Raw genomic sequence first — 45952 nt, 5'->3', positions numbered from 1 at the left:
AGATGTGTATAAGAGACAGGGGCGTGATGCAGCCGGATATGAAGAAGCCCGTAGGGGGGTGTCCCTCTACGGGCGGCATGCCATGGGGCGGGGCGCTCAGTCGTTCTGCTGGGCTTCGATCGCGGTCAGCGCGATCGTATTGATGATGTCCTGAACGAGGGCGCCGCGGGACAGGTCGTTCACCGGCTTGTTCAGGCCCTGCAGGATCGGTCCGATCGCGACGGCGTTCGCCGTGCGCTGCACCGCCTTGTAGCAGATGTTGCCCGAATCGAGATCGGGGAACACGAAGACGGTGACGCGTCCGGCCACCGGGTTGCCGGCGACCTTGACGGAGGCCACCTCGGGCGACCATGCCGCGTCGAACTGGATCGGGCCGACGAGTTCGAGATCGGGCGCCTTCTGCCTGACGATGTTCGTTGCCGCGTCGACCAGATCGACGTCCGGGCCCTTGCCCGAACCGAGCGTCGAGTAGGAGAGCATGCCGATGCGCGGCTCGACGGAGAAGGCCTTCGCCGTCTGCGCCGACTGCAGCGCGATGTCCGCGAGCTGTTCGGGATCGGGGTCGAGGTTGATCGCGCAGTCGGCGAAGACCGAGACATGGTCCTTGAGGCACATGAGGAACGCGCCGGACACCGACTTGATGCCGGGCTTCGTCTTGATGAGCTGCAGCGCCGGACGCACCGTGTTCGCCGTCGAGCTGATCGCGCCGGAGACGAGGCCGTCGGCCTGTCCGAGCACGACGAGCATCGTGCCGAAGTAGTTCGGGTCCCTCAGCGTCTTGCGCGCCACGTCGGGCGTCATGCCCTTCTTCGCGCGCAGCTCGCACAGCCGATTGATCATGACGGCGAGCAGCTGCTCGTCATCCATCGACTGGAAGCGCGCCTTGTCGAGGGAACGCAGGCCGAGCCTACGGCCGCGCTCGAGGATGTCGTCCTGCTCGCCGATGATGATGAGGTCGCAGACGTCGGACTGCAGCAGGTAGTCGGCGGCCTGGATGATGCGGTCGTCCGAGCCTTCCGGCAGCACGATCGTCTTGCGGTCCGCCTTCGCGCGCGCGAGCAGGTCGTACTGGAACGCGTAGGGCGTCGTCGGCGGCACGAAGGGGGAGTCGAGCGTCTCCATCAGCTCGTGTTCGGGGACGTGCTCGTCGAACAGCGCGATCGCGTCGTCGGCGTGCGACAGGTCGGACAGGTCGATGAACGGCAGCGTCCACACGCGCACGGCGTAGTCCTTGAAGTACTCCTTGAGCGTCGACGCCTGGTCGTCCTTGCAGCCGGTGACGAAGACGCCGATGACCTTGGTGCCCGCGTTCGTGATGACCTCGGAGCATGATTCGATCGTCTCGAGCACCTCGTCGGGCGTACGCCCGATCGTGCACACGGTGAGCAGGACCGGCGACTGCAGATCCGCGGAGACGTCCGCGTTGAACGAGAAGCGTTCGGGGTCGCCGACCTTGGTCTTGTCGGAGCCGACGATGACGCGCGCCTGCGACCTGAGCACGGCGTTCGTGTCGATGAAGTTGGCGACGATCTGCTCGCGTGCCTCCTTCTTGCGCAGCCGCGCCGTTTGCAGCGTGACGCCGACGGCCTGCGCATGCGTCTGGCCCGATGACGTGTACTTGAGCAGCGTGTCGGTGAAGGTCTCGTCAGGGGAGACGGCGGGACGGAAGATGCTGGTGCTCAGATGCCTGGAGAGTGCGTTGACGACTCCGAGCGCGACGGCGTTGCGTCCGTTGCCGGGATTCGGGCTGAGGATGCTGACGTTCTTGAGGCTCACTGTTCGCTCCTTCTGCGGTTTGCAAGTGCGGGGATGCCCTGGATCGGCGTGGCGCCGGCGGGCAGCGTGACGACGTTGTTCACAAGCGACCATTCTACCCAGCGGCGATGCGCGCAGGCCGCCCGGCGCGCGCACACCGGGCGCAAATGTGAGCTAGATAACACCTGCGCAATACGAAGAACGGGGATCCGGAGTGATGTCCGGATCCCCGTTCCTATCGACTAGACGATGTCAGTCCTGAAAGGGGACTCACTCGTTGTCGCCCGCGGTGGCCGCGGTGGCGGAGAGCATCTGCGTCTCGTCGACCTTGACGTCCGGGTACACCCAGTCGGTGAACTCCGGGATGTCGTAGCCGTTGTCGACCGCGAACTGGAACGCCTTCTTGCGGAACTCGTTGAGCTCGTTGATCTTGTCGGCGTACTTGTCGGCGTCGATCAGCTCGAGAGCCTGAGCTTCGAGCGCGTAGCGATCCATGTCGTTGACGCGGACCATGTCGAACGGCGTGGTCGTGGAGCCCTGCTCCTTGTAGCCGACGACGTGGAAGTTGTCGTGGTTCGGGCGGTCGTAGATGAGGCCGCGGACGTCCTGGGCATAGGAGTGGTACGCGAACAGGACCGGCTTGTCGGCGGTGAAGAGATCGGCGAAGTCCTCGTTGGACATGGCTTCGTCGTTGTTCTCCGGGGACTGCAGCTTCAGGAGGTCAACGACGTTGACGACCTTGAACTTGATGCCTTCCTTGTTCAGGGCGTCGGAAGCGGCCATGATCTCCTGCGTCGGAACGTCGCCGGCGGCGGCGAGGACGACCTGGACCTCGTCGTTGCTCTTGGCGTTCGAAGCCCACTTCCACTCGGCGGCGCCGGCCTCGAGCTCGGCGCGAGCCTCGTCGAGGGTGATCCAGGTCGGAGCCGGCTGCTTGCCGGCGAAGATCGCGTTGATCTTGTTGGTCGACTTGAAGCACTTCTCGGAGATCGCGAGCAGCATGTTGGCGTCGGTCGCGAAGTAGATGTTCGTCACGTGGTCGTTGTTGAACGTCTTGTTGATCAGGACCGAGGTGACACCCGGATCCTGATGCGAGAAGCCGTTGTGATCCTGACGCCACACGTGCGAGGAGACGAGCAGGTTGACCGAGGAGATCGGCTTGCGCCACGGGATCTCGCGGACGGTCGCCTCAAGCCACTTCGCATGCTGGTTGAGCATCGAATCGATGACGTGGACGAAGGACTCGTAGGAGCTCCAGATGCCGTGACGGCCGGTGAGCAGGTAGGCCTCGAGGAAGCCTTCGCACTGATGCTCGGAAAGCTGCTCGACGACCTGGCCGGTGACGGCCATGTTCTCGTCGACCAGAGCGGACAGGTAGCCGTTGTCCCACTGCTTCTTCGTGACCTCATAGGTCGCGTTCAGACGGTTGGATGCGGTCTCGTCCGGTCCGAAGATGCGGAACGAATCCGGGTTGTTCTTGATGATGTCGCGGCAGTACGCGCCGAGCGAGCGCGGAGCCTCGACCTGGCCCCAGCCATGGCCGTACTCCTTGACGCCGGTGATCTCGTACTGATCGAGCTCGGGGAGCTTGAGGTCCTCACGGATGCGGCCGCCGTTGGCGTTCGGGTTGGCGCCGATGCGCAGATCGCCCTTCGGCATGAACGCGGTGACGTCGTCCTTGATCGAGCCGTCGGCGTTGAAGAGCTCCTCCGGCTTGTAGGATTCCATCCAGCCCTTGAGGACTTCGAAGTGCTCCTCGGTGTCGCGGGCGGAGGCCAGCGGGACCTGGTGCGCACGCCAGGAGCCTTCGGTCTTCTTGCCGTCGATGAACTTCGGGCAGGTCCAGCCCTTCGGGGTGCGGAAGATGAGCATCGGGTAGAACGGACGGGTCATGTCGTCGGTCTGGGCCGCTGCCTTGATATCGCAGATCTCGTCGAAGATGGTCTCGAAGAGCTCGGCGAAGCGGCGGTGGATCGACATGTGGTCCTCGTTGTCGAAGCCGGCGACGAACTCGTACGGGTGGTAACCCATGCCGCGGAAGAAGTCGTGCAGCTCCTCGTCGGAGATGCGGGCGAGGATCGTCGGGTTCGCGATCTTGTAGCCGTTGAGGTGCAGGATCGGAAGGACGATGCCGTCGGTGCGCGGGTTGACGAGCTTGTTGGACTGCCAGCCGGTGGCCAGCGGGCCGGTTTCGGCCTCACCGTCGCCGATGATGCACGGGACGAACAGGCTCGGGTTGTTCATGATCGCGCCGTAGGCGTGGGAGAGCGCGTAGCCGAGCTCGCCGCCTTCGTGGATCGAGCCCGGGGTCTCCGGGGCGAAGTGCGACGGGATGCCGCCCGGGTAGGAGAACTGGCGGAAGAACTTCTGCAGGCCGGCCTCGTCCTTGGTGATGTTTGGGTAGTACTCGGTGTAGGTGCCGTCAACGTAGGACTGGGCGGTGCCGGCCGGGCCACCATGGCCCGGGCCCATGATGAACACGGTGTTCTGCTGGTGGTCGGCGATGAGGCGGTTGATGTGGGCCAGAAGGAAGTTCAGGCCCGGGGTGGTGCCCCAGTGGCCGACCAGACGGTGCTTGACGTCGTCGCGGGTGAAGGGTTCCTTCATCAGCGGGTTGCTACGCAGATAGATCTGGCCGATGGACATGTAGTTGGTGACGCGCCAGTACTTGTCCATGCCTTCGATGGCTTCTTCGGAAACCGGACGATCCAGCTTCTGCCACGGGGTGCCAATAACAGGATTTGTCATGTGTACTCCTGTACTCCTGCACATAGTGTGCGATTGATTTTTTCAGTGAGGACGCAGGGTCCGCATGCCCCTTCATGAGGATGGGACCCCGCGTCCGGTCGAGGAACATGTTACGCGGACTTGCTGACGTTTTGCGTTCTTTTGGTTAGGTGTGAGTGAAAATGTTAGATTTCTTACGCATTTTGGAAGATTTTGCCGGTGAAATGTGAATTCGGCCGATGAGTGAACAATGCTGGGAATCATTGGAATCATTGGTGTTTCAGCTGATTCTGGATTTCTTGGCCGTTCGATTCCGTGCGCGGATCGCGGCGTGTTGCATCCGGCCGTCAGTCCGGGTCCGCATCCCCTGCGCCGTACGCGCTTGAACGCTTCAGGGCGGTGCCGCGCGCATCCGCGGGCGCCCCCGTGCCGGCACGGCCGGTTCGGGCCCAGGGTGCGGCCAATGTCTCCTCGCGGCAGCACAATATCTATGGTGTAATGCCCGTAAGAGCGCAATCCGTCCATCAAAGGGAGTTGTATGGCAACCGGTCCTGTCCTCGTCGTTGATTTCGGCGCCCAGTACGCGCAGCTCATCGCACGCCGCGTACGTGAGGCCAATGTGTATTCCGAGCTGGTCCCGCATTCGATGCCCGTCGACGAGATGCTCGCCAAGAAGCCCTCGGCGATCATCCTGTCCGGCGGCCCCGCATCCGTCTACGAACCCGGCGCCCCGACGATCGATCCGAAGGTCTTCGACGCCGGCGTGCCGGTGCTCGGCATCTGCTACGGGTTCCAGGTGATGGCCCATGAGCTCGGCGGCGACGTGGACAAGGCCGCGCTCGGCGAATACGGCAAGACCGAGGCCGTCGTCGACGACGCCGGTGGCATACTCGACGGCTCGCCGTCGCTGCAGACGACGTGGATGAGCCACGGCGTCGCCGTGAACAAGGCTCCGGAGGGATTCAAGGTCCTCGCGCACACCGAGGGCGCGCCCGTCGCCGCGATGGAGGACGACTCCCGCAGTCTCTACGGCGTGCAGTGGCACCCCGAGGTTTGCCACACGCCGCTCGGCCAGGACCTCATCGAGAACTTCCTGCACAAGTGCGCCGGCATCCCGAACGACTGGAACGCGAAGAACATTATCGACGAGCAGGTCGAGGCGATCCGCGGGAAGGTCGGCGATGCGCAGGTCATCTGCGGCCTGTCCGGCGGCGTCGACTCCGCCGTGGCCGCCGCGCTCGTGCATCGCGCGATCGGCGACCAGCTCACCTGCGTCTTCGTCGACCACGGCCTGCTGCGCAAAGGCGAGGCCGAGCAGGTCAAGCACGACTTCGTCGCCGCGACCGGCATCAAGCTCATCGCCGTCGACGCCTCGAAGGACTTCCTCGATGCGTTGAGGGGCGTCTCCGACCCCGAGACGAAGCGCAAGATCATCGGCGAGAAATTCATCCGCACCTTCGAGAAGGCGCAGCGTCAGGTGATCGAGGAGGCGGGCGCCCAAGGCAAGGAGGTACGCTTCCTCGTGCAGGGCACGCTCTACCCGGACGTCGTCGAGTCCGGCGGCGGCGACGGCGCGTCGAACATCAAGTCCCACCACAACGTCGGCGGACTGCCCGACGACATCAAGTTCGAACTCATCGAGCCGCTGCGTTCGCTGTTCAAGGACGAGGTGCGCGCCATCGGCACCGAGCTCGGTCTGCCCGACGAGATCGTCTGGCGTCAGCCGTTCCCGGGGCCGGGACTGGGCATCCGCATCATCGGCGAGATCACGAAGGAGCGCCTCGACGTGCTGCGCGACGCCGACGCGATCGCGCGCGAGGAGCTGTCGAAGGCCGGCCTCGACCGCGACATCTGGCAGTGCCCGGTCGTGCTGCTCGCCGACGTGCATTCCGTGGGCGTGCAGGGCGATGAGCGCACCTACGGCTCGCCGATCGTGCTGCGCCCGGTCAGCTCCGAGGACGCGATGACCGCCGACTGGTCGCGCGTGCCGTACGACGTGCTCGCGACGATCTCGACGCGTATCACGAACGAATGCCGCCAGATCAACCGCGTCGTGCTCGACTGCACATCGAAGCCGCCGGCGACGATCGAATGGGAGTGAGGCCGCCGATTGTGCGGTCGTCGCTTCCGTGACGTCCTTCCTTACGGGCGGCGCCCGTCGAGTCTCGGATTCGGCGGATGCCGCCCGTTGTCGTCCTCTCGTCTCCTCCCATGACCTGTGAAAGGTGCCCCCGATGATCATCCTGATCGCCGGCGCGTCGCATGCCGGCAAGACGGCGCTCGCGCAGCGGCTGCTCGAACGCCACGGCTACCCGTACCTGTCGATCGACCATCTGAAGATGGGTCTGATCCGCGCCGGCCGTACGCCGCTGACGCCCGAGGACGACGCCGCGCTCACCGACTACCTGTGGCCGATCGTGCGCGAGATGGTCAAGACCGCCATCGAGAACGGGCAGCATCTCATCGTCGAAGGCTGCTATATCCCGTTCGACTGGGCGCGCGATTTCGAGCCGCGTTACCTTGCGCACATACGCTGCCGCTGCATCGTGCTGAGCGAACGCTACATCCGCGCGCATTTCGACGACGTCCTGCGCTACGCGAACGTCATCGAGCGGCGTATCGACGACTCGTCTTGCACGATGGAGCGCGTCATCGACGACAACGCGCGCACGCTCGCGCAGGCCCGCGCGCACGGCGTCGACGTCCTGCTCGTCGACGCCGACTACGACGTCGACGTCAATCTCGACTTCGCCGCGGACCTCGGGACGGAGGAGCCGTGACGGCGGGGGAGGCGGGGCATGCGGACACGCCGGGCGTGCCGTCGGCTTGGCCGATGAGGCGCGTATTGGTCGTCGGCTGCCCGGGATCGGGCAAAAGCACCTTCGCGCGCCGGCTGTGCGATGCGACCGGCTTGTCGCTGCACTATCTGGACATGCTGTGGCACAAGCCGGACATGACGACGGTCACCCGTGACGAATTCGACATGAGGCTGGGGCGTATCCTCGAGGACGACTCGTGGATCGTCGACGGCAACTATGCGAGGACGCTGGAACGGCGCCTAGCCCGCTGCGACACCGTGTTCTTCCTCTATATGCCGACCGAGACGTGTCTCGCCGGCGTCGAGGCGCGCATCGGCGGGCGTCGCGAGGACATGCCATGGACGGAGCATGAGTTCGACGAGGGGTTCAGGAGGTGCATCGTCGACTTCCCCAGGGTTCTGCGCCCGCGAATCGTCCGCATGCTCGACGATGCGGCCGGGCGCGGCGTGCGGGTGCATGTATTGCGCTCACGTGACGAATGCGAGGCGGCGCTCGCCACGGTGCGCGCGCGATATGGGCGATTAGAGGCGCGGGTCTGATCGGCCGCGTCCGCGTCGGCCGCTCGTCGACGGCTTCATGCAGGCGGTGAGCGCGCACCGCGGCGAGCGCGGTCGTCGGATCCGCGGGCCGCGCAGGTGGAAGGGATAAGAGATGCGTCGTCATAGCCTGAGGTGAAGGCGATGGTCGTGCTCCGGCGGTCAGCCGCCCTGCCGTAGCCCCGAATCCGACGATCCGAACAGCAGCGGTGCGATCCCCGGCTTCTCGTTCGGGCGAAGTGCAAGATGGAGGGGTCCATCCATCATGGCGTCGTCGCCATGCACGTCCATTGGGTCATGGTGCGGCAGGGTCGCATCCGGCTCACGCGAGCATCATGACGGCGGCGAGGGCGCCGACGATGAGCGCGGTGAGGATCGCGAGCATGATCCATGTGGCGGGACGGCCGAGGTTGACGGTCCATCCGACGCCGAAGCGCCTGGGGACGAAAACGCTCGCGTCGTCATGGTCGATGTAGAACACCCCCAGTTTCCAATGCGCGTCGTCGTCGTACGGCATGCCTGCGCCGTCGTCGTACGGCATGCCTGCGCCGTCGTGCGTTCCGAGCGGGATCCTGCGGCCGTTCTGTCCGAGCATGACGCTGAGGGTCGCGCTGCCGCCGATGGCGATGATCAGCACATTGAGCACGATGATCATCGCCTGCCGTGAAGCGATGACTCCGGTGAAGGTAAGTTCCATGACCGGGGCGAGCATGCACACGATGAGCCCCGTTATCAGCGTGAAGACGCTCCATGCCCGGGCATACAGCCCATAGGCGAGGGCGCTGCGCCGCGGATCGTTAGGGTCGATGCCTTTCTTGGAGTGCGCGATGACGTATTGCGAGCACACGAGCGCCAGCGAGATCAGGCCGAACATCAGGACCGGAAGCCAGATGGCCATCGGCGACTTCGCCATCGAGCGCGTCACCTGCCCGCTGAGGTTCACCTGCAGCGGGATGCGCTCCGGCATGCGGTCGTATCCGGCGTATCCGATGGCGAGCGTCAATGCGAAGACCGGGACGTACAGCAGGTTCCACCACATCGAGATGGGGTGAGGAACATTGCCGTCCGAACCGATGATCGCCACTGCGCGGCGCTGCTCCGCATGCCAGCCGCGTTCCTGTTTGACGTGCTGCACCTTGACACGGAATACGAGCATGAGCGCGTACCCGAGGATGAAGAGTGCAGGCAGGCCGATGATGAAGCACGGCAGGAAGGCGTGATCCGGGTTGAGGCGCGCCGCGACCATGCATGCGGCGGTCACGGCGGTGGTGCACGCGACCATGATGCCGCAATACATGCGCCGGTATCCGACGAGTGTGCGGTCGTGCGACCGCGCCGAGGGGATCGTGACGGCGAAGCATTCGCCGGACGGCATCAGATACGGTGTGATCGCCAATATGACGCCGAATACCGGGATGAACGCGCTCAGGATGAGCAGAAGGGTGGTGGTTGAGGTCTGCATGTCATTGTGCCTTTGCTAGTCGTGTTGTGGGTCCGGTCGTGGAGGCGTAGGCCTGGGCCGCCTGCGAGGCGGCGTCGTCGAGGAACTCGCTCATCGAGCGGCCTCGGGCGCGGTAGGCGAGCGCGAGCGCATGCAGTTCCTCCAGCATGCGCCGTGCGGGGGCGTCCTGTTCGGCGTCGTTGCCCGGGTCGGGTTCGGCGACCGCTGCGCCGGCGCGGCCCCTCATCGTGATGTACCCGTCGTCCTTGAGCAGCGTGTAGGCCTTGTGCACGGTGTGCATGTTGATGCCGAGGTCGCCGGCCAGTGCGCGCACTGTGGGCAATGGGTCCGCGGGGTGCAACGCGCGTGTGGCGATGCCTGCGACGATCTGTCGGTAGATCTGCTGGTACAGGGGTTCGTGCGAGGTCTTGTCGATGGTGAGCAGCATCTCGTCTCCTTTTGTTATATCTTGACTATAACAAAGAAACGAGTATTGTGTTAGTTCGTCTAGAACAAAACGTGATCCTTGTCGGTCGCCGCGAGACGAGGGATCTGACTCGGCTGTAGTTGGTGCGCAAACTGAACATCGCCCACCGCGCGGTCTCGAATGGGGGCGGGCGGGAGCATGCCCGGGGCGTCCATCATGTTGCCGTTGCGTGACATATCGGGCATCATTGTGAACGGGCTCGCCCTGTCGGGGCGCCGGCCGTCGAATGGTTTCGTCATGCATATGCGGACTCTCTGCATGACACGAGGAGGGGAAACGGAAGATGAGGGTGATCGGGGGAAGGGAGGGACGAGACGCCGATCCCATGGGGGATGATGGGTACTGGAGGATTCTGGATGAATTGGCCTCCACGTCGACGATAGTGATCGACAGGCCCAAGGGGACAGGCCACCCGCGGTACCCCGACTCCGTCTATCCGGTTGATTATGGATATCTGCGCGATACGGAGTCGATGGATGGAGACGGGGTCGACGTGTGGGTGGGGACGGCGTCGTGCGGCATCGATGCGATCATCTGTGGGGCGGATCTGGTGAAAAGAGATTCGGAGATCAAGATCCTGATTGATTGCAGCGAAGAGGAGAAGCGGCTCATCTTCGACATGCACAATGCGACAGAGAATATGAAAGGCGTCCTCGTTCGCAGGTATCCGCTGCGGCTGTGAGGTGACGTGGATGCGCCGTCGATGCATGACGGCTGGAGCACCTTCACCTAGTGCGATATGCATGCATACAGGTTAATATGATTGAATACAAGGTGATATATCGTAATGAAATGATATACGACTGGTGTGCTGTGTGAGAGGAGGCTGCATGGATGTTTCCACGAAGGCATTGAATCCGTTCCGGCCGGGATCGGGCAAGCTGCCGCGTGATCTTGTCGGACGCGACGCCGACATGGAGCGCATGGAGCAGCTGCTCGTGCGTACCGAGCTGGGATTCGTCGATCGGGGCGTGATCTACAGCGGTCTGCGGGGCATGGGCAAGACGGTGCTGCTGCTGCAGTTCGCGAAGCAGGCGCGCTCGCATGGCATGATGGTTGTGCAATGCGAGGCGAACGGTGACGCGCGCAAGGAATACGATGCCGTCTTCCATGAATTGATGATGGCCACGCAGCGCATGCGCGACCGCGCGTTGCGCGAGGCGTTGAAGAACGCGTTCTCATATGTGAAGGATCTGTCGTTCGATTTCGGCATCATCAAAGCGACGGTGGGGACGCAATCCCAGGACGGACAGGTGCGGACCGACGCGTACCGTTTGGAGCTGCTCGTCGAGGAGCTGTCGCAACAGCTCAAGGAATGCAAGAGCGGCTTGTTTATGTTCGTCGATGAATTGCAGGAGATGTCCGATGAGGTGCTTGGCACGCTCATCGGCATCCAGCATCGCATGGGGCAGCAGGACCTTCCGTTCTTCATCGTGGGCGCCGGATTGCCTAATCTTCCGGGGGTGCTCACGAGGCTGCGCTCCTATGCGGAACGCCTGTTCTCGTACCATCGGCTCGAAGCGCTCTCCGAGGAGGCGAGCGCCCTGGGCTTCCGGAACCCGGCGCAGGAGGCGGGCAGGTCGTTCGATGATGCGGCGTTGTCCGAACTGGTGGAGCGCAGCATGGGATACCCGTATTTCATCCAGGCGTATGGTGCGGCCACGTGGGACGCCGCGGATGCAAGCCCGATGTCGATCGACGCCGTCGAACGCGGCCTGCCGGAAGCGTGGCGTACCTTGGACCACGGTCTCTATGTCTCCCGCTGGCAGCGTGCAAGCGAATTGGGGCGCGATTACATGGCGGCCATGGCCGCCGCTGGCACCGAGGCGGTGGACACCGCCGATGTGGCCCGGCGTCTTGGACGGCCGAACTCCTCGTTGACGAACGTGCGCAACCAACTCATCGAATTGGGATTGATCTATGCGCCGCGCCGGGGTCAGGTGGCGTTCACCGTCCCCGGTATGGATGCGTATATCAAGCGTGCGTTGCCGGTGCGTGTCGAACCATATGAGACCGAGGAGTGATAATGGCGCGCGCTGCCTCTTACCCCTCGGTGGTCGCCGGTGATGTGTGGTCATGGAACTTGTGCATCTCCATAATGACGAATCGGCTGATCATCTCGCGATAGATCGCCTCGACCATATCTGGATCCGCGCTGCAACGCTCGGCCTTGCCTCGCACCTTCGCGATGACCTGTTCCACACGATTGGTGTCGCGGACGCCTTCCTCATCCTTCTTGAACGCCGACGCCTGCATGACATATTGGCCGCGTTCACCGATCAATGCGATGATCTGGTCATCGATGTTATCGATGTGTGAACGCACTTCGTCCAAACTGCTGCACTGCATAATGGTATCGTCCTTCCTATTTGTGGAACAGTCAATGAATATATCAATGTATCTGAGGAGGAGAGATTGGTCATCATTGGTTCCATGGAATGATCAGAGAGCTTGCCGCGTGCGCCACGCGGCAAGCTCCGCATGGAGCTGCGCCTTGCGGTCATCCGAGGCGAACGACGCGTCGATCGAGTTGCCGGCGAGCGCCCCCAACTCCTCCATCGACATGCCGATGTCGGCGAGCGCGGCGTAGTTCGCGGCGGCATACCCGCCGAAGTACGCCGGATCGTCCGAATTGATCGTGCATGTGACCCCTTCGTTCAGGAAACGGGGAATTGGATGCTTGCGCATATCGTGTACGACCTGCAGCCTGAGGTTCGACAACGGGCAGCAGGTGAGTGGAACGCCATCGCGCACGACACGCTCAAGCAGCTCATGGTCATCTTGGACATGAATGCCGTGGTCGATGCGCTCGGCATGCAGCAAATCAAGTGCATCGCGAATATACGCCGCCGGCCCCTCTTCGCCGGCATGCGCCACGCAATGCCAGCCAAATCGCCGCGCCCGCGCGAATTGCTCGACGAAGCGGGCCGGGGGATAGCCCACTTCCGCTGAATCCAGGCCGATGCCGAGGATCTCGTCTTTCCGCGGCTGCGCCAGATCGAGGATCATGTCCGCTGAATCGATATCCATGTCGCGCACAATGCTCAGAATCAGGCCACCGGTGATGCCGAAGCGCTCGCGGCCGATCATCATTCCCTCAAGGAGGCCGTCGAGCACCATGTTGAAATCTAAACCATTCGTGCATACATGCACCTGCGGATCGAAGAAAACCTCGGTGTGCTTGACCCCATCCGCGTTCGCCCGTGTGAGATAGGCGACCATGAGGTCCTTGAAGTCGTCCTTCGTCTTCAGTGTCTTCATCAACGCATAGTAGAGGTCGAGGAACGACTGCAGGTCTTCGAATCGGTACTGCGCCTTCAGCTCGTCGATGTTCGTCCACGGCAATGCGACCCCGTTGCGCTCGGCCAACGCAAACGCGAAATCCGGTTCGAGTGTCCCTTCGATATGCAGGTGCAGTTCGGTATTGTCACGGGCGCCTGTTGCATTGCTTCATCCACCATGATTCCTCGTTCGCTGACGGCATCGGATACGGATTCACATATTCTACCTGTTCCGTGCTCCTCCAGCGCGGTCCCGAAGCCTCATACACCGTCCGGGAACGCGGTGAGGAACCTGAGCTTGTCCAATGTGACACGAGGACGCCACCAATTGCGGGCCTGCGCGAAGGCCTCCGGGTAATCGGTATGCCACTGCCAGCTGATGTCGAACCCGCCGTCCGGAGCCTGCCGTGCAGGCAGTGTCTCGAGTTCGGCTTGAATGAACGGTGCGAAGGACTCCACGAGGAACGGCGAGTCGGCACTGCGGAAGAACGTGGAGGGCGTCGTCACATATTCGGTGCTGTAGCGTGCGGTGTCGCGGCATACGGTGGCGTCAATCGCGCGGATGATCGCGGTACGTGCCCGTTCACCATCGATGATGCCTTCGATCTGCTCACGTGTGAGCAATTCCCATGCGAACATGAAGCAGGTGAGTTCATCCCCGGAAGACGCGCCGGATTGCGCCAACGTATCGAACGCCTCGGTGAGCAATGCCTCCCAAGGGCCTTCCGCATGCATGCAGACAAGGAACGCGGCCAACGAGACCGTGGGATTCCACCCGAAGATGCCATCGCCGCGGCGTTCCCACCAGATGGCATGCGGATGGTCGATATTGCCACTGACCGCGAAGCGCCATCGCATGGCGTGAGCGTCGAATTCCGCTCCAGACAGCAGGTACTGTGCGATGTGCTTGGCGGTGCCCGAATTGAGGTCGAGCGCTCCGGCGTCATACAGCCGCAACAACGCATCGTTCGTGGTGATCGGTGTGGAGTCGGGATTCCAATTGTCCGGTTCGAGGGCATGGCCGAAGCCGCCATCGGCATTCTGGAATGGAAGCAGCGCGTTGACCACTTCATTCGGGTCGCCTTTGGCAAAGAAGACGCGGTATTGCGCGAGTTCAAGTGGACGGGCGTGCTGTTCGACGAAACGCGCGGCTGCCTCGCGCATCGGTTCCTGCTGCGGTGCTGTGGATTCCATGCCCATAGGATACATAGGATACAGGGTGTGGCGGGAATGATCCATCGCACTATCCGAAACAGGGCTGTAATCGGCTCGTCACCGGCCGTATGCCGAATCCGGATAGGTTGGGATGCGGCTGTGACAATTCGAGCATGAGGAGGATGTGAATGAAACCCGTGATTGCCGTGATGCCGCTCGTCGATGACGAACGCGAAAGCCTGTGGATGCTGCCCCGGATATATGGATGCGCTGCGCGAAGCCGGCGCTGTGCCGTTCATGCCCGCGTTGACGACGGATGATGATGAGATACGGCAGATTTTCGCGATGTGCGATGGGATGTTGATGACCGGTGGGCATGACGTCGATCCACGGCAATATGGGGAGGAACCAAGGTCCGACAACGTCGTGCCGAATGCCGCGCGCGACACGATGGAACTCGCGTTGCTGCGCCTCGCGCTCAAGCACGACAAACCGGTGTTCGGCATATGCCGCGGTCTGCATATCATGAACGTGGCGTGTGGCGGCACGTTGCACCAGTATCTTCCGAGTGAATTCGACTCCGACATCGACCATCATCAGCGACCGCCATACGACCGTCCCGTGCACGGTGTGCACCTCGAAGCAGGGACGCCACTGTTTGCCGAACACGGCGTCGACGACCTCGCGGTCAACAGCTATCATCATCAGGCGATACTCGTGTTAGGGGAGGGGCTTACCGCGATGGCGGTGAGCGAGGATGGCCTCGTCGAGGCGATCGACAGGCCAGCAGGCACATACTTGCGTGCCGTGCAATGGCATCCCGAGTTCCTCTACACAGTGGATGAGCCGAGCCGGCGACTGTTCCGTTCGTTCGTCACCGCCTGCGCGCGGTGACGCGCAGAACCAAACTACGGGCGTAGCGGTGTGTGCCGCAGCTAGCATGGAATCCGATGGATCACACGCAGGTACCGACGAACGGACAAACGGATATGACGGCTGGCACGGTGAAACACGAAACGATGCTGCAATGCTTCGAATGGTATCTGCCTGACGACCACGGGTTGTGGAATTGGATCGGGGCACACGCGGAGGCCCTTGCCGCCGCCGGGTTCACGATGACATGGCTGCCGCCGGCATACAAAGGCCAGGCGGGCGACGCGGACGTCGGCTACGGTGTCTACGACATGTATGACCTCGGCGAATTCGGTGCGAAAGGTTCGGTGCCAACGAAATACGGGTCGCGCGGCGATTACCTCGGCGCGATTCACGCATTGCGCGGCCACGGCCTGCGCGTGCTCGCCGACATCGTCTTCAACCACAGGATGGGCGCCGACGGTGAGGAACAGGTCACCGCGCACGTCGTCGACGTCGACGATCGCACCGTGAACGACGGCGCGGCGATTGAACGCACTCTCGATACAGTCTACGACTTTCCGGAGCGCGGCGGCGCGTATTCGACGTTCCGCTGGGACTGGCATGACTTCACCGGCACCGACTACACGGCGAACGACGGAAGCGTCGGTATCATGCACTTCGACGGCAAGCGGTGGAGCGACCACGTCAGCCATGAGCGCGGCAACTTCGACTACATCATGGGCGATGACGTCGACGTCAACGATCCCGCGGTGGCCAGAGAATTGACCGATTGGGGCGTGTGGTACACCGAGACGACCGGTGTCGACGGCTTCCGCCTCGACGCCGTAAAAGCATCGACGCGACGTTCTTCGCACCGTGGCTGCGCACGATGCGGCGGCATGGGAGCCATCCCGACGTCGCCGTCGGTGAATACTGGTCGGGGAACGTGGATGAGCTGACCGCCTACCTGCATGATTGCGGCCACTGCATGACGCTGTTCGACGTCGCGCTCCACTTCCGCTTCGAGCAGGCCTCGAAAAACCCCGACGGCTTCGATCTGCGCGGATTGGATGCGGGCACGCTGCACGGACGCGAACCGGCATATGCGTGCACCTTCGTCGACAACCACGATACGCAGCCTGGACAGTCGCTCGAATCATGGGTGAGCCCTTGGTTCAAACCGTTGGCGTACGCGTACATCCTGCTGCGCGACTGCGCGATGCCATGCGTGTTCCTCGGCGACTACTACGGCATACCTCATGACCGCATACCTCCGATGCCGCTGCTGAGGCGGATGGTGTGGATTCGCGCCCATCTGCTGGGCGACGATGTGGCGAGGCAGCCGGGGGACACCGCGCATTCGCTGTGCTGGGTCGTGGGCGGCGGCCATCCGGTGTGCGTTGTGCTCAACACCGGGCAGGTCGCGGTCGAACGCGAGGTGCGCGATGCGGCGCTCGCGACGCGTACGCTCGTCGACGTCTGTCATCCGCAGGCCTCGGCCGACGTCGACGTCAACGGCCGCGGCCTGCTGCGTTGCCCTGCCGGGGCGTGTGCGGTCTACATCGACGCCGGCGACTACGAGGGGATGCGTGCGGCGCTGGGCGAGGGATGAGAGCGGAGCCGTGCGCGTCGTGGACGGCCGCCCGGCGGTGCATCCTTCCGAGAGCATAGGTGGGGGAGCATCTTGCCGTTCCGCCTTCTAGACTTGAAGAGAGCAAGACCGATGGATACAGGGCCGCGGCGGCGGACGAGCGGGCGGCATGGGAGAGGGCACGATGATGGCAGGACAGGAGAACGGCGTTGACGCGCGCGGTACGGCGGGGGCGAGCCGGGCGGGGACGGAGCGGATACGCGACGAGATCGCCGCGCAGGCGCACAACGCCTCGGTTCGGGCGCAGGCGCGGCGCACACAGAGGCTGGTCGAAGAGGACAATCGTTTCGGATACGACCGCCATGCGACCAACAGGGCGCTGCGGATCGCGAACGGTGTGGCGATCATCATCCTCGGATTCGCGGCGGGCAGGTTACTGCAGGCTCTTCCCGAGCGCAACACCGCGGATGTGCAGGAGGTGATCAGCGGGCTCGACCGACTGATCGGGCTCATGACCAAGGATCTGGTGGAACTGCCGCATCTGCAGCGGCATCCCGAATCGTTCATCGTCGAGATCGTCGCCATATTGGTCGGCTACACGCTGCTCAAACGCACGCATGAGGACACTTTGGAGTACGCTACGGCCTTCAACCGAATCGAGCAGTTCTACACCGCCGCGCAGCGGCGGCAGGGGTGGCTGCGCTGCGCGGCGCTCGTGATGCTGGGGACCGCGGTGATCCTCATCACGCATGGGTCGCTCCTCGCCTGCGGGTATGCCATATCCGACGACATCGCCGCCGGCATCGCGCAGACGAGCATCGCGATGGGGGTGTGGTGCTACGTGTTCGGCGGTCTGTATGCGACGCGCACCGATCTGTTCCTATACAATTTCCGTGCGTTGCGCAACGTCAACGTCTATGAGCTGGGCAAAAGCGAGACCGATGAGCGCCGCGAGATGCGGCTCGGCGAGAAGAAGCTGTGCGACCTGTCGTCGTCGCTGACCGGCTTCGCCGTGGCGATCGGCGTGCTGGGCGCGCTCGGCATGTACTTCCTGCCCGGCTTCCGTTCGCCGTACTTCTGGCTGCCGCTCGTAGCGACGGCCGTGGTCGCGCTTATGCTGCGCTGGCTCGTGATCCGTGTCGCGCGCCGGCGCTACGAGCCCGATTTCGACTGACGGGGACGGATACGCGGCGCTCGCCGCTGATGAACGGGTCGCGTACCAGCCCGTTTTCGCAGTTCCGGAATTCGTCCTTCGCCACCAGATGAGTGTTCGCCGGACGGCGTGCTTGAAACCGGCATGCATGACGCCGGAGGCAGTAGCGAAGGGGTATGGCATCCCGTAGGGAATCGCCTATCGGCGGACGGCGGTGTGCGGCTGCCGATGCAGGGATACCGGGATGGGATCGGACGAGGGGATCCCGAACGCGGTTCGCGGCAGAAACCCCTCGCGAAAGTCGTCGGATCAGCTCACTTCGCCTGCTTCGGCGTGGCGAGGAAATGCTCCTCGCTCGGCAGGAAGACGTTGAGGATGACGGCGACGACGAAGGCGACGGCGATGCAGTTCGACGCGAAGATCGACTGGAACAGCGGCGGGAAATGCTCGAAGATGCTCGAGACCTGCGTAAAGCCGATGCCGATCGTCAGCGACAGCGCGGCGATCGTGATGTTGCGCTGCGTGTAGCCTGCGTCGGAGATCATCTGGAAGCCCGAGAGGATGATGTTGCCGAACATCATGATCGTGCAGCCGCCGAGCACCGCCTGCGGCATCGAGTTGAAGACCTCGGAGATGGCCGGCACGAAGCTCGCGAGGATGAGCAGCACTCCGCCGGAGAGGATGACCTTCCTGTTGACGACCTTCGTCATCGCGACCAGGCCGATGTTCTGTGCGAACGACGTCAGCGGCAGACAGCCGAAGACGCCCGAGACCGAGGAGATCAGGCCGTCGCCCGCGATCGCGCCGGCAGTCTCGCGCTGCGTCGGCTCGCGGTCGAGGCCCACCTTCGTCAACGCGGCCGTGTCGCCGAGCACCTCGACCGACGAGACGACGTAGAGCAGCCCGATCGAGATGATCGCGCCCCAGTCGAATTCGGGCTTGAACGGCATGACGGACGGCAGGCTCACGACCTGCAGATGCGCGAATCCGCTGAAATCGACCTTGCCGAAGCACAGCGCGGCGACGTAGCCGATGAGCAGGCCGAAAAGCACCGACAGCTGCTTGGCGGTGCCCTTCATGCACAGCTGGAACACGAGGCAGGCGGCGAGCGAGATCAGGCCGAGCGTGAGGTTCTGCCAGCTGCCGAAGTCCTTCGCGCCGGCGCCGCCGCCGAAGCTTTCGGCGCCGACCGACAGCAGCGAGAAGCCGATCGCGGTGACGACGATCGCCGAGACGATCGGCGGCACGAAGCGCTGCCAGTACTTCGCCGTCAGGCCGAGCACGACCTCGAGGAGGCCTCCGACGATGACGGCGCCGACGACGGCGCCATAGCCCTGATGGGAGACGATCGCGATGGCGGCGGCGACGTAGGTGAAGGAGATGCCGGTGACCATCGGCAGACGCGAGCCGAAACGCCATACCCCGTACAGCTGCAGGCAGGTGCCGAGTCCGGCGACGAGCAGGCCGGACTGGATGATCTTCGCGGAGTCGGTCGCGGACAGGCTGCCGGCGGCGGCCACGAGGAAGATCGGTGCGAGGTTGGCGACGAACATCGCCAGCACATGCTGCAGGCCGAAGGGTATGCCCCTCCAGAAGGAGACCGGCGCGTCGAGGCTCGAGAGCGTCTCGAAGGAGACGCCGGAGCGCTTCGCCTCGCGGCGCTCCTCGGCGGGCGTGGCCGCGGCCTCGTCGCGCTTGAGCTCGTCGGTGACGACGGTGGATTCGAGGGTTCCGGCCCCGTCCGACGGATCAGGCTCGCTCGTCGGTGCCGTGGTGTTCGGGGCGTCGGTGGGTGTCATATCGTCTCCAGTGGTAGTGATGGGGGGGAATGATGGTGGCATGGGAAGGTCGGCGCGGATCATGCGGTGCGGACCGGCCGACGGGGAATCGCGCAATGACGATGACGATGGAAAACGGAAAAACGGGAGTCGCGCAGCCACAAACGAGGAAGAAGCCGGAGGCGCTGGCCATCGGCTTCTTCCCCGTATCCGCGCGGCGGCCCGCAGGTGAGGGATGGGCGGCGTGCTATGCGCGGAAGGCCACGGTGCCGGTCTCGGCGTCCATCGAATCGATGATCGCGAGCGAATCGAGGTCGTAGCCCTCGGCGCGCAGGCCGTCGCCGCCGCCCTGGAAGCCCTTCTCGATCGCGATGCCGATGCCCTCGACGGTCGCGCCGGCGTCCTCGCACAGTTCGATCAGGCCGGCGAGCGCCTGCCCGTTCGCGAGGAAGTCGTCGATGATGAGGATGTGGTCGCCCGCGTTGAGGAACTTCTTCGAGACGATGACCGGGAACTCCTTCTGCTTGGTGAACGAGAAGACACGCGTCACGTACTGGTCGCCGTCGAGGTTGATCGACTGCGCCTTCTTCGCGAACACGACCGGCACATCGCCGAAATGCTGCGCGGCGATGCAGGCGATGCCGATGCCGGACGCCTCGATCGTCAGGATCTTCGTGATCGTCTTGCCGGCGAAATGCTCGGCCCACGCGGCGCCCATCGCGTTGAACAGCGCGACGTCGCACTGGTGGTTGAGGAACGCGTCCACCTTGAGCACGTTGCCCGGCTTGACCGTTCCCTCTCGCGCGATGCGTTCCTCAAGTTCCTTCATCGATGCTGTTCCTTTCCTCGGATGGTCGTGCGTGTCCGCCTCGGCGTATGCCCATGCGGGGCCGGATAGGGGTGCGGTGCGCGCGGGACGTGGTGATGGCGTCCCCACCTTACGCCGTGCAAATGACGAGGCCGCCGAAACGCCGTAGCGCCGAGTCGGGGCGGTCCTTCGCCCTCCTCGGACGGGTCGTTGCGACGGGCGTGCATCGTGCCTCGACACGCGGAGCGGGTCCATCCGGATTGAAATACAACGCCGCAGATAATTAAATGTGAGCGTAGAGGCGAAGAGCTGATTGAAGGGAGCAAAATCATGAATGGATCGACTTCGACGCAGGAGCGTACGTCGCACGGAAAACGTCGGATCATCATCGGGTCGGCGCTGCTGGTCGCCGTCCTGGCCGCCGGCGGCGCGGTCGCCGTGTACCGGCATTCCGCGTCCGCGCAATTGGCGGAGGCGAAAAGCATGTGCGCCGAGGCGAGTGAGACGCTGCGGGTGGCGCGCAACAAGTACGACACGCTGCACGACCAGGATGCGGCCGAGGCCGTGAAGATCACCGGCAAGCAGGTCGCGGACGCGGATACGGTCGCCACGCTCGCCGCCGCCTACAAGGAGGAGGCGCCCGACCTGGCCGCATGCAACGTGCAGGGCGCGGACCGGCTGCGTGAGGCGAGGGGCCGCATCGGACGGAACGCGGCATGGTACGACACGCACACCGCCTCTCTGACGGAGGCCGTGGACGCGGTCAACCAGTCGCGTGACGCCAAGATGTTGAAGGACGCCAGGGACGCCCTGTCCAAGCAGCTGACGGCCGCGCAGGAGAAGTACAAGAGCACGGACGGCAAAGTGCAGGATGACAAGACCCGCAAGGATCTCAAGGCCATGATCGACAAGGCCGCCACAACCCGGGACGGCGAAGACGCGGAGGCGATGAACGAGCAGGCGAAGCAGCTCAAGGACCTCATGGGCAAGGTGGACGCCTCCGTCAAAGCCAAGCAGGACGCCGACAAGAAGGCGGCCGAGGAGAAGGCCCGCCAGGAAGCCGAAGCGCAGGCCGCCGCAGCGGCCGCGGCGCAGGCGCAGGCGAACGCGGCGGCGCAGCAGCAGTACGTCGCGCCGCAGCAGTCGTACACGCCGACCTACACGGCGCCGCAGCAGACGTACACGGCGCCGGCAACGCCCCAGTACACGGCGCCGGCCGCTCCGCAGCAGAGCGCGCCCCAGACCACGACGCCCAGCAAACCCAGCACCGGAAGCGGAGGCATGATCTTCAACCATTCCGGGGCAGGTCAAGGTGGCTGCACTCCGGGTGTGGATTGTGGCACATATGATGGGTTCAATCACAACGGATTCTGATTCCCGGCCCCTTTCGATCCCCTTCCCTCCTGGGCAGTTCCGGCAATGCCGGGGCCGCCCTTTTTTCCTCTTTTTCAGGCCCGTCGCCGCTCCGCCCTGTTTTGAGTGCATAGGGGTCTCCTAGCGTCCCCGTCCGGGGGACGTTCCCGAAATTGAAGGAGACAACCTATGACGGGACAGCAGAAGAAGCGGAGGAAGCCGGGAAGGCTGCTCAAGGCGGCGGTCGCCGCGCTTGTGGCCGGCGGCATGCTTGTCGGCGGCGCCGGCGTGGCGCTGGCGGACGGCGGATCTGGATCAGGTACGGCCGGCGACTGACCAAAGCGTGTGCTAGAAATGAAAGCCGGTTTTCGCCAAGTACCACCCGCAACGAGTGGGTGAAGCGGCGTGCGTGATACGTACGACCGATGCCGCCCGTAACGGAAACCACCCATCCGTAGGGGCGCCGCCCGGGACGCAGGCGCGCGTCCCCGGGGGACACGGCGAACACATGCGAACGCAGGCAACGAAAGGACACGACAGTGCACAACGATCCGGAGGTCATCGTCCGCTCGCCGCAGGAACTCATCGGCGACCTCAACGAGCAGCAGGCGCAGGCCGTGCAGTTCCGGGGTCCCGCGCTGCTCATCGGCGCGGGCGCGGGATCAGGCAAGACGCGCGTGCTGACGCGCCGCATCGCATGGATCCTCACCCGCTTCGGCGCATGGCCGAGCCAGATCCTCGCGATCACGTTCACGAACAAGGCCGCCGCCGAGATGCGCGAACGCCTGTCGACGCTCATCGGCCCGGTCGCGCAGCGCATGTGGGTCTCCACGTTCCACTCCGCGTGCGTGCGCATCCTGCGCCGCGACGGCGAGAGGATCGGCCTGAAATCCGGGTTCACGATCTACGACACCGCCGACTGCGAACGCCTCGTCAAGCTCATCGCCACCGACTTCAACATCGACGTCAAGCGCTACACGCCGCGCCAGATCCTCGCGCGCATCTCCGACTACAAGAACGGGCTCACCGGCGTGCGCGAGACACTCGCCCAGTACGCGCCCGACTTCCGCCCGGGCACGCGCGGCTTCCGCGTCGGGCACATCGGCAACGTCGAGGAGCTCTACGCGATCGTCTACGCCGAATACCAGCACCGGCTCGCGCTCGCGAACGCCGTCGACTTCGACGACCTCATCGTGCGCACAGTCGAACTGCTGCGCACGCAGCCGGACGTCGCCGAATACTATCGCCGCAAGTTCCGCTACATCCTCGTCGACGAGTACCAGGACACGAACCATGCGCAGTACGTGCTCGTGCGCGAGCTCGCCGGCGTCGACTCGGGGGAGCGGCCGTCGCCGGACGCCGTGGGCGCGGGGCGCCAGGGGCCGGCGTGGATCACCGTCGTCGGCGACTCCGACCAGTCGATCTACGCGTTCCGCGGCGCCGACATCAGCAACATCCAGGACTTCGAGCAGGATTTCCCGGACGCACGCACGATCATGCTCGAGCAGAACTACCGCTCCACGCAGACGATCCTCGACGCCGCGAACGCCGTCATCGCGCACAACGAGGGGCGCAAGCCGAAGAAGCTGTGGACGGCCGCCGGCAAGGGCGCGCCGATCACCGGCTACGCCGCCGACACCGCGCAGCTCGAGGCGCACTGGATCGCCCACGAGATCCGCTGGCTGCACGAGGAGGAAGGCGTGCGCTACTCCGACGTCGCCGTCATGTACCGGGCGAACGCGCAGTCGCGCTCGCTCGAGGAGGGGCTCATCCAGGCGCATGTGCCATACCAGCTCATCGGCGGCACGAAGTTCTACGAGCGGCGTGAGGTCAAGGACGCGCTTGCCTACCTGCAGGCGATCGTCAACCCGGCCGACGGCATCAACATGCGCCGCATCCTCAACGTGCCCAAACGCGGCCTCGGAGCGCGCGCCGAGTCGATGGTCACCGCCTGGGCCGACGAACGCGGGCTGACCTTCTGGCAAGGCGTCGAGCAGGCCGACCGGATCGAAGGGATGACGACGCGTACGCTCAACCCGCTCAAGCGCTTCGCGGCGATGATGACGCAGCTGCGCGCCTTCGCGGCCGAGCACGACCGCCAGCCGTCGCAGGTCGTCGCCGAAGTGCTCGCGCAGAGCGGGCTGCTCGAGGAGCTGCAGAAGTCGACCGATCCGCAGGACCAGTCGCGCGTCGAGAACCTCTCGCAGCTGCAGTCGGTGGCCGCCGAATACGAGCAGAACACGCCCGACGCGACGCTCGCCGGCTTCCTCGAGACGACGGCGCTCGTCGCCGACTCCGACCAGCTGCCCGACGAGGCCGAGGACACCGGCAAGGTCACACTGATGACGCTGCACACGGCGAAGGGCCTCGAATACCCGGTCGTCTTCCTCACCGGCATGGAGCAGGGCACGTTCCCGCATTCGCGCGCGATGGAGGACACGAGCGAGCTGAGCGAGGAACGGCGTCTGGCCTACGTGGGCATCACGCGCGCCAGACGGCAGCTGTACATCACCCGCGCCGCCGTGCGCGCGCAGTGGGGCAGGGCGAGCGAGATGATGCCGAGCCAGTTCCTCGACGAGATCCCCGACGAACTCATCGACTGGAAGCGCCGTGAGGCGGGCGTCGAACGCATGCGTTCGGGCTGGGGTCGCGGCTCCGATGGCGGCTCGTCGTACGGCCGCGGCGATGACTGGGACTCCGGCCTCGACGAGTTCGGCGGCTGGGACGACGATTTCGACGAGCCGTCCTATGGCGGATCGTCGTACGGGCGTTCCTCGTACGGCGGATCATCCTATGGCTCGTCGTCGCGCAGCCGATCATCCGGCGACACCGCGCCGCGCTTCGGCTCGGCGGCGCGCGAGCGTTCCTCCTCGTCGGGCAACGGCGGCGCCCATTTCAGCTACGGCGTGAGCGGCTCCTCCCCGACGTCGCCGCGTTCGTCGTTGCGCTTCGGTTCGACGGCGTCCGCATCGTCGCGCTCGGGGAAGGTGACGACGCGCAGGACGTCCCCGAAGTCGTCGCCGAAGCCGGTGTCGGCGCTCGACAAGGACAATCGTCTCGACATCAACGACTTCCACGTCGGCGACAAGGTGTCGCACGACAGCTTCGGCCTCGGCACCGTCCTCGAGACGCAGGACAAGGGCCGCAACTCGATCATCACCGTCGACTTCGGATCCGACGGCGTCAAGAGGCTCATGCTGCGCGTCGCGCCCATCGAGAAGCTCTGAGGCCCTCCCCGGCGGCCGGCCATGAGGGCGCCGCGCGTTCGTCCATGGCTGCGGTGTACAATCGACGATTGGTGCCGTTTCGAATGGGGCGGCGCCGTCTGGAGCCTTGGCCCGTCAGCGGATCGGCGGTCCGTCGCGGACCGTTCGTGCGATGCACGGCGAAGCGCTGGAGAGGCTGGCTCGCATGGCGTGGGACCCACGTCGTGTTCCGTTCAGACAACGACAGAACAAAGAAGGATAACCAATGACGAACGTTCAGCGTTCCCGCCGTCAGGTGCGCCTCTCGCGCGCCCTCGGCATCGCACTGACCCCGAAGGCTCAGCGCATCTTCGAAAAGCGTCCGTATGCCCCCGGTGAGCACGGCCGCACCCGTCGCCGCGCAGAATCCGATTACGCGGTCCGTCTGCGCGAGAAGCAGCGTCTGCGCGCCCAGTACGGCATCTCCGAGAAGCAGCTGCGCGCCGCCTACGAGAAGGGCACGCACACCGCCGGCCAGACCGGCAACGCGATGCTGACCGATCTCGAGACCCGCCTCGACGCCCTCGTGCTGCGTGCCGGCATCGCCCGCACGACCGCGCAGGCCCGCCAGTTCGTGGTCCACCGCCACATCCTCGTCGACGGCAACATCGTCGACCGCCCGTCCTACCGCGTCAAGCCGGGCCAGACCATCCAGGTCAAGCCGAAGAGCCAGACGATGGTCCCGTTCCAGATCGCCGCCGAAGGCACGCACCGCGACGTGCTGCCGCCGGTTCCGGGCTATCTGGACGTCAACATCGCCCAGCTCAAGGCCACGCTGACCCGCAAGCCCGAGGCGGAGGAGATCCCGGTGCAGGTCAACATCCAGTACGTGGTCGAATTCTACGCCCGCTGATCTGGATTCACATACTGTAAACCGATACAGTATAAGGACATACAGCGTAAGGCCCCGCGATGCAGATCGCGGGGCCTTACGTGTTGCCGGGGGAGGGCGGCGACGATCAGGAGGAGAACGCGGCGCTGACGATGCCGCTGACAATCGACATGATCAGCGATCCGAGGACCGCCCACAGGAAGCTTTTGATCGTGACGCCGACGCCGAACAGGCTGAACGCGAGCCATGAGGCGAGCTCCATGAACAGCCAGTTGATGACGAGGGCGAGGATGCCGAAGGTCAGGATCGAGAACGGCAGCGCCAGCATCTGCACGACCGGTTTGATCGACGCGTTGAGCAGTGCCATGAACAGCGAGAACGCGGCGACGCCGAGGATCGGCGGGTCGCCCACGGCGTGCATGCCGGGCAGCAGCACGACCATGACGCCCGCGGCGATCGTCAGGATCGCCCAGCGAATAAGGAAACCTTTCATGAGCCGATTATAGGGCAACCTGGTGCGATAATCAGAAACCATGATCCTTCATCTGCATCTCGTCCGCCATGGACAGACCCTTTTCAACCGCTACAACCGTCTGCAGGGATGGTCGAACTCGCCGCTGACGGCCGCGGGCCTCGACGACGCGACGCACGCCGGCGAACTGCTCGCCGGCGTCGACTTCGCCGCCGCCTACTGCTCGGACACGACGCGCGCGCAGGTCACCGCCGAACGCATCCTCGACGTCAACGAATCCCGCGGCCACGCACGTCCGCCGCTGATCGCCGACATGCATTTCCGCGAGCAGTGCTACGGCTACTACGAGGGACAGGACATGGACATGGCCTGGCTCGCCGCCGGCGGCCCGCACGGGGCGCCCTCCTACAACGCGATCGTCGAACGCTACGGCGTCGCCGCGACCCGCGACTTCCTCAAGGAGGCCGACCCCTTCCACGACGCCGAGTCGGACGACGAGTACTGGGAACGCATCGCCGGCGGCTACGCGCTCATCGCATCGAACCCGGCGCTCGAGGACGGCGACCACGTCCTGCAGATCTCCCACGGCAACACGCTGCTGAGCCTCATGCAGCGTTTCGCCCCGGATGGCTACGACCTGAGCGAGCGGCCGGCGAACGGATCGGTCAGCGAATTCGATCTGGACACCGGCGCCGACTTCGCCTCGGCGCTCGCCGTCGTCTCCTACAACCGGCGCTGAACGCCCCGTCTGGGCGATTGGGTACCCTGATGCGGGTAGGAAAACGTGTCGTGACATGCACGTCGTGACAGGAAAGAGGTGCACGAGAACATGGGTGCTGGAGAAATTGCTGGTCTGATCGCGGCGATAGCGTTCGCCGTGCTCGCCGGATTCCTGATCTATCCGCTGATTCGTCTGGGCAAGCTGTTCGACCAGCTCGCCGACACCGTCAAGGAGACCGGGGACCATGCGTTGCCCGCGCTCGACGAGGGCGTGACGACAGTGCAGCAGGTCAACAAGTCGCTCGCCGACGTCAACGAGATCTCGTCGGCCGCCTCGAGCACCGCCAACAACATCGGCGCGTTGACGAACCTGTACGGCTCCTTCCTCGGCAAGCCGATCATCAAGCTCGCCTCGATCTTCTACGCGCTGAGGACCACGGCGCGCTCGTTCATGAACAAGGGACAGCAGCCGGCGCCGGCCGCCAAGGCCGCCACCGGGACCAAGGGGGAGTGACCCATGCGCAAACGTCTACTGTGGATCGCGCTCGGCATGATCGCCGGCGTCGTCGCCGTCAGCAAGGCCAACGCCTACGTGAAGGCCAACACCCCCGACAAGGCGCGCCAGTTCCTGCTGGGCCCAGATCAGGAGCACGTCGGCGTGCGCACGCTGCAGGGGCTCATCACCGAGTTCACCGACGTGCGACGCGCCCGCGAGGCGGAGCTCAACAGCCGCTACATGGACAGGCTCTCCTGAGCCGGACGCCGGCGTGGCACCCGGGCGCGGGCCCGCGCAGGAGAGCGGCCCGTCCCCGGCTTTTTCATTGTTCAACATTGTTCACCATTCATCCACGGACACCAAAGTACATAAGGAGCCGCAAGCAATGCGCACCGCGGAGATCGCCCAGCGATATCTCAACTACTTCAAGAAGCAGGACCACCTCATCGTGCCGTCCGCCTCGCTCATCTCGCCGAACCCGACGACGCTCTTCACGATCGCCGGCATGGTGCCGTTCATCCCGTACCTGATGGGCGAGCAGACGCCGCCGAGCCACCGCATGGCCAGCAACCAGAAGTGCGTGCGCACGCTCGACATCGACGAGGTCGGCAAGACGACCCGCCACGGCACCTTCTTCCAGATGCTCGGCAACTTCTCCTTCGGCGACTACTTCAAGGAGGAGGCGATCCACTACGCCTACGAGCTGCTGACGAACCCGGTCGAGCAGGGCGGCTACGGCTTCGACCCCGAGAAGCTGTGGATGACGACCTTCACCGACGACGACGAGGCGCGCGCGATCTGGAAGAACGAGGGCGTCGACCCCGAGCACATCCAGATCCTCGGCATGGAGGACAACTTCTGGACGACCGGCGGTCCCGGCCCCGGCGGCCCGTGCTCCGAGATCTACGTCGACCGCGGCCCCGAATACGGCAAGGAGGGAGGCCCGATCGCCGACGAGAACCGTTACATCGAGATCTGGGACCTCGTCTTCGAGAACTACATGGTCGACAACGTCAAGTCGAAGACCGAGCTGCACATCGCCGGCGAGCTCAAGCACAAGAACATCGACACCGGCGCCGGCCTCGAACGTCTCGCCTACCTGCTGCAGGGCAAGCAGAACATCTACGAGACCGACGAGGTCTTCCCGGTCATCGAGGCCGCCGAGAAGCTCTCGGGCATCAAGTACGGCGAGGACAAGGACGCCGACGTCAAGATGCGCGTCGTCGCCGACCACGTGCGTTCCGCGCTGATGATCATGAGCGACGGCGTGCGTCCGAGCAACGCCGGCCGCGGTTACGTGCTGCGCCGTCTGCTGCGCCGCACGATCGAGGCGATGCGCGTGCTCGGCGTCACGACGCCGGTCATGCCCGAGCTGCTGCCGGTGTCCGAGGCCGCGATGGAGCCGAACTACCCGGAGCTCGCGAACACCTTCCACGACGTCTCCGAGGCCGCCTACGGCGAGGAGGACGCGTTCCGCCGCACGCTGACGAACGGCATCGAGATCTTCGACATGGCCGTGAGCAAGGCGAAGGACCAGGCCGGCGCGAACGGCGACGCGCAGCCGGTCGTCTCCGGCGACGCCGCCTTCACGCTCCACGACACCTACGGCTTCCCGATCGAGCTCACGCTCGAGATGGCGGCCGAGCAGGGCGTCAAGGTGGACGAGGAGAAGTTCCGCGAGCTCATGAACGAGCAGAAGTCGCGCGCCCGCCAGGACGCGCTCAAGAAGCGCCACAACGTGGACCTGAGCGAATACGACGACTTCAAGAACAAGCTCGAGGCGCCGATCGAGTTCCTCGGCTACACCGACATGACGTCGCGCAGTCGTGTCCTCGGCATCATGATGGAGGGCGTCGGCGCCGTGCCGGCCGTCTCCGCGCCGGCGACCGTGGAGGTCATCCTCGACCGCACGCCGTTCTACGCCGAGGCCGGCGGACAGCTCGCCGACCAGGGCGACATCGTCTCCGACGACGGCGCCGTGCTCGAGGTCGACGACGTGCAGAAGCCGATCAAGGACCTCATCGTGCACCAGTGCCGCCTCGTCGAGGGCACGCTCGTCGTCGGCGCCGAGGTGACCGCCGAGATCGACATCGAGCGCCGCGGCGCGATCGCCCGTTCGCACACCGCCACGCACATCGTGCACAAGGCGCTGCGCGAGGAGCTCGGCCCCCAGGCCACGCAGCGCGGCTCCGAGGACGCGCCGAACCGCCTGCGCTTCGACTTCCAGTGGCCGAAGGCCCCGACGAAGCAGCTGATGAGCGCCGTCGAGGCGCGCGTCAACGACCGCGTGCGCGACAACCTGCACGTCTCGACGCAGGAGATGAAGTTCGACGACGCGATCGCGCTCGGCGCGATGCATCTGTTCGGCGAGAAGTACGGCGACGTCGTGCGCGTCGTCACGATCGGCGACGACGGCTGGAGCCGCGAGCTGTGCGGCGGCACTCACGTCGACTTCGCCGGCAAGATCGGTCTCGTCAACATCATGTCGGAGGCATCCGTCGGCTCCGGCGTGCGCCGCGTCGACGCGCTCGTCGGCCAGGGCGCCTACGACTACAACGCCCGCGAGCACGCGCTCGTCTCGCAGCTGTCCGACACGCTCAACGCGCGCCCCGACGAGCTCGCCGAACGCGTCAGCACGCTGCTCGCCAAGCTCAAGGACTCCGACCGCCGCCTCGCGGCGATGTACGAGGCGCAGCTCGCCGCGTCCGTCCCGCAGATCGTCGAGGACGCGAAGGCGTCCGACGCGCCGATCGTCGTCGCCGCGAAGAACGTCGGCCACTTCGGCTCCTTCGACGTGCTGCGCAAGACCGTCATGGACATCCGCAACCGTCTGGGCGACGACCGGCCGGTCGTCGTGGCGCTCGCCGGAGTCAACGAGGACGACAAGCCGATGGTCGCCGTCGCGACGAACGAGGCGGCCCGCAAGGAAGGCATCAAGGCCGGCGACCTCGTGCGCGGCGCGTCGAAGATCCTCGGCGGAGGTGGCGGTGGCAAGCCGGACTTCGCCCAGGGCGGCGGCTCCGACGCGTCGAAGATTGACGACGCCGTCGCGGCGCTCGTCAAGGACGCGCGCAAGGCCTGACCCGACGCCGTATGGTCTGGCTAGGCATCGATCTGGGAAACGCTCGGGTCGGACTCGCACTGTCCGACCCGGAGCTGACCCTCGCCCATCCCGCGGGGAACATCACTGTGCGCGGGGATTATTTCCAGGCCTTCGACGAAGTCCTCAACGTCATCGAGGACGAACGCGTCGAATGCGTCGTCGTCGGCCTGCCGCTGCAGATGGACGGCACCGAGGGCAAAAGCGCGAAGAAGGCGCGCCGGTGGACGAAGGCGCTCGGCGCGCGGCTCGAGGCCGAAATGGAAGACGATCTGTCCGTCATCGACTGGATGCCTGATATTATGCTGATAGATGAACGCCTTACGACGGTCGACGCGCATCGTCGGCTGCTCGATGCGCAGCTGGGCACCCGTCGGCACCGCGCCGTCGTGGACCAGCAGTCAGCGGTGACGATCCTGCAGACGGCGTTGGAGCGGGCACGGCGCTGACGCGCACGGTTCAGAGGAGTGAGAGTGCCTGAGGATTTCCACGATTTTTTCAGCGATGACGCCTGGGACGACGGCTCCGAAGCCGGACGGCCCGGCTCCGGTGACGGTGCGTCGCGGCCGCCGAAGCCGCCGCGTTCGCGTCGCGACATGCGCCGGCGCCGCAAGCACAGGCGCCACAAGCGCCTCGTCGTCGTCATCGCCTCGATCGTCATCGTCGCGCTGTGCGTCGGCGTGGGCGTCCTCGCGGTCGGTAAGATCAAGCAGTGGCGTCACGACACGCTCGCCGACACCGCGGTCGTCGACGACTACCCGGGACCGGGGGAGGGGGATGTCTCCTTCACCGTCGAGTCCGGTCAGGGCGTCGCCGAGATCGCCGAAGGCCTGCGACGCGCGGACGTCATCAAATCGGTCGACGCGTTCACGAGCGTCGTCGCGAGCAACTCCTACACGCTGTATCCGGGCACATACGAGCTCAAACGCCACATGAAGGCGTCGGCCGCGGCGAAGATTCTCTCCGATGAGGGCAACGCGAAGGGCTTCGTCGAGGTGCGCCAGGGCGAACGCCTCGACGATGTGCTCAAGACGGCTGCCGAATCCTCGGGCATCGCGCTCGAGGAATTCGAGGACTACGTGGGCGACGCCTCGAAGACGGGGGCGATCCTGCCCGCCTGCGCGAAGGGCAAACTCGAGGGATGGCTCGAGCCCGGCGTGTACAACATCGGCGACGACCCGACGCCGCAGTCGATCCTGCAGCAGATGGTGCAGGCGAGGATCGAGAAGCTCAACGCGCTCGGCGTGCCCGAAGGCGACCAGCGCGAACGCATCCTGATCATCGCGTCGATCGTCGAGGCCGAGGTCAACTCGCAGGAGTACTACGGCAAGGTCAGCCGCGTCATCGAGAACAGGCTCAAGGACGACATGCCGCTCGGCATGGACTCGACGGTCGCCTACGGATTCAAGATCAGTGGCACCGAGCTGACGAACGAACAGCTCAACGACGGCTCGAACCCCTTCAACACGCGCGTGAACAAGGGGCTGCCGCCGACGCCGATCTCCAACCCCGGCGACGACGCGATCGAGGCGGCGATGCACCCCGAGGACGGCGACTGGCTGTACTTCGTGACGACCGACCTGAAGACCGGCGAGACGAAGTTCACGTCCAGCTACGACCAGTTCGAGCAATACGTGCAGGAGTACAAGGCCAACAACGAGAACGCGAACTGAGGGAGCATCCGCACCGATCAGTCTGCGACCGTGGAGAGCACGGCGAGCAGCCCCGCCGCCACGACCACCGGGACGAACGGCGCCCTGGCATCCACGCCGGGGCGCCGTTTCGCATACCGTGGCCACACCGCCAGCCACAGCAGGCCGCAGATCCCCATGAGCAGCCACCACCGTGTGAAGGGGACGGGGCCGAACACGCCGACGACGCAGCCGACGAGCGCGCTCGCGGTGACGTCGCCGAAGCCGAGCGCGCCGGGGCGGATGAGGGCGAGCGCGAGCTGGACGCCTGCGCCGCACATCAGGCCGGTGCAGGCGCGCAACGGCGCGGACGGGTCGCCTGCGATCCACGCCAGCAGCGCGCATGCCAGAAGCTGGGTCGCGATCCCGGCCATGATCAGCCGCCGCGGGACCGTGCGCCGACGCAGGTCGGTCACGCACGCCGCGATTCCACAAAGCAGTCCGGGCAGGCAGCAAAGGTACGGCATACCGTTAAGATAGTCACAGTTTTCCCACGGACCAAAGGAGTTGGCATGTTGCGTTGGCAGACCGCTGGCGAATCGCATGGCGAGGCGCTCGTCGCGATGATCGAAGGCGTCCCCGCAGGAGTGAAGATCACGTCGGACGACATCCGCGGCGCGCTCGCGCGGCGCCGTCTCGGTTACGGCCGCGGCGCGCGCATGAAGTTCGAGCAGGACCAGGTGCGCATGCTCACCGGCGTGCGCTTCGGCAGCACGCTCGGCTCGCCGATCGCGATCGAGATCAGCAACACCGAATGGCCGAAGTGGACCGAGGTCATGAGCGCCGACCCGCTCGACCACGAGCTCGCGCGCGAGGGCCGCAACGCTCCGCTGAGCCGTCCGCGCCCGGGGCACGCCGACCTCACCGGCATGCGCAAATACGGCTTCGACGACGCCCGGCCGGTGCTCGAACGCTCGAGCGCGCGCGAGACGGCGTCGCGCGTCGCGCTCGGCGAGGTGGCGCGCCAGCTGCTCGAACAGGTGGCCGGCGTGCGCACCGTCTCCCATGTCGTCTCGATCGGCGGCGCCGGCTTCGACGACCCGACGGCGATGCCGCTGCCGACGCCCGACGACGTCGACATGCTCGATGCGTCCCCGGTGCGCACGCTCGACAAGGACGCCGAGGCGCGCATGATCGCCCGCATCGACGAGGCGAAGGCGAACGCGGACACGCTCGGCGGCGTCATCGAGGTGATCGCCTACGGCATGCCGGCCGGCGTCGGCACCTATGTGGAGTCCGACCGCAGGCTCGACGCGGCGCTCGCCTCCGCTCTCATGGGCATCCAGGCGATCAAGGGCGTCGAGATCGGCGACGGCTTCCTCGAGGCGATGCGTCCCGGCTCGCAGGCGCACGACGAGATGGTCGTCGGCGCCGCCGGCCGTATCGAACGTCTGACGAACCGCGCCGGCGGCATCGAGGGCGGCATGTCCAACGGCCAGCCGATCCGCGTGCGCGCCGCGATGAAGCCGATCCCCTCGATCCCGAAGGCGCTGCGCACCGTCGACGTGACGACCGGCGAGGCGGCGCAGGCGATCAACCAGCGTTCCGACAGCACGGCGGTGCCCGCCGCGGCCGTCGTCGCCGAGGCGATGGTCAGGCTCACGCTCGCCAAGTACCTGCTCGAGAAGTTCGGCGGCGACAACGTCGACGAGACGCGCCGCAACATCGAGGCGTACGTCGCCTCGTGGCCCGAGCACATGCGCTGAGCGCGCGGGAGGACGGCCAATGGCAAGGCACAGCAGACACGAGGCCGGCGCGCGCAGGCGCCCCGCGGCCGTCATCGTCGGCATGATGGGCGCCGGCAAGACGCGGCTGGGCAAGGAGATGTCGCAGATGCTCGGCATCGGTTTCGCGGACGCGGACCAGCAGATCGAGGACGCGATCGGCATGTCGATCCCGAAGTACTTCGCGCGGCACGGCGAGGCGGCGTTCCGCGAGGTCGAGCGAAGGACCGTCGCCGAGACGCTCGGCTCCTTCGACGGCATCTACGCACTCGGCGGCGGCGCGCCGATGACGCCGACGGTGCGCGAGGCGTTGCATGACTACGCCGAACACGGCGGGCGCGTCATCTACCTGCTCGCCGATCCAGCGGAGGCGATGGAGCGCGCGCGCAGGGGAGGTGGACGCCCGATGCTCGACGGCGACGCCGACGCGCGCTGGATGGCGCTCTACGAGCAGCGCGACCCGGTCTACAGGCAGGTGGCGAACGTGATCGTGCGCACGCACGGCATGACGCCGAAGACAGCGGCAAGGAAGATGATCGAAATGACGAACGAGGGAATCGTCCATGTGGACGGCGCCGGCATCGAACCCTACGACGTGCGGATCGGCGAGGGCGTGCTCAACCATCTGCCCGACGTGCTCGGCGCAGGTCCGGTGCGCGTCGCGCTGATCCACACGCAGTCGGTGCAGCGGCACTCCGACCGGGCGCGTGCGATCCTGCGCAAGGCCGGCTATCAGGTGAGCGACATCGCGATCCCGGACGCCGAGGCGGGCAAGACCGTCCAGGTCGCCGACGGCATCTGGCAGCGGCTCGGCAACGAGGGCTTCACGCGCTCCGACGCGATCGTCGGCCTCGGCGGCGGTGCGTGCACAGATCTTGCCGGATTCGTCGCCGCCACGTGGATGCGCGGCATCCGCTACGTGAATTGCCCGACGTCGCTGCTCGCGATGGTCGACGCGTCCACCGGCGGCAAGACCGGCGTCAACACGCCGCAGGGCAAGAATCTCGTCGGTTCGTTCTACACGCCCGCGGGCGTGCTCGCCGATCTGAGGACGCTCACGTCGCTGCCGAACGACATCTTCATCGAAGGCCTCGGCGAGGTCGCCAAGTCCGGCTTCATCCGCGACCCCGAGATCCTCACGATCCTCGAGGACCACGCCGACGAGCTGCGCGCCTTCGACGGAGAGACCTTCCTCGATTCGCCGCTCAAGCCGGTCGTAGCCGAACTCATCGAACGCACGGTGCGCGTCAAGGCCCACCACGTCTGCGCCGACCTCAAGGAGGCGGGGCTGCGCGAATTCCTCAACTACGGGCACACCTTCGGTCACGCGATCGAACAGCTCGAGCATTTCCGCTGGAGGCACGGCAACGCGGTCGCCGTGGGCATGGTCTACGCGGCCGAGCTGTCCAACCTGACCGGGCACCTCGACCGCCCGACCGTCGAATACACCTACGACCTGCTCGACCGTCTGGGACTGCCGACCTCGTGGAACGGCGCCGGATTCGACGAGGTGCTCGCACTGATGCACCGCGACAAGAAGGCGCGCGGAAACACGCTGCGCTTCGTCGGGCTCGAGGAGATCGGCAGGCCGTTCCACCTCGACGACCCCGACCCGCAGGCGGTGCGCGAGGCCTTCGAACGTGTGCGCCAACAGGCGTGACGCGCACGGCGCCCGGCATCGTCGCGCACTATCATGGGGCTGACAACGTTTTCCAGGGAATGGAGTGGATATGGCCGAAAATGAGCCGGTCAAGGTGATCGTCGTGAACGGGCCGAACCTCGGTCGCCTCGGGGTGCGCCAGCCGGACGTGTACGGCAGGCAGGACCTCGAGCAGCTGCGCAGGCTGTGCACGCAGTGGGGCGAGTCCCTCGGGCTCGACGTGGACGTGCGGCAGACCGACGACGAGGCGCAGATGGTGCAGTGGATGCACGAGGCCGCCGAGCGGCAGAAGGCGGTCGTCATGAACCCGGCGGCGTTCACGCATTATTCGTATGCGCTCGCCGACGCGGCGCACATGGTGCTCGATGCGGACATGCCGCTGATCGAGGTGCATATCTCGAACCCGGCGGCGCGCGACGAGTTCCGCAAGCGTTCGGTGATCAGCCCGGTCGCCACCGGCACGATCACCGGCCTCGGCTTCCTCGGCTACAAGCTCGCGCTCGAGGCCGTCGCCGAACTGACGAAGGGCTGAGCGCGTTCGAAGCCGGAGCGCATTTCCTGAAGTTCGCGTATATCGTGGCGGACGACGTCGGGGTCCCGCAATAATCCAAGAGGATTGCGGGACCCCGACATTTTTCGTCGTCTCACAGATACGGATGCCATCGGCGGTTTTCCGTATTGACTCCGGTTCGGCTGCCGCATGGGGCGACGATGGCTGAAGGGCCCCCGCAGGGCGGTGGGGGAGGGAAGCAGCAGGACGCGCATCGTCCACGCATGCGCGTTCCGGTGGATTTTTGCTTACAGCTGAGGTATTATGAGGGATGATTTCGCTGCAAACGTATGCACCATTCGTTGACGAATGCCCCGGAAATCCTTGCATGATATGCAAGCGGGGTCTGCATACATTGGCAAACCGGATGGGCAAGACGGTCGGCATCCCGATGTCGCCGACGGACCCGGCCGGCTAGAGAAAAAAGGGAATGGACAACATATGGTGAATCAGCAGTTCCGCACTGCGATGCGCCGCACGACCGGGATGGGCGTGGCCTTCGCCATGGCCTGCTCGGGTGCGCTGCTCACAGTGCCGATGGCGGCCAACGCCGCCCCTGCCGACACGGGAAGCACGGCGCTTCCCGCGGCTACCGACGTGCAGGTCATCGCGTTCCAGCAGACCTGGAAGTCGATCGCGAAGGAGTGCACGAACACCTACGGACCGCAGGGCGTCAAATACGTCGAGGTCTCGCCGCCGCAGGAGTCGATCCAGGGCACGCAGTGGTGGACGAGCTACCAGCCGGTGAGCTACAGGCTCGATTCGAAGCTCGGCACCGAGGCCGAGTTCCAGGAAATGATCGAGACCTGCCAGGCCGCGGGCGTCGGCATCATCGCCGACGTCGTGCTCAACCAGACGACTGGCTCCGACGTCGCCTCGGGCGAGCAGACCGGCGTCGCGGGCACGAAGTACAACGGCTCGACCGGCGACTACCCGGGCTTCACCGGCGAGGACGGCCAGTATCCGCAAGGCGTGACCGCCGCCGACTTCCACGACTACGAGAACGGCAAGAGCATCTCCGACTACACGAACCAGCAGGAGGTGCAGGAAGGCCGTCTGAGCTCGATGTGGGACTTCGACACGTCGTCGGCCAAGGTGCAGGACATCCAGTCCGACTACCTCGCCAAGCTCTACAAGATGGGCGTGCAGGGCTTCCGCATGGACGCCGTCAAGCACATCAACAACGAGGACATGAAGGCCATCAAGGACCAGATGGCCAAGAAGGTCGGCAAGAGCGCCGACGACATCTACTGGATCCAGGAGGTCATCGGCAACGCGAACGAGGCGGCCGGCATCCAGCCGCGCAACTACTTCGAGACCGGCACCGTCACGCAGTTCGACTACAAGTCGGACCTTGCCAATAGGTTCCGTTCGAATATCAGTCAACTTGGCACTATTTCCTCTCGATTGGGTGATACCAGCACTAATCCGAATGCCATTCCCAGCAATCTCGCAAATGTGTTTGTGACGAATTGGGATACAGCGCGCAATGATGCTCTTAGCTACAAAGACAATTCCGCATATGCGCTTGCCAACGCATTCATGCTCGCTTATGACTACGGCACGCCGCGACTGATTTCTGATTACAAATACGACAACAAGGATGACGGCGCGCCGGGCGCGACCGCGACCTCGGTGCCGGACGTCGACTTCGACGAGGCGTGCTCGACGAAGGACGGCGACTGGAACTGCCAGCAGCGTTGGACGACGACGCGCGGCATGATCGCCTTCCACAACTACGTCGACGGCACGTCGGTCTCCGACTGGCAGGACGACGGTGTCAACAACATCGCGTTCTCGCGCGGTGACAAGGGCTTCGTCGCGATCAACAACTCGACCGAGGACAAGGAGACCGAATACACGACCTCGATGCCCGACGGCGAGTACTGCGACGTCTACGCCGTGCAGGACTGCTCGAAGACGGTCACCGTCTCCGGAGGCAAGGTCAAGACGACGGTGCCGGCGATGCAGGCCGTCGCGATCTACGGCGGCGCCACGAAGGCGACGCATCCGGCCTCCGACGTGGCCGTCGACCCGAGCACCCCGGACGTCGTGATCCCGGACACCACCGTCGAGCCGGACGACCAGACGACGACCATCTGGTACAAGCCGGCTGACGACTGGGATAAGGCGAACATCTACTATCCGGAGAATGGCGATTGGAGCAATCCTCAGACGAAGGACATGGGAGCCAAAGACGCCGATGGATACTTCAAGATCACCATTGACACCTATGGAAAAGATCAGGAAGTAGTGTTCAACAATGGCGATGGAGCGTGGGACAACCCCAATGGCGGCGGCAATTACAAGATCGCCAAGGGTTTGACGCATGTCGCCGTCGAGAATCATGAGATGACGGTGGGCAACCCGGAGGCGATCGGCGCGCAGACCCGTCTCGTCGTGCACTACAAGCCGGCGGCCGATGAGGCCACCGCGAACCGCGGCGTCTACGTCTGGGGCAAGGACACCACCGGCGCCGACATGGCGGCCGTGAACCATCCGTTCACCGGCGAGGATTGCTACGGCAAGGTCGCGGACCTCACCTTCGACGGCAAGTTCGAGGACCTCGGCTTCATCATCACGACCGAGGACTGGGACAAGTTCGGCGGCGACCGCAACGTCACCGTGAGCGAGACCGGCACCGTCGAGGTGTGGGTCGACGGCACCGGCGACGCGAACGCGACGTTCACCGAGGCGCCCGCCGACTACGAGTGCAAGGCGGACAAGGTCGACGTGACCGTCCACTACATGCGCAACGACGGCCTGTACTTTAATCCGGATGCCTCTTCCTTCCCCAGCAGCTATGCACATCCGGGAGCGGATAAGTGGGTTGTGTACAGCTGGAACGGCGGCGAAAACACTGAGGGGCGCTTCACTGAGCATGATGATTGGGGCGAGATTTCGCGTTACACCCTGACTAACTATACATATAAGAATTCTGACGGTTCCTCTGGAATCGGCTTGTTGCGTCGATTTGGTCAAGACGCATGGATAGCTAAAGATCCAGGCGAAGGCGATGTGTATATTCCTGCGAATGCACTGACATATGATGCCAACAATAATGCCAAGGCGGAAGTGTGGCTTATGCAGGATGATTGGACCGTCTACACGGCGCGTCCGGCGCTCGTCGCCAGCATCTCCACGGCCGAGATCGCGCAGAACAACGCGATCGACGCGAAGCTCACGAAGCCGGCCGACGTCAAGGTGTCGGACGTCAAGGTGACCGACGCCGACGGCAACGACGTCGCGGTCGACGACGTGACGACCGACGGCACCGCCGTCACGATCACGCTCAAGGACGATCTCGACCTGACCGTGAAGTACACGGTGACGATCGAGGGCTTCGGCTCCGCCGACGCCGTCGCCGGATCCGTCGTGCGCACCGACGCATTCGACAAGGAATACGCCTATGACGGCGACGATCTCGGCGCGACCTACGGCGAGGACGGCTCCACGTTCAAGCTGTGGGCGCCGACCGCGGCGAATGTCGAGCTCGTCACGTTCAAGGCCTCCGACACCGCCGACGCGCCCGAGGACAAGACGGTCGCGATGAAGCGCGGCGCCAAGGGCGTGTGGTCCGCGACCGAGACAGTCGCGCCGGGCACCGCCTACGTCTACCGCGTCTCCTTCGCCGACGGCACGAAGAACGACTCGCCGGATCCGTACGCGCGCGCATCGGTCGTCAACGGCCGCCGCTCCGTCGTCCTGTCCGACGAGCAGACGAAGGTCGAAGGCTCCGACCGCATGGCCCCGTTCTCGAAGAACACCGATGCGGTCATCGTCGAGACCCACGTGCACGACTTCTCGAGCAACGCCAACTCCGGCGTCTCGGAGGCCAACCGCGGCAAGTACCTCGGCATGATCGAGAACGGTACGAAGAACTCCGAGGGCAAGGCGACCGGCGTCGACTACCTCAAGGAGCTCGGCGTCACACACGTGCAGATCCAGCCGATGTACGACTACCTGAGCGTCGACGAGACGAAGCCGACCGACGACAACAACTACAACTGGGGCTACGATCCGGAGAACTACAACGTTCCGGAAGGCTCCTACTCGTCGGACGCGGCCGATCCGAAGGCGCGCATCGTCGAAGCCAAGGAGATGGTCAACGGCCTGCACAAGAACGGCCTTCGCGTGATCATGGACGTCGTCTACAACCACGTCGGCGACGTCAACACGAACCCGTTCAACCTGACGGTGCCGGGATACTACTTCCGCTACCAGAACGGCTCGCTCGTCTCCAACTCCGGCTGCGGCAACGACACGGCGTCCGAACGTGCGATGATGCGCAAGTACATCGTCGATTCCGTCACCTACTGGGCGAAGGAATACAACATGGACGGCTTCCGCTTCGACCTCATGGGCCTGCATGACCTCGAGACGATGAAGGCCGTGCGCGCCGCGCTCGACGCGATCGACCCGTCGATCATCATCGTCGGCGAGGGTTGGGACATGAGCACGACGATGGACAAGTCCCTCATGTCGATCCAGCCGAACGCCTACGAGCTCGACACCCACAACTCGACGGTCGCGTTCTTCAACGACTCGATCCGCGACCAGCTCAAGGGCTCCGTGTTCGACGAGGAGGACACCGGCTTCGCGACCGGCAAGGCCGACACCGAGCAGCTGATCCTCAACAACATGCTCGGCTGCCGCAACGGCGACGAGTTCGACGGCGCGTACTGCACGAACGGCAACGCCAACGTCAAGTACGACAGCGCGAACCAGATCGTCAACTACGTCGAGATCCACGACAACCTGACGCTCAACGACAAGCTCAACGTCTCGATGTTCGGCGCCAAGACCGACGGCGAACTCGATGAGGGCCAGGTCGCGCAGAAGGTGGCCGCCTCGAAGCTCGCGAACTCGTCGGTCTTCCTCGCCAACGGCATCTCCGAGATCCAGCTTGGCCAGGAGTTCCTGCGTTCGAAGGACGGCGACGACAACAGCTACAAGAACGCCGCCACGAAGAACGCGCTGGACTGGGACCGCCTGAACGACGCCGCCTACGGCGACAACGCCCAGTACGTGGCCGACCTCATCGCGCTGCGCAAGAAGACGGCCGCGTTCCGCATCGGCGACTACGACGCGATCGGCAAGAACTCGAAGGTCCTCAAGTCCGCCGACGGCGTCGTGGCCTATGAGATCTCCGATGACAGCGGCACCTACGTCGTCGCGCTCAACAACAACGCCGACGCGGTCGCGCTGCCGGGAGTCACCGCGGGCGACTACGGCGTGCTCGTCTCGAACGGCCGCACCTACCGCCACGCCCCCGAGGCCGTGGCGCAGGCCGACGAGGCCGTGCAGGGCGTCGATGCGTCGGTCGCCGGCGCGAAGATCGCCGTCCATGACGGCGACGCGGTCATCGTGCCGGCCGGCAGCGCGCTTGTGCTCGGTCCGGAGTCGGCGCTCGTCGACCCGGTCGACCCGGACGATCCGGTCGACCCGGACGATCCGGACGATCCGGACGATCCGGCCAACCCGGACGACCCGGCCAACCCGGACGATCCGGACGACCCGACCAACCCGGATCAGCCGGGCCAGCCGGGTGCGAACGACCATGTGGACACCGGCTCTAACGGCGCGTCGAACGCCGCCGGCGCGGTGAGCGACATGGCCTCGACCGGTTCCTCGGTCGCCGTCGTCATCGTCATCGCCGCGGTCGCGATCATCGCCGCCGCCGTGCTGCTCGTGGCGAACCGCGAACGCCGCTCGCACTGAGCGTCGGACGCTGCCGTGATGTCGTCCCCCTGAACGGCGTCACGGCAACCGAAAGCGGGGAGGCGGACCTTCGGGTCCCGCCTCCCCGCTTTCGCATATGCGCCCGTTGCGCGCGGCCATGCATCGGACACGCCGCGTGGCGTCGGGGATACGCCCCGTGGCAAGGATGCAAACGTTGCGTGAACAGGGCCTGCGGGTACATCCCGACATGCTATGCTTGTTCGCCGTCAGCACAATGTCTGGCCTTTGTGCCCCCATCGAACCATCCCTGAGGAGAACAATGACCACCAAACTACGCGCCGCCATCGGCGCGCTCTCGGCATGCGCCGTGCTCATCGGCGCGCTCGTCGGCCCCGCCGGCGCGCAGGAGAGCGAACTCGACGGACGCATCACGAACGTCTACACGGCCGGCAACGGCATGGCCTTCCAGAAGGTCAGCCATCCCGAAAACGGCCTCGAGACCGTCGACGGCGTCGTCGACTACGTCGGCGGGGGCGCCATCTCGGCCAAGGACCAGGGGCAGGGCGACCGCGGCCAGTCCTACAGCTACGCCGCCGAATCGGCCGGCGACTGGGTCTACATCGGCACGATGTATGGAGGCCTCGGCGTGCAGGCCATCCTCAAGGGCAGCCTGTCGGCCAACATGGGCATGAGCGTCGAGGAGGCGACCGCGTTGATCCAGACGCTCTACGCCGGCAACATGTACCTCGGCGAGCCGGACGGCAAAAGCGCCGGCGGCGTGCTGTTCAAGTTCAACGTGAAGACCGGCGAGACGAAGATCCTCATGTCCCAGTCCGAAGGCATCGACGGCGGCAAAGGCGTCATCCCGACCTTCCGCAGCGCGTTCAAGATGAACGGCAAGCTGTACTTCGAAGGCATGGTCATGGACACGAACAACGCCGAGCTGACGGCCCAGGAGATCGGCACGGCGATGGCGATGCAGAACGGCTTCCCGTGCATCTACGAGGTCGACCCGTCAGACGGCGACCGCCTGACGAAGGTCTACGACAGCGTCGACGCCGCCGGCTTCCGCGAGCTCGTCAAGCAGAACGTGTTCACGTCGACGCGCGCGATCGGCTCGTTCAAGGACGCGCTCATCGCCGGCGACCTCAAGCCGACCGCAGACGGCGAGGGCGCGGCCTTCCTCGTCGCCTCGAGGACGCCGTCGGTGCCCGGCTCCTACAAGGTCATCGCCGACATGGCCAGCTTCGACGATCTTCCGGCGATCCACCGCTCCGACGTCAACGGAGGAGGCGGCATCTACCAGGTGCTCGAGTTCGACGGCAGGCTCTACGTCGTCGTGTGCACCGGCAGCTTCGAGACGCGCAACGAGCAGACCGGCACGCTGCGCTCCTTCGCGATCTACGTCGGCGAGAACGACGGCGACCCGACCGAGAAGGACGACTGGACATGGCGTCCGCTCGTCGGCGACACGTCCAAGGGCGCGAAGTACACCTTCGGCCTCGACGCGTCGCGCGTGAGCGCCGGCGCCTGCACGCTGCAGATCTACAACGACCATCTGTACATCGGCGACTACAACGACGTCGCGAGCGCGCTGCAGGGCTTCGCGATGCGCACCGACTTCGTGACGCAGGCGACGAACCTCGAGCAGTCGATCAACCTGTACCGCATGGACAAGGACGAGCACGTCGAGATGCTCGTCGGCGACCCGAACGAGACCTTCCCCGACGGCGGCACGACCGGCCTGGGCTCCGGATACGGCAACCACATGAACCAATACACGTGGCAGACGACCGTGCATGAAGGCAAAATGTACCTGTCGACGATGAACACGACGACGCTGCTCGAGCCGATCGCGCAGTTCACGAACGGCGACATCCTCAACATGAGCGAGAAGGACTGGAACAACACCGTCCACTACCTGCGCACCTTCATCGAGCTCATCCTCGACCGCGACAAGGTCGGCGCGGCGACGCCCGCGGCCGAGGACGGCGACACGGCGCGGCTTGACGCGCGTCCGCGCTCCGACGACGCCGACGCTCTCGTCGACTGGGCGGTCGAGGCCGCCGACGCGCGCCTGCACGCGGCGACGCTCGCCGACGCCGACGGCGACGACGGGACGGCGCAGACGGTCACGCTGAGCGATGAACAGCGCAAGGCGCTTATCGACGGACTCAACGACGGCTCGATCGTCCCCGAGAGCCTGTCCGACGAGGAATCGGCCGCGCGGCTGCTCCATGCGAACGACCTGCTCACCGTGCTCGGCACGCAGCTCGACGAGAAGGCCTCCGAGGACTTCGCCGAGATGTACGAGGAGACCGAGCGGCTGCTCGCCGATGTGCCGCAGATGCCGGAGAGCCTCAAGAAGGTCTACGAGACGCTCGTCAAGCTGCTCAGCGTCGACAACCTCAAGGCCTTCCTCAAGTCGCTGCCGTACCTGTCCAAGTCGAAGCGCGGCTTCAACCTCTTCGAGATCACCGAGGGTGCCGACGGCGGCGTCGACGTCGCGACCGTGTCCGACGACGGCTTCGGCGACCCCTTCAACCACGGCCTGCACATCTTCGTCAACACCGACGACCACATGCTCATCGGCACCGCCAACCCGTTCTACGGCACCCAGCTGTGGCGCGTGGCGAACACGATGTTCCCCGTGCACGTGAGCGCCACGGAGGGCGGCACCGCAAGCGCCGACCTGACGCAGGACGTGGCGCCCGGCACGACGGTGACGCTGCGCGCCACGCCCGACGCCGGCTGGCGTCTGGCCGGCTGGAAGGTGACGAAGGGCGGCGTCGAGGTCGCCGCCGACGGCACCTTCACGATGCCGGGGGAGGCCGTCTACGTGGACGCCGTGTTCGAGCAGATCGACGCGCCGTCCGGCGGCGACGACGATGGCGACGATAACGGCGGCGGCTCGGACGTGACGAAGCCGGGCGACGGCGCTTCCGGGCCGTCCGACGTGACGGACGTGACGGAAGCCGACGGCGATGCGTCGTCGCCGGGCGACGTCGCGAGCACCGGTTCGTCGATCGCGGCCGCGATCGTGGCGCTCGGTGCGCTCGCGCTCGCCGGCGTCACATTGCTCGCCACGAAGTGCGCGCACCGGCGCGTCTGATGTGACCGGCGCGACGGCGCAGACGGCGGGGAGGGCATCCATAGGGTGCCCTCCCCGCCGCGTATCCGGGCGCGGACGCGGGGTATAGAGACGCGGGGTGGTATAGAGTGGTCGCGTTATGCGGTCAACGAGGACGCATCAACGAATCGGATGGATTAAGAAGAGGGGGTGATGACGGGACAATGCAGCCCGCGACGCCGTGGGACGTGGATGAGGACGCTGGCCGCGTTCGGATGCACCGGACCCGCCGCTGCTCGCGTTCTCGTGCGGCGGCAATGGCTTCGCCACGTTCAACAACGGGACGAAGGAGGCCGTGCACGAGTTCTCGACGATGATGCCCGACGGCGAGTGCTGCGACGTCTACGCCGTCGAGGACTGTTCGAGGACGGTGGGGGCGCGCAAGGGCAAGGTGCAGGTGAGGCTCGCGCCGACCTCGGCCGTCGCGCTGTATACCGGCACGACGAAGAAGACGCATCCGGCCGCAAGCCACGCCGTCGATCCGTCGACGTCGCAGCGGGTGCGCCCACGTCGGGTGCCGCCGCGTCGTCGACGTCCCGTCCGCGCCGTCGCAAGGCATCGCGACATCGTTGGAACGGCGCCGATGCAACGCATCGTTGCGGACTGAGGGACATTACGTTCGCGTCCGTTGCTGGCGCACGGCGACGCCGGCGGCCTACCGTGGCGCCATCGATGCGGGGAGCGTCCGGGCTCCCCGCCCTGGCAGATGGGAACCACGATGGCACGACCACGAACGCAGCGCCGCGCCGACCGGCGGCACGATCGACTTCGCCGGTCGGCGGATCACGGCGATGAACGCCGCGGCCGCCGACGCGCAATGACGGATCGCAAGGATCAGGAACGATAACAAGGAGCACATGATGGAATTCACGACCAGACTCAAGGATCTGCGCAGGCAGTCGCACCTCTCC

The 45952-nt window shown here is 65.2% G+C and carries 37 protein-coding genes (1 of these 37 running past the window's edge); 26 read left to right on the top strand and 11 right to left on the bottom strand.

Translation table 11 applies throughout. From position 1 onward, the window contains the following. Nucleotides 1-96 precede the first annotated feature (96 nt). Both pta and D2E22_RS02255 read right to left on the bottom strand, forming a co-directional pair. Nucleotides 97-1776, bottom strand: a complete 1680-nt coding sequence (gene pta, locus D2E22_RS02260) for a phosphate acetyltransferase (protein WP_126031478.1) — start codon at nucleotides 1774-1776, stop codon at nucleotides 97-99. Nucleotides 1777-2025: 249 nt separating this feature from the next. Continuing rightward, nucleotides 2026-4503 carry a phosphoketolase gene (locus D2E22_RS02255; protein WP_126031477.1) on the bottom strand — a complete coding sequence of 826 codons (2478 nt, stop codon included), beginning with the start codon at nucleotides 4501-4503 and terminating at the stop codon, nucleotides 2026-2028. 517 nt (nucleotides 4504-5020) lie between these two features. Here D2E22_RS02255 and guaA point away from each other — a divergent pair. The 3 genes from guaA to D2E22_RS02240 all read left to right on the top strand — a co-directional run bounded on the left by guaA (nucleotide 5021) and on the right by D2E22_RS02240 (nucleotide 7840). Further along, the gene (gene guaA, locus D2E22_RS02250; RefSeq protein WP_126031476.1) at nucleotides 5021-6583 is read left to right on the top strand and encodes a glutamine-hydrolyzing GMP synthase; all 1563 of its coding nucleotides are present in this window, start codon (nucleotides 5021-5023) and stop codon (nucleotides 6581-6583) included. 133 nt (nucleotides 6584-6716) lie between these two features. Then, nucleotides 6717-7262 carry an AAA family ATPase gene (locus D2E22_RS02245; protein ID WP_126031475.1) on the top strand — a complete coding sequence of 182 codons (546 nt, stop codon included), beginning with the start codon at nucleotides 6717-6719 and terminating at the stop codon, nucleotides 7260-7262. A gap of 53 nt (nucleotides 7263-7315) precedes the next feature. Next, the gene (locus D2E22_RS02240) at nucleotides 7316-7840 is read left to right on the top strand and encodes a P-loop NTPase family protein (RefSeq protein WP_126031474.1); all 525 of its coding nucleotides are present in this window, start codon (nucleotides 7316-7318) and stop codon (nucleotides 7838-7840) included. 319 nt (nucleotides 7841-8159) lie between these two features. Here the strand turns inward: D2E22_RS02240 and D2E22_RS02235 are convergent, their stop codons facing one another. Both D2E22_RS02235 and D2E22_RS02230 read right to left on the bottom strand, forming a co-directional pair. Then, nucleotides 8160-9299 (bottom strand): DUF1648 domain-containing protein, encoded by a 1140-nt coding sequence (locus tag D2E22_RS02235; protein WP_126031473.1) that lies wholly within the window; start codon nucleotides 9297-9299, stop codon nucleotides 8160-8162. A gap of 1 nt (nucleotide 9300) precedes the next feature. After that, a complete protein-coding gene (locus D2E22_RS02230; RefSeq protein ID WP_126031472.1) occupies nucleotides 9301-9726 on the bottom strand; it encodes a GntR family transcriptional regulator in 426 nt (141 codons plus the stop codon). Between the two features lie 322 nt (nucleotides 9727-10048). On the opposite strand from D2E22_RS02230, the gene D2E22_RS02225 reads away from it, so the two are divergent. Both D2E22_RS02225 and D2E22_RS02220 read left to right on the top strand, forming a co-directional pair. Continuing rightward, nucleotides 10049-10447: an inorganic diphosphatase gene (locus tag D2E22_RS02225; RefSeq protein WP_206431320.1), complete on the top strand. Its 399-nt coding sequence runs from the start codon at nucleotides 10049-10051 to the stop codon at nucleotides 10445-10447. Nucleotides 10448-10595: 148 nt separating this feature from the next. Beyond that, the gene (locus D2E22_RS02220; RefSeq protein ID WP_126031471.1) at nucleotides 10596-11789 is read left to right on the top strand and encodes an ATP-binding protein; all 1194 of its coding nucleotides are present in this window, start codon (nucleotides 10596-10598) and stop codon (nucleotides 11787-11789) included. A gap of 19 nt (nucleotides 11790-11808) precedes the next feature. On the opposite strand, the gene D2E22_RS02215 is transcribed toward D2E22_RS02220, so the two are convergent. From D2E22_RS02215 to D2E22_RS02205, 3 genes are all read right to left on the bottom strand, one after another. After that, nucleotides 11809-12090 (bottom strand): chorismate mutase, encoded by a 282-nt coding sequence (locus D2E22_RS02215; RefSeq protein ID WP_241218132.1) that lies wholly within the window; start codon nucleotides 12088-12090, stop codon nucleotides 11809-11811. Between the two features lie 117 nt (nucleotides 12091-12207). Next, nucleotides 12208-13134 (bottom strand): adenosine deaminase, encoded by a 927-nt coding sequence (gene add, locus D2E22_RS02210; protein WP_241218123.1) that lies wholly within the window; start codon nucleotides 13132-13134, stop codon nucleotides 12208-12210. Nucleotides 13135-13307: 173 nt separating this feature from the next. Next, nucleotides 13308-14240, bottom strand: coding sequence for a hypothetical protein (locus D2E22_RS02205; protein ID WP_126031468.1), 933 nt, complete (start codon nucleotides 14238-14240; stop codon nucleotides 13308-13310). A 222-nt stretch (nucleotides 14241-14462) separates the two neighbouring features. On the opposite strand from D2E22_RS02205, the gene D2E22_RS02200 reads away from it, so the two are divergent. The 4 genes from D2E22_RS02200 to D2E22_RS02190 all read left to right on the top strand — a co-directional run bounded on the left by D2E22_RS02200 (nucleotide 14463) and on the right by D2E22_RS02190 (nucleotide 17821). After that, complete coding sequence (locus D2E22_RS02200) at nucleotides 14463-15095, top strand: gamma-glutamyl-gamma-aminobutyrate hydrolase family protein (RefSeq protein WP_126031467.1); 633 nt, start codon at nucleotides 14463-14465, stop codon at nucleotides 15093-15095. Between the two features lie 56 nt (nucleotides 15096-15151). Then, nucleotides 15152-16015, top strand: coding sequence for an alpha-amylase family glycosyl hydrolase (locus D2E22_RS10720; protein ID WP_241218122.1), 864 nt, complete (start codon nucleotides 15152-15154; stop codon nucleotides 16013-16015). Continuing rightward, nucleotides 16003-16668 carry an alpha-amylase family protein gene (locus D2E22_RS10715; RefSeq protein ID WP_241218121.1) on the top strand — a complete coding sequence of 222 codons (666 nt, stop codon included), beginning with the start codon at nucleotides 16003-16005 and terminating at the stop codon, nucleotides 16666-16668. Before D2E22_RS10720 ends, D2E22_RS10715 begins: the two co-directional genes overlap by 13 nt. A gap of 163 nt (nucleotides 16669-16831) precedes the next feature. Next, a complete protein-coding gene (locus D2E22_RS02190) occupies nucleotides 16832-17821 on the top strand; it encodes a transcriptional regulator (RefSeq protein ID WP_241218120.1) in 990 nt (329 codons plus the stop codon). A gap of 293 nt (nucleotides 17822-18114) precedes the next feature. Here the strand turns inward: D2E22_RS02190 and D2E22_RS02185 are convergent, their stop codons facing one another. Both D2E22_RS02185 and D2E22_RS02180 read right to left on the bottom strand, forming a co-directional pair. Next, entirely contained in the window at nucleotides 18115-19599 is a 1485-nt protein-coding gene (locus D2E22_RS02185; RefSeq protein ID WP_126031466.1) for a nucleobase:cation symporter-2 family protein, read from the bottom strand. A 226-nt stretch (nucleotides 19600-19825) separates the two neighbouring features. Beyond that, complete coding sequence (locus D2E22_RS02180) at nucleotides 19826-20407, bottom strand: xanthine phosphoribosyltransferase (RefSeq protein ID WP_024540447.1); 582 nt, start codon at nucleotides 20405-20407, stop codon at nucleotides 19826-19828. A 309-nt stretch (nucleotides 20408-20716) separates the two neighbouring features. Between D2E22_RS02180 and D2E22_RS02175 the strand changes: the two genes are divergently transcribed. The 4 genes from D2E22_RS02175 (at nucleotide 20717) to rpsD (ending at nucleotide 25837) form a co-directional block, all read left to right on the top strand. Beyond that, nucleotides 20717-21760, top strand: coding sequence for a hypothetical protein (locus D2E22_RS02175; RefSeq protein WP_126031465.1), 1044 nt, complete (start codon nucleotides 20717-20719; stop codon nucleotides 21758-21760). 168 nt (nucleotides 21761-21928) lie between these two features. Then, nucleotides 21929-22075: a hypothetical protein gene (locus D2E22_RS10455; protein ID WP_164518376.1), complete on the top strand. Its 147-nt coding sequence runs from the start codon at nucleotides 21929-21931 to the stop codon at nucleotides 22073-22075. Nucleotides 22076-22278: 203 nt separating this feature from the next. Further along, on the top strand, nucleotides 22279-24966 hold the full coding sequence (locus D2E22_RS02170) for a UvrD-helicase domain-containing protein (RefSeq protein WP_126031464.1): 2688 nt from the start codon (nucleotides 22279-22281) through the stop codon (nucleotides 24964-24966). A 244-nt stretch (nucleotides 24967-25210) separates the two neighbouring features. Next, a complete protein-coding gene (rpsD, locus tag D2E22_RS02165; protein ID WP_095613116.1) occupies nucleotides 25211-25837 on the top strand; it encodes a 30S ribosomal protein S4 in 627 nt (208 codons plus the stop codon). Nucleotides 25838-25943: 106 nt separating this feature from the next. On the opposite strand, the gene D2E22_RS02160 is transcribed toward rpsD, so the two are convergent. Further along, a complete protein-coding gene (locus tag D2E22_RS02160) occupies nucleotides 25944-26309 on the bottom strand; it encodes a phage holin family protein (protein ID WP_126031463.1) in 366 nt (121 codons plus the stop codon). A gap of 40 nt (nucleotides 26310-26349) precedes the next feature. On the opposite strand from D2E22_RS02160, the gene D2E22_RS02155 reads away from it, so the two are divergent. From D2E22_RS02155 to mltG, 6 genes are all read left to right on the top strand, one after another. Beyond that, nucleotides 26350-27027, top strand: a complete 678-nt coding sequence (locus tag D2E22_RS02155; RefSeq protein WP_126031462.1) for a histidine phosphatase family protein — start codon at nucleotides 26350-26352, stop codon at nucleotides 27025-27027. 90 nt (nucleotides 27028-27117) lie between these two features. Further along, nucleotides 27118-27522 carry a DUF948 domain-containing protein gene (locus D2E22_RS02150; protein WP_126031461.1) on the top strand — a complete coding sequence of 135 codons (405 nt, stop codon included), beginning with the start codon at nucleotides 27118-27120 and terminating at the stop codon, nucleotides 27520-27522. 3 nt (nucleotides 27523-27525) lie between these two features. Beyond that, the gene (locus D2E22_RS02145; RefSeq protein WP_126031460.1) at nucleotides 27526-27762 is read left to right on the top strand and encodes a hypothetical protein; all 237 of its coding nucleotides are present in this window, start codon (nucleotides 27526-27528) and stop codon (nucleotides 27760-27762) included. A gap of 127 nt (nucleotides 27763-27889) precedes the next feature. Then, nucleotides 27890-30586, top strand: a complete 2697-nt coding sequence (alaS, locus tag D2E22_RS02140; protein WP_126031459.1) for an alanine--tRNA ligase — start codon at nucleotides 27890-27892, stop codon at nucleotides 30584-30586. A gap of 11 nt (nucleotides 30587-30597) precedes the next feature. Next, nucleotides 30598-31053 carry a Holliday junction resolvase RuvX gene (gene ruvX, locus D2E22_RS02135; RefSeq protein ID WP_126031458.1) on the top strand — a complete coding sequence of 152 codons (456 nt, stop codon included), beginning with the start codon at nucleotides 30598-30600 and terminating at the stop codon, nucleotides 31051-31053. Nucleotides 31054-31077: 24 nt separating this feature from the next. Further along, nucleotides 31078-32277: an endolytic transglycosylase MltG gene (gene mltG, locus D2E22_RS02130; protein ID WP_126031457.1), complete on the top strand. Its 1200-nt coding sequence runs from the start codon at nucleotides 31078-31080 to the stop codon at nucleotides 32275-32277. 17 nt (nucleotides 32278-32294) lie between these two features. On the opposite strand, the gene D2E22_RS02125 is transcribed toward mltG, so the two are convergent. Continuing rightward, nucleotides 32295-32762: a prepilin peptidase gene (locus D2E22_RS02125; protein WP_241218119.1), complete on the bottom strand. Its 468-nt coding sequence runs from the start codon at nucleotides 32760-32762 to the stop codon at nucleotides 32295-32297. Nucleotides 32763-32807: 45 nt separating this feature from the next. Here D2E22_RS02125 and aroC point away from each other — a divergent pair, with 45 nt between their 5' ends. The 7 genes from aroC to D2E22_RS02090 all read left to right on the top strand — a co-directional run. Continuing rightward, complete coding sequence (gene aroC / locus D2E22_RS02120) at nucleotides 32808-34001, top strand: chorismate synthase (protein ID WP_126031455.1); 1194 nt, start codon at nucleotides 32808-32810, stop codon at nucleotides 33999-34001. 19 nt (nucleotides 34002-34020) lie between these two features. After that, nucleotides 34021-35679: a bifunctional shikimate kinase/3-dehydroquinate synthase gene (locus D2E22_RS02115; protein ID WP_126031454.1), complete on the top strand. Its 1659-nt coding sequence runs from the start codon at nucleotides 34021-34023 to the stop codon at nucleotides 35677-35679. Between the two features lie 70 nt (nucleotides 35680-35749). Beyond that, a complete protein-coding gene (aroQ, locus tag D2E22_RS02110) occupies nucleotides 35750-36211 on the top strand; it encodes a type II 3-dehydroquinate dehydratase (protein ID WP_126031453.1) in 462 nt (153 codons plus the stop codon). A gap of 459 nt (nucleotides 36212-36670) precedes the next feature. Beyond that, nucleotides 36671-41950 carry a type I pullulanase gene (gene pulA / locus D2E22_RS02105; protein ID WP_126031452.1) on the top strand — a complete coding sequence of 1760 codons (5280 nt, stop codon included), beginning with the start codon at nucleotides 36671-36673 and terminating at the stop codon, nucleotides 41948-41950. A 280-nt stretch (nucleotides 41951-42230) separates the two neighbouring features. Continuing rightward, on the top strand, nucleotides 42231-45023 hold the full coding sequence (locus D2E22_RS02100) for an InlB B-repeat-containing protein (RefSeq protein ID WP_126031451.1): 2793 nt from the start codon (nucleotides 42231-42233) through the stop codon (nucleotides 45021-45023). Between the two features lie 313 nt (nucleotides 45024-45336). Beyond that, nucleotides 45337-45648: a hypothetical protein gene (locus D2E22_RS02095; protein WP_126031450.1), complete on the top strand. Its 312-nt coding sequence runs from the start codon at nucleotides 45337-45339 to the stop codon at nucleotides 45646-45648. Between the two features lie 250 nt (nucleotides 45649-45898). Next, nucleotides 45899-45952, top strand: partial view of a helix-turn-helix domain-containing protein gene (locus tag D2E22_RS02090; RefSeq protein ID WP_126031449.1) — the beginning only. The gene runs 813 nt beyond the window's last position; 54 of the gene's 867 nt are visible here — the first part of the coding sequence; its start codon is at nucleotides 45899-45901; the stop codon falls past the right edge of the window.

It is taken from the genome of Bifidobacterium castoris (assembly GCF_003952025.1).
In the GTDB taxonomy this organism is placed as follows: Bacteria; Actinomycetota; Actinomycetes; order Actinomycetales; family Bifidobacteriaceae; genus Bifidobacterium; species Bifidobacterium castoris.
The sequence above is the reverse complement of the archived record's forward strand: the minus strand, read 5'-3'. Positions and strand labels throughout refer to the sequence as shown.

Excerpts from the sequence above, each read along its gene's own strand:
- D2E22_RS10720 (WP_241218122.1), top strand. The coding sequence starts at position 15,152 with ATGGATCACACGCAGGTACCGACGAACGGACAAACGGATATGACGGCT.
- D2E22_RS02185 (WP_126031466.1), bottom strand. The coding sequence starts at position 19,599 with ATGACACCCACCGACGCCCCGAACACCACGGCACCGACGAGCGAGCCT.
- D2E22_RS02225 (WP_206431320.1), top strand. The coding sequence starts at position 10,049 with ATGAGGGTGATCGGGGGAAGGGAGGGACGAGACGCCGATCCCATGGGG.
- D2E22_RS02150 (WP_126031461.1), top strand. The coding sequence starts at position 27,118 with ATGGGTGCTGGAGAAATTGCTGGTCTGATCGCGGCGATAGCGTTCGCC.
- aroQ (WP_126031453.1), top strand. The coding sequence starts at position 35,750 with ATGGCCGAAAATGAGCCGGTCAAGGTGATCGTCGTGAACGGGCCGAAC.
- alaS (WP_126031459.1), top strand. The coding sequence starts at position 27,890 with ATGCGCACCGCGGAGATCGCCCAGCGATATCTCAACTACTTCAAGAAG.
- D2E22_RS02220 (WP_126031471.1), top strand. The coding sequence starts at position 10,596 with ATGGATGTTTCCACGAAGGCATTGAATCCGTTCCGGCCGGGATCGGGC.
- D2E22_RS02180 (WP_024540447.1), bottom strand. The coding sequence starts at position 20,407 with ATGAAGGAACTTGAGGAACGCATCGCGCGAGAGGGAACGGTCAAGCCG.
- D2E22_RS02235 (WP_126031473.1), bottom strand. The coding sequence starts at position 9,299 with ATGCAGACCTCAACCACCACCCTTCTGCTCATCCTGAGCGCGTTCATC.
- D2E22_RS02145 (WP_126031460.1), top strand. The coding sequence starts at position 27,526 with ATGCGCAAACGTCTACTGTGGATCGCGCTCGGCATGATCGCCGGCGTC.
- D2E22_RS02115 (WP_126031454.1), top strand. The coding sequence starts at position 34,021 with ATGGCAAGGCACAGCAGACACGAGGCCGGCGCGCGCAGGCGCCCCGCG.
- D2E22_RS02245 (WP_126031475.1), top strand. The coding sequence starts at position 6,717 with ATGATCATCCTGATCGCCGGCGCGTCGCATGCCGGCAAGACGGCGCTC.
- D2E22_RS02240 (WP_126031474.1), top strand. The coding sequence starts at position 7,316 with ATGAGGCGCGTATTGGTCGTCGGCTGCCCGGGATCGGGCAAAAGCACC.
- D2E22_RS02205 (WP_126031468.1), bottom strand. The coding sequence starts at position 14,240 with ATGGAATCCACAGCACCGCAGCAGGAACCGATGCGCGAGGCAGCCGCG.
- D2E22_RS02125 (WP_241218119.1), bottom strand. The coding sequence starts at position 32,762 with ATGCCGTACCTTTGCTGCCTGCCCGGACTGCTTTGTGGAATCGCGGCG.
- D2E22_RS02175 (WP_126031465.1), top strand. The coding sequence starts at position 20,717 with ATGAATGGATCGACTTCGACGCAGGAGCGTACGTCGCACGGAAAACGT.
- D2E22_RS02160 (WP_126031463.1), bottom strand. The coding sequence starts at position 26,309 with ATGAAAGGTTTCCTTATTCGCTGGGCGATCCTGACGATCGCCGCGGGC.
- guaA (WP_126031476.1), top strand. The coding sequence starts at position 5,021 with ATGGCAACCGGTCCTGTCCTCGTCGTTGATTTCGGCGCCCAGTACGCG.
- D2E22_RS02190 (WP_241218120.1), top strand. The coding sequence starts at position 16,832 with ATGATGGCAGGACAGGAGAACGGCGTTGACGCGCGCGGTACGGCGGGG.
- aroC (WP_126031455.1), top strand. The coding sequence starts at position 32,808 with ATGTTGCGTTGGCAGACCGCTGGCGAATCGCATGGCGAGGCGCTCGTC.
- D2E22_RS02255 (WP_126031477.1), bottom strand. The coding sequence starts at position 4,503 with ATGACAAATCCTGTTATTGGCACCCCGTGGCAGAAGCTGGATCGTCCG.
- rpsD (WP_095613116.1), top strand. The coding sequence starts at position 25,211 with ATGACGAACGTTCAGCGTTCCCGCCGTCAGGTGCGCCTCTCGCGCGCC.
- pulA (WP_126031452.1), top strand. The coding sequence starts at position 36,671 with ATGGTGAATCAGCAGTTCCGCACTGCGATGCGCCGCACGACCGGGATG.
- D2E22_RS02100 (WP_126031451.1), top strand. The coding sequence starts at position 42,231 with ATGACCACCAAACTACGCGCCGCCATCGGCGCGCTCTCGGCATGCGCC.
- D2E22_RS02155 (WP_126031462.1), top strand. The coding sequence starts at position 26,350 with ATGATCCTTCATCTGCATCTCGTCCGCCATGGACAGACCCTTTTCAAC.
- D2E22_RS02200 (WP_126031467.1), top strand. The coding sequence starts at position 14,463 with ATGGATGCGCTGCGCGAAGCCGGCGCTGTGCCGTTCATGCCCGCGTTG.
- D2E22_RS10455 (WP_164518376.1), top strand. The coding sequence starts at position 21,929 with ATGACGGGACAGCAGAAGAAGCGGAGGAAGCCGGGAAGGCTGCTCAAG.
- ruvX (WP_126031458.1), top strand. The coding sequence starts at position 30,598 with ATGGTCTGGCTAGGCATCGATCTGGGAAACGCTCGGGTCGGACTCGCA.
- D2E22_RS02230 (WP_126031472.1), bottom strand. The coding sequence starts at position 9,726 with ATGCTGCTCACCATCGACAAGACCTCGCACGAACCCCTGTACCAGCAG.